Here is a 55,374-nt window from a genome sequence, read left to right on the forward strand (position 1 = left end):
TTCGAAGAGCACCTGGTACTTGCCCCGGGTCTCGGGATTGGTGGAGAGCAGCAGGATGCCGGCGGTCATGCGGTCCAGCCGATGCATGGGAATCAGCTCCGGCAGCCCGAGCTGATTCCGGAGCCGGACCAGCGCGGATTCCTGGATGTATGTCCCGCCCGGCGTGGTGGGCAGGAAGTGCGGCTTGTCCACGACCAGCAGATGGTCGTCCTGGTGCAGGATGTTCAGCTCCACCGGGATCCGGGTCTCTGTCGGCAGGGTGCGGTAGTACCAGATGAAGGTGTGGTTCTGCAGCGGCGTGGTCCGGTCGAGGACCACCCCGGCCTCGCCGACGATCTCACCGGCGTCGAACCGGTCCTCGATGCCCTGCGGATCGATGTGCCCCCAGCGGTGCATCATGTAGTCCAGGGCGGTCTCCCAAGGCCCCGCATCCGGCAGGCGCAGGCGCGTTGCATTGACGCCGTCGCGCACGGGGAGGGGGGATTGCATCACCGGACCATTCTACGTGCCGGGCTCCCGCCGGCACTCTGTCGCCTTCCGTCCCCCAACCGACGGGAAAAAAATTCTTGACAAATAAAATTGTCGGCGGCAGGCTTGACGCATGTTGGACATTGAAGTGATCGAAGATCCGGCCGCGGCGGAGGCTTCCCTGGACCCGATCCGGACGCGGATCCTGCGTGAGCTGGCTGAGCCCGGATCCGCGACGCAGCTCGCCGTGAAGGTTGGCCTGACGCGGCAGAAGGTGAATTACCACCTTAAAGCCCTCGAACGGCATGGGCTCGTTGAGCTCGTCGAGGAGCGGCGGCGCGGCAACGTCACCGAACGCATCCTCCGGGCGACGGCGGCGTCGTACCTGATTTCGCCGTCGGCTCTGGCCTCCGTGGCGCCGGACCCGCACCGGTTCTCGGACCGTTTCTCGGCCTTTTGGCTGCTGGCCCTGGCTGCCCGCATGGTCCAGGAGCTGGGCCAGCTGATCGCCGGGGCGGCTGCGGCTAAGCAGAAACTTGCCACCTTTGCCATCGACGGCGAGATCACCTTCCGCTCGGCGGCGGACCGGGCGGCCTTCGCCGAGGAGCTCGGCGTCGCCGTGACCAGGCTGGTGGACAAATACCACGACGGCGGACGCGACCATACCGCCGGTTCCCCGGCCGGGCCCCCTCCGGCGGGACGCAAGCACCGGCTGGTCGTCGCGCTCCACCCGTCGCTGAAGGTGCCGCAACCCAAGGCGGCGCATTCGGGCCCGCGGGCGCAAACCCCACAAACAGCAAACCCTCAAGACCCACGAGCCAAGGAGCAGGACAATGACTGACAAGCGGAAATTCGAGATCGTCTACGACACCGATCTGCCCGGCACCCCCGAGCGGGTGTGGGAGGCCGTCACCAAAGACACCGCGGCCTGGATGTTCCCCACGGACCAATGGCCGGCGGTCCGGACCGTGGACGAGTACCCCTCCCACCTGGTGTCCCGGATGGACGGCCCGGACGGCTGGTTCAACCAGCTCGAGCACGTCCTGGAACCGCTCGACGGCGGCCGCGCCCGGCTGCATTACGTGCACAGCGGCATCTTTGCGGACAACTGGGACGAACAGTACGACGGCGCCAGCAAGCACACTGCGTTCTATCTGCACACCCTGGGCCAGTACCTGAGGTTCTTCGACGGCAAGAACGTGGTCTTCACCGACATCCAGGCACCTCCCGCCTCGCAGACCCCGGACGGGTTCCACCGGCTCAAGAAGGCCCTGGGCGTCGACGCCGCGGAGCAGGGGGACGCGGTGGAACTGGAGCTCGACGGCGTCGGGCAGCTCAGCGGCGAAGTGGACTTCTCGAACGAATTCTTCCTGGGGCTGCGGACCGCAGACACGATGTACCGCTTCTTCGGCCGCAACGCGTTCGGCGCGCCGGTGGGCATGACCGTGCACGACTTCAGCGGCAGCGGGGACACCGGGGCGACGGCGGAGGCCTGGGCCGGCTTCTTGGCGAAGGTCTACGCGTAGGACCGCGACGCGCTTCTTGCCTGGCGACGCGCATATGCCCTGCCGCCACCCGGATTCAGGTGTCGACAGGGCGTAGCCGCAGCGCAGGATAGTAAGAGTGTCGGCAGGGCATATACGCGGCACAGCAAGAAGGGGGGCCGGCAGGGCATATCCGCAGCGCAGGAAAGAAAAGGCGTCGCGGGCCGGGCCTGGGGGCGACCCGGGAACTAGGCGATGGCGGTGACGGGCGGAGCCGGGAGCGTGCGCCGCAGCTGGGGTGACCGCTCCAGCCGATCCTGCGCTGCCCGCAGCGCCAGCACGGCTGTCTCCAGCTGATCCGGGGGCAGGGTGAACGGCAGCCGCAGGAACTGCTCGAACGCGCCGCCGACGCCGAACCGCGGTCCGGCGGCAAGCCGGATCCCGACGTCGGGAGCCACCACCGCGAGTGCCGTACTGATCGGCGCCGGCAGGCGGCACCAGACGGACAGGCCGCCGTCGGGGTATTCCGGCTCCCAGCCCGGCAGGTGCTCGCGCAGCAGTTCGAGCAGGGCACTCCGGTTCTCGCGCAGTGCGGCCAGCCGGGCCGGGAGCGGTTCCGTCATGGCCGCGACCAGGTGCGCCGCCGCGAGCTGTTCCACCACGGGGCCGCCGAGGTCCAGGGTGGTGCGGGCTGCGGCGAACCGCTGGATGAGGGGTTCGCTGGCGCGGATCCAGCCGGTGCGCAGGCCGGCCCAGTGCGACTTGCTGAGCGAGCCGAGGGAGACCACCGCCGGGCTGAACGCGGCCACGGGCGTCGAGCCGGCGCCGTCGAGGTTCAGCTCCCGCAATGTCTCGTCCACCACCAGCACGGTGCCCGAGGCCGCGGCAGCCTTCACGAGGCGGCGCCGCTGCGCATCGGGCATCAGCCGCCCGGTGGGGTTGTGGAAGTCCGGCACTACGTAGGCCATCGCGGGCCGCTGCTGCAGGAGTGCCGCCTCCATGGCCTCGAAGTCCCAGCCGCCAGCGCGGTGGAGGCCAGTGCCGTGGCGGCCCGCGGCGGGCATGGCCACCGGGACCGGCCGGCAGCCCGCTGCCCGGATCGCGTCGAGGGCATTGGGGTAGCTGGGGTGTTCGACGAGCACCTTGGTGCCCGACCGGCCGGCCAGGGTGCGGAGCACAATGTTCAGGGCATGCTGTGCGCCCGAGGTGACCAGGATCTGGGCCGCCGTCGTGGGCACCCCGTCCGCGGTGTACCGTGCGGCGATGGCTTCGCGGAGCGGGCCGACGCCCAGGGCGTCGTAGCCAAAGCCGGGCAGCAGCGCGGGCAGCTCCGTCAGTGCCGCGGCAAACGCCCGGTGCACCACTTCGCCGCTGGCGGGCAGGGAAGCGTAGGCCAGGTCCAGGATCCCGTCGGGCACGGCCAGCCCGGGAGCGCCGCTCAACGTCAGGGTGCCATCGCCGTTCGCGGCGTGCGCCGGCCCCTGGCTCGGGATGCAGCTGCGGCTCCGGCTGCCCTGGCCGCTGCTGAGGAAGCCCTGCTCTCGCAGTAGGGCGTAGGCCGCGGTCACCGTCGTGCGGCTGATGCCAAGGGTTGCGGCCAGCGAACGCTCGCTCGGCAGGGCGACGTCCAGGGCGATGCGGCCGTCGAGGATGAGCAGGCGGACGACGTCGGCCAGTTCGCGGTAGGCCGGAGCGGCGCCAACGTTCCACTGGCCCAGCAGGCGGGCCAGAGACCCGGGAGTGAGAGAAATCGGCATGTAGCCAGTATTTCAAACTGGCTATGGATTACAAGGCCAGTTTTCGTGGAGGATGGAGACCATGTTGACCCGTAGACTCCTTCAGCTCCTGATCGGCCTCGCCATGTACGGCGTTTCCCTCGCCATGTTCATCCGGGCGGGGCTCGGGCTGGACCCCTGGGACGTTTTCCACCAGGGGCTCGCCACCAAGACCGGTCTGAGCATCGGCACGGTCGTGGTGATTGTCAGCTTCCTGGTGCTGCTCCTCTGGATTCCGCTGCGCCAGTGGCCCGGCGTCGGCACGCTGGCCAACGCTGTGCTGGTGGGCGTCTTCGCCGACGTCGGTCTGGCCCTGATCCCTCAGTTCTCAAACCTGGGCGGTCAGATCGGCATGCTCATCGGAGCCGTCCTGCTTAACGGCATCGCCTCGGCCTGTTACATCGGCGCCCGCCTGGGCCCCGGCCCCAGGGACGGCCTCATGACGGGCCTGGCCCGGCGCACGGGCTGGTCCGTGCGGGCGTCCCGGACCGGCATCGAAGTGGCGGTTCTCGGTGCCGGCTGGCTGCTGGGCGGATCGGTGGGCGTCGGCACCGTGCTGTACGCCCTTGCGATCGGCCCGCTGGTGCAGTTGCTCCTGCCGCGGTTCACCGTTCCTGAAGTGAAGCGGGCCGAACTCCCGGTGGCCGCGGACGATCCGGCCGTCGCGGCACCCTAGAGGGCTGGCTGGCATTTCGGGCAAAAGTAGATGTCCCGTTCCTCGGTGAAGGTGCCGGCGCCGGTGTCCTTGCCCAGGACTCCGTGCCGGATGGGGGTGCCGCACTTGAGGCAGGGCTGGTGCTCGCGCCGGTAGACCCAGTACCCGGGGCGGCCGGCGGCGCGGCCGACCGGGACGCCGCGCGCGTTCAGCACGGTGGTCCGGCGGCCCGGCCCGAGGTTGGCCGAGAGCAGGACCTGGGCGTCGGCGATCAGGGCGGCAAGATCGGGCACGGCGGAAACGGGCGACGCGGGATGGACGCCCGCGAGGAAGCAGGCCTCGCACCGGTAGATGTTGCCGATCCCGGCGAGCTTGCTCTGGTCCAGCAGGGCGACGCCGATGGGAACGTCCGGGGCGGCGAGCAGGCGGCGCTCGGCCTCGGCCGGGTCCCAGTCCCGGCCCAGCAGATCCGGGCCCAGATGCCCCACGATCGCGTCTTCCTGATCGGTGCGGACCACCTCAAGAATGCCGAGGGAGAATCCGACGGCGTCGGCCGTGGCCGTGCGCAGCACGCAGCGGGCCGTGAAACCGGGCTTTCGCCACCGTCCGCCGGCCGGATAGACCTGCCAGCTGCCCTCCATCTTCAGGTGCGAGTGGATGGTCAGCCGGTCCTTCGGCGTCGGGCCATGCACGCGCATCAACAGGTGCTTGCCGCGCGGCACCACCTCGTCCACGGTCCAGCCGCCGAGCCTCAGCGTGGCAAATCGAGGGACCCGGAAATCGGACGAGACCAGCTCCTTCCCGGCCAGTGCGGCATGCAGCTGCGCCGCGGCGCGGAAGACGGAATCACCCTCAGGCACGGATCCTCAATCCCTTCGGAGTGGAGTAGGCCCCGGCCCGGGCGAGGGCGGCGGCCACCGGGGTGTCCAGGATGCCGTGGCCGTTGACCTTTTCCATGATCAGCTTGTCCACCGCGCCTCGGGTCACCACGCCCACCAGGGCCGCACCGGCCGCGGCCAGGACATCGGTGTCGTCGCTAAACGCCAGGAGGGTCTTGCCGCCGCGTTCCACATACAACACCAGTGCGCCGTCGACCAGCACCACGAGGGCGCCGGCTTTCCGGCCCGGGCGGTGGCCCGTGCCGGCGTCGACGTTCAGCGCCGGCCAGGGCAGCGCCGCGCCGTAGGGGTTGGCGGGGTCGGTCGCGGCGAGGGCCAGCGCAACCGGCTCGGGCTTGTTCAGCTGGGCGTCCTCGACGTAGGACCGCAGCCGGTCCACCGTGGCCGGCACGGCGAACTGCGCCGCGCCGAGGTGCTCAATGAAGTAGCCGCGGCGGCAGCGTCCGGCCTCCTCGAGCCGTGCCAGCACCTTGTACATGAGGCCGAAGCCGCCGAGGATGTTCTCCGCCATGACGGAGCCGCGGGTGACCACGCCGTAGCGGTCCAGGAGGAGCTCCGCGGTGGCCCGGGCATGGATGGTGGCATCGAGTTCCGGGGACGGCAGCGCGGACCAGCGGCCCGCGGCAAGCGGGGGCGCCGGCGCGGTGCCGGTCACGGAGCCGTACCGGCCGCCGGTGAGGCCGGGAGAGCCAAGCAGGCCCGTGCCGTGCGCGCGGCCGAGCCGGCTCAGCCGCGGCGCCCGGGCCCGCGGGGCGCGCCCTACCTGCCGGTGCGCGGTGTGGCCGCCGGCGATCAGGGCCCTGACGGGGGCAAAGGTGTCACCGGTGATCCGGCCCGCCCAGGCGAGATCCCACAGCGCGGCCACCACGTCCTGGTCGCTCAGCACGGAGTCCATCCCGCCGGCAACCTCGGTCAGTTGCCGGAAGAAGTAGCCGCCGCCGTTGTTCTGCAGGTGTTCAAGGAGCCGCCGCTGCGCGTCGCCGGGCTCGAAGTCGATGGCGGGGCTCAGGGTCAGCTCGGCGGAATCGGCCAGATGGAGGCTGACCCAGCCGTCGTTGCCGGGCAGCGACCCGGCGCCGGACCAGAGGACTTCACCGGCGGCCATGAGCTCGTCCAGCATGGCCGGCTGGTAATTGGAAACCCGGCTGGCCAGGACCAGCGGCTCCCAGGCGGAAGCCGGAATGGGCACGCCGGAGAGCTGGTCGATGGCCGTGACGATGCCGTCCAGGCCGCGCAGCGCGGACTGCCCGCGGCCGCCGGGCGTTCGCACGTTCTGCCAGGCGGGCAGGAACCGGCCGTAGGCGGAAGCGTCCACGGGTTCCACTTCGGCGCGGAGCGCTGCGAGCGAACGACGGCGCAGTTTGCGGAGCACCTCGGCGTCGCACCATTCGCTCACGGCGGCCGAAGGCAAAAGGGGCGGCAGAACGGCAGGCGGAGTTACGGGCAGGGCGGCCGCGGCGCCGGATTCCTCGACGCCGGCAGTCTCGCCGGCAGTTTCGTCGGCCGCCGTACTGGCCGTCGTGGCTGCCGGTGGCGAGGCGTGCGGCCGGAACTCGCCCTCCACCACGCGGCCGTCCGCGGCCAGCCGCTTCAGCGCGGTGCCGACGACGGCGACGCCGAGTCCCAGCCGCGCCGCGGCCTCCGCGGCGGTGAAGGGACCGTGCGTGCGGGCGTAGCGCGAGACGAGGTCACCGAGCGGATCCGCGACCGGCTCGATAAAGGCCAGCGGCACGCCCATAGGCAACGGCACGCCGAGGGCATCCCGGAGCCGGGCGGCGTCCTCGACCGCCGCAAAGCGCTCGGAACCGCCGATGTTGACCTTGATGGCCCGGTTGGCCCGCAGCAGGGCGGCGAGGTGGGCGGCGGCGTCGGCGTCCGTCGCCTGGGAGACAGCGTTCGCCGCCGGGGCTTCGACGGCAGCGGCCACGGCCTCGACGGGTTCAGCAGCGGCGGCTTCGGCGGACTCACGCTGCGCCGCGGTCGCCACCGGCTCCAGCCGGGCAGCGACGTCCTCCGGCGTGAGCGGACCCAGGAGCCGCAGGAGGTCCGCGACGCCCTCCATGCCGCGCACCTTGCGGTCCGGTGCCAGGCGCTGCAGTTCGCGCTCGGTGGCGTCGATGACCTTCGCATCGAGCAGTTCGCGCAGCTCCACCCGGCCCAGGAGCTCATTGAGCAGGGTGGAATCAAGGGCCAGGGCAGCGGCCCGGCGCTCCGCCAGCGGAGAGTCGCCTTCGTAGAGGAACTGGGCCACATAGCCAAACAGCAATGACTTCGCGAACGGTGAGGGCTGCTGGGTGGTGGTCTGGACGATCCTGAGCTCGCGTCGTTCCACCGAGGCGGCAATGTCCTTCAGCGCCGGGAGGTCATAGACATCCTGCAGGCACTCGCGGACCGTCTCCAGGACGATCGGGAACGTCGGGTACTTCCGGGCAACATCGAGCAGCTGCGCCGAGCGCTGCCGCTGCTGCCACAAGGGCTGGCGCTTGCCGGGGTTCTGCCGCGGCAGCAGCAGGGCCCGCGCGGCGCATTCACGGAAGCGGGACGCGAAGAGGGCGCTGCCGCCGACCTCCGCCGTCACGATCTGCTCCAATTCCTCCGGGTCGAACAGGAACAATTCGGCGCCCGGCGGCTCGTCTTCCATCATGGGGACCCGCAGCACGATGCCGTCGTCGGCGGCCATGGCCGAGCCGTCCATCCCGTAGCGCTGCTGCAGCCGCTGGCCCACGGCCAGGGCCCACGGCGCGTGCACCGGCATGCCGAAGGGGCTGTGCAGCACCACGCGCCAGTCGCCGAGCTCGTCGTGGAAGCGTTCCACCACGAGGGTGGTGTCGCTGGGGACCACCTCGGTCGCGAGCCGCTGCTCGGCGAGGTACTGGATCAGGTTGTTGGCTGCGTAATCGTCCAGCCCGCTGGCCTTGCAGCGCTCGGTGGCCGGTCCGACGTCGGACGCGGCCAGTTCGCGCATGAACGCGCCGAGGGCTCGGCCCAAATCCACGGGCCGACCGAGTGAATCGCCTCTCCAGAACGGGAGCTTGCCGGGCTGGCCGAACGCGGGCGAGACCAGGACGCGGTCGTGCGTGATGTCCTCGATCTTCCAGCTGGTGGCGCCGAGCGCGAAAATGTCGCCGACCCGGGATTCATAGACCATTTCCTCGTCGAGCTCGCCCACCCGGCGCCCGCCCTTGGCGGCCGCGGTGGCCGGGCTGGCCGCCCTGCCGTCCGCGCCGGCCCCGCCGGAGGAGCCGCCCCCGCCGGTGCCCTCTACCTCGCTGCCGATGATGTACACGCCGAACATCCCGCGGTCCGGGATGGTGCCGCCCGAGGTGACGGCGAGCCGCTGGGCGCCGGGACGGCCCTCGATGGTGCCGGCGTTGCGGTCCCAGATCACCCGGGGCCGCAGTTCCGCGAATTCGTCGGAGGGGTAGCGTCCGGCCAGCAGGTCCAGGGTGGCCTCGAACGCTGAGCGGGGGAGCGAGGCGAAGGGCGCGGACCGCCGGACGGTGGTGAACCATTCCTCCACGTCGATGGCCCCCAGGGCGGTGGCGGCGACAGTCTGCTGGGCCAGGATGTCCAGCGGGTTGGCCGGCACGCTGAGCCGCTCGATCTTGCCGTCAAGCATCCGTTCCACCGTGATGGCCGTATGAACCAGATCGGCCCGGTGCTTCGGGAACAGGACACCCTGGGAGATTTCCCCGACCTGGTGGCCGGCGCGGCCCACCCGCTGCAGGCCGCTGGCCACCGAGGGCGGCGACTCGACCTGGACCACGAGGTCCACGGCCCCCATGTCGATGCCCAGCTCGAGGGAGGACGTGGCCACCACGCAGCGCAGCCGGCCGGATTTGAGGTCGTCCTCGATCAAGGCTCGCTGGTCCTTGGACACGGAGCCGTGGTGGGCGCGGGCCAGCACGGGATCGGCGCCGGCGGTGCTGCCGGCCTGGGCCATCATGTGCGCCGGAGTCGCGGTCGACGTCGGCTGCCCGGCGGCACGGGCGGGACGGGCGGCACCGGATGGCGCCGGATTCGGCACTGCATCCGGCACTGCATCCGATGCTGCGGCCGGTGCCGCAGCCGGCACGGCGTCGAAATCCGGGGCCCCGGCGCCAAACTCGGTCCAGTCACCCCCTGCAGCCATGAGCTGGCGTTCGGCGTAGATCTCGTTGAGCCGGGCGGTCAGCCGTTCGGCGAGCCGGCGGGAGTTCGCGAAGACGATGGTGGACTGGTTGGCCAGCACCAGGTCAACGATCTTCTCCTCCACATGGGGCCAGATGGACGCGTGCGGCTGCAGCCCTGAGGCCGGCCCGGAATCGAAGGCTCCCGCCGCGCCCTGAAGATCGGACATGTCCTCCACGGGGACAGAAACGGTCAGGTCCCAGTTCTTCCGCGACGGAGGGGCCACAATGTCCACCGGTGCCGAACCGGCGAGGAACTGCGCCACCAGCTCCTTGGGCTCCACGGTGGCGGACAGCCCGATCCGCTGGGCGGGCTTGGGCAGCAGCGCGTCCAGCCGCTCCAGCGACACCGCCAGATGCGCGCCGCGTTTGGTCCCGGCGACGGCGTGGACCTCGTCGACAATGATCGTGTCCACCTCGCTGAGGGTTTCGCGCGCCTTGGATGTCAGCATCAGGAAGAGGGATTCCGGGGTGGTGATGAGGATGTCGGGCGGGTGGCTAAGCAGCGAGCGGCGGTCAGCCGCCGTCGTGTCCCCGGACCGGACGCCGACGGTAATGAGCGGCGCGGGAAGGTCCAGCCGCTTGGCGGTCTGGGTGATGCCGATCAGCGGCGCGCGGAGGTTGCGTTCGACGTCGACGCCGAGGGCCTTGAGCGGGGAAATGTACAGCACCCGGGTCTTCCGCCGGGGCGCCTTACCCTTCGCTGCTGTCCGGCGCCCGCCCGTGGCGGCGGTGTCCACGCCGGGGAGGGGCTCGGGCTCGGCGGGGGCGGAGATGAGCAGCCGGTCCAGCGCCCAGAGGAACGCGGCGAGGGTCTTGCCGGAGCCGGTGGGGGCCACGACGAGAGCGTGCGAGCCGGAGGAGATGGCATTCCAGGCGCCGTTCTGGGCCGGGGTGGGCGCGGAGAAAGCGCCCAGGAACCAGTCCCGGGTCGGCCGGCTGAACCGGCCCATGGCGTCGGACGGCTGTGCGCCGGCAGCGAGCTCGTGCCCCTTCATTCCTCCATCATGCCCTACCCCACGGACACTCTTAGACGCCCACGATCGCGGGCAGGATGAGGGGCGCAGCGCCGCAGACCCGTCCGGGCCCGGCGTTCCCGGCGCGCCACAGCAGACAGGGGCGCGGGCGGAGCGGGACCCCCGGGCCGGGCGCTACTGAGGCTGGAAGGTTCCGATGGTCAGCAGCTTGATGTCCGTATTGCTGCAGGCATCCCGCTGCTGCGCGAGGAACAAGGAAGCGGTGTCGTTGGGCGGGTAGACCCGGAATCCGGCGGCAGGCTTCCGGGTGCAGGCGGGGTAGTTCGCGGCCTGGGTGTAGCGCAGGGTTGCGACGCCGGCTTTGCCCGGGGCGAGCAGGACATCGACGGCCGGGGTGGAGTCGTCACGGGTGGCGGCGGCGCCGATCGGCTCCCCGTTGGGCCCGGTTGTGAGGGAGACACCCGCATAGCCCTTGAGCAGGCACGGCTCGGTGCCGGAGTTGGTCAGGATCAGCTTCATGTAGACGCTGCCCGCCGCGCCGCCGCCGGTGGCGTCCGTGGTTGCGGTCAGGCCCGCTGCCTTGCACGGCACGGGTCCGGATGTGGCCGGATGCGCCGCGGCCGTCGATTTGGTCGCGGATGCGGAGGCTGCTGGCGAGCTGGAGGCTGCCGGCAAGCTGGCTGGGCTGGCGGAAGGGGAAGGCGGGGACGCGGCCACGTTGCTCTGCGTCGTACTGCCCCCGCAGCCGCTGAGCAGGAGGGCCGCCGCGGCAGCCGTTGTCAGAACCAGTGCGTGCTTGATTCGCTGAGACCTCATGGCTCAACCATCATGCCCGCCGCTGGCTTAGTCAACGACGCCACGGCGGCGGAACCCGATTGATGCCCGGATTGTAATTTCCGGGCATCAACCAAGGTCAACCGCGATGCGGGCTACTCCCGGGCCGCCGCATTGCCGTTCTTTGCGCGCCCTCGGACGAACGCGGCCCCGCCGAGGGCCAGCCCCCCGAGGCCGGCCGCCAGCGCACCCCAGCTCCGGGCCTGCGCCCCGCCGTCGTCCCCGGACGCCGCCTGCGCCCCGGCCGCGGAAGACTCGGTCGCGGAAGACTCGGTGCCGGCCGCATGGGCAGTGTGGCCGTCCCCGCCCGCCTCAGCCTCGGTGACAGTCACCGACGGCGCCGGGCTCTTCAGAGACTCCTCATCTTGTCCCTCCTTCGGGATCTGGGACCAGTCCGTCTGGCCCTGCTGGCACGTCTGCAGGGTGGGGAAGTAGAGGGTCTTCCCGGCGGTATCGGGCAGCTTCACCGAGAGCACCAGGGTGTCCCGCAGGGCGTACGCGCAGCACCCAGTGCAGCGCGAAAGTGGGGTGGACGCGGCGGCTTCTGCCGGGCAGGCCCAGACAGCGGAAAGCGGGCCGGTCGGCCCGGGCGGCCGGGCGTAGATCAGACCAGGACAGGGTGCGGCCGCGTCCGGAGTGGGATGTCAGATAAGTACGACGGCGGCAGGCGGGCCGCGGCGGGAATCGGGCCGAAGGTTCCGCCATGGGCGCGGGGCGGGATCCGCCGGCCAGCCGGCCGCCGCCGGCGCGGCGACGGCGGCGGGCGTCGCCGGAGAGGGGAGCTGGATGAGCGGCCGGAGCCAGGCGGCGAGGGCCCACAGGGCGTCCTCACCTTTGGCCAGGAGCAGCGCGCAGGCCAGCGTGGCCAGCGCGTGACCGGTCAGCATCAGCACGGCAAGCGGGGAGTCCGGCTCATGGTGCTGCAGGTGCGTGAGCGGTCCGTGGGGGAAGGCGGCCAGTCCGTGCCGGTGCGGGCCGGCGACGGGCGCCCCGGAAGCGGTTCCGCCGAATGCGGTGAAGGCCTCGTGCAGGGCCAGTTGGCCGGCGCCGAGCAGGACCGCAACGGCCGGGAACCGCAGGCGCAGCCGGGTGGCGGCGGTGCATGCCAGCCCGGTCAGGGCCAGGACCGCCACGAGGATGCCGGAGCCGGGAAGCTGCCCGCCGGACAGGACATGGGCGCAGGCGGCCAGCGCTACCGCGACGGTTGCGAACATGGCCGCACGGAGGGAATGGAAAGGAACCCGGGCGTGGTGTGGTCGCACGGATTCCTCCCGGCAGGTCTCGGAGCGCAGATCGCTGTTTGCAGTGTCTCCGCAAAATTTTACCGGGCGCCGCGGGCTTAAGCCGCCCTGGACGAGCCGGGCATGAGCCGGGGATTAACGGCCCACCGGCAGACGGGCGTTGCCGCTAGTCGGTCTCGGGACCCGAGCAATAGTGGCAGTCATCGGGGCAGGAACCGTTGCCCACGGCCCAGATGTCCGTCCCAGCGGCAGCGCCGGCGGGGGAGTCCGTCAGCCGCACAGTGGCTACCCGGCGTTCAGTTGCCAGCATGGAGGGCTCCTTCGGGATCCGCGACGCGCAGTTCGAAGCCGTCGGCCACATGGAAAAGCTGCCGGCGCCCGCCCTCGGCCACCACCCATACGACGGCGCCGTCGGCGGTGCGGTTATCCACGCGGCCCTCATACTCAACGCGTCCGTCCCGGCGGAGGTGGACGGCGTCGCCGATTTCGACCTCGTCCCAGTGGGCGGGGCGGCTGGAGAGCCGGGTCTTCTGCAAGGTCATGAGGATTCCTGAGGTCACGGGGACAACTTGATGTGATCCAGCTAACCGTGGAAGGCCCCATGGCTCAATGGTCAGATGAATGATGCGCTCACTTCTCGTTGTGCAGCAGTACAGTCCTTTTCAGTCCCAGGATGCCCCCCGTCCGTCGCTCCATGACGTCTACCCAGGCCGTCTTCCCATTCAGAAGAAAAAAGGGAACAATCGGTTACTCAGTATGCTTACTAATTTCGGAGATTGAAGGAGCGAACATGAGGGCACTTACCTGGCAGGGAAAGCGGTCGGTTAGCGTGGAGATCGTTCCGGATCCGGTCATTCAGGATGGGACGGACGCTATTGTCAGGATCACGTCATCGGCGATCTGCGGCTCGGACCTCCACCTGTACGAGGTCCTCGGGCCGTACATGAAGGCCGGTGACATTCTGGGACACGAACCCATGGGGGTCGTCGAGGAGGTCGGCCCCGAAGTCAAGAACCTCAAGCCGGGCGACAGGGTGGTCATCCCCTTCAACATCTCCTGCGGCCATTGCTGGATGTGCAAGCAAGGTCTGCAGTCCCAGTGCGAAACCACCCAGGTCCACGCCCACAATAGCGGGGCGAGCCTGTTCGGGTTCTCCGAGCTCTACGGCTCGGTCCCCGGCGGGCAGGCGGAATACCTGCGTGTGCCCTACGCCGACTACGGGCCGATCAAGGTCGGCCAAGAACTGCCCGATGAGCGGTACCTCTACCTCTCCGATATTCTTCCCACAGCCTGGCAGGGGGTTAAATACGCCGACGTCCCCGCCGGCGGCACCCTGGCCGTCTTCGGGCTCGGCCCGGTGGGGCAGTTCGCGAGCCGGGTCGGCCGCCATCTTGGCCAGCGGGTCATCGCCGTCGAACCGGTTCCGGAACGCCGCCGCATGGCGGAGCGGCACGGAGTGGAAACGGTCGACTTCACCAAGGACATCGGTGACCAGCTTCGAGATCTGACCGACGGAAGGGGCCCTGACGCGGTCGTTGACGCAGTCGGCATGGAAGCGCACAATTCGCCTGTCGGCGCTTTCGCACAGAACGCGGTGGGGCTCTTGCCCGATGCCCTGGCGAAGAAGGCCATGGAGACTGCCGGCGTAGACCGCATGACCGTCCTCCACGCAGCGATCGACGCCGTGCGCCGCGGCGGCACCATCTCGCTCAGCGGAGTCTACGGCGGCACCGCGAGCCCCATGCCGCTGCTCACCATGTTCGACAAGCAGATCCAACTCCGGATGGGCCAGTGCAACGTCCGCCGGTGGACGGACGAGCTGCTTCCGATCGTGGAAGATCCGGCCGATCCGCTCGGCGTCATGGACCTGAAGACCCACGAGGTCGACCTCGACGGCGCCGCGGCCGCCTACGAGATCTTCCAGAAAAAGGAAGACGGCTGCATCAAGGTCATCCTCAAGCCGTAGCTGGGCGCCGCGACGGCGTAACCCCGGCAACTTCGCGCGGGGGAAATGGGACGCCCCGGTGCCCTTGGGGGGCAGGCACCGGGGCGTTGGTCCGATGCTAATTGGATAATTTCGTCGACTCAATCGATTAACGCACGGTGCTGAGTTAACGCGCGGTGCTGGATTACGGCACGGTACTGAGTTACGGCGCGGTGCCGAGCCGGCGGACAGGGGCGCTGCCCGCCTCCCGCTGGGGGATGCGGATATGGCCCACCCCCAATACTGTGTGGGCCATATCCGCAAGTTCCTACGTGAGCGCGACGGGCCACGGAAGTTGATCCGGCGGCAGCCCGCGGCGCAGGACTTCCTGCTCCACGAGCTTGAGGAGCTCGCCGGGGGCGGCTTCCGCGCCGGATCCTTGAATGCGTAGCAGGGCCTGGCGCAGCCCTAGCAGGTCCGCGTCCGGGACGAGGGACCATCTTGCGAATCGGTGGAATTTCCGGCCGGTGCTCTCGGGCAATTCCTGGCCGCTCATGCCGCGACTCTCACGGCCGGGTCCGGGCCGTGAGGGACGCGGACGGGAAGTTCGCGGACAATTGTGGCGCCGGATTGTCCCAATGCGCGCAGCGCGTCGGACGAATTCGTGCGCGCGTGGTTCAGGTCGAGCTGGATGGAGAACCCCGGAAGGGTTCGTTCGGCCCGGTGCACCACGGCGAGTATGCCGCGGACGTTGTCGGTGGTAAGCCTGCCTGCCGGGCGGACGGTCACGGCGGTGACGTCCAGGTCGACGGCGACGGTGACGTTCAGCTTGGTGGTCATAGGAAAAGGGGTCCTCCACGTAGCACGAAGAGGCCGTTTCCTGACCTGCAAGCAGGTTACTTGCATCTGCAGCGCCAATAAAAGATTTGTGCGACTTATCTCACTATTTGGTTGCGGCAGATTTCTGACCGGGGCTCGAGCGACTCCGCTTTGTCCTCGATGGAGACGTATGACAGCGCCATCTCAATGAATGTCGAAGTTGGTGCTGACCGCAGAGTCGGATATCGAAGCGATGACTGCGGCGGCGATGTCGCGGAGCTTCTCGTTGCGGTGGTTGGAGGCTGCGGTGAGGATTCGCCGGGCCTCATCTTGGCTGCATCGGTTCTGGGCCATGACCGCGCCCAATGCGAGATCGATGATGGTGCGGGACTCCATTGCTGCGGCGAGATCGTCCCTGGCCTCGCTGTAGTGTGCAATTTTGAGGCTGAGGCGCAGCGATTTGGAGGCGTGTGCGGCAAAGGATTCGGCTCTTTCGACGTCAGCGTGGGTAAAGGCCTGGGCTCGGCTGGCGTAGAAGTTCAAGGAGGCGCGGGTTTCGCCCTCGATCAGGAGCGGAACCCCTAGCACGGAGCTGATTCCCTGATCCGAGAGGGCCTGGATGAAGTCCGGCCACCGTGGTTCCCGATGGAGGTCGGGAACCAGAAGGCTTTTCATCTCGCGCATGGCAGTCAAGCATGGCCCGTCGCCGAAGCTGTTTTGGAGTTGGTCAAAGCGATAAGCGGTGTCGTTGTTTCCGGCCACCGTTACAGGCTTCTTGCGTCTGATCACCGTGACCCCGCAGAGCATCTCGGGATCGACGTCGGCGATGCTTGCGGCGGCCAGCGAAGCGAGATCGGTGAGGAATGCTTTGACGTCTGGACTCTCCAGGACCATTTCCTGGAGATATACGTCCAGGGCTACTTGCTCGTCAGCACTTAATTCAGACCCCATTCGCGTGCCTTTGCTCGTCGTTGGCCGTTACCGCGGCGGTCGGTGACCGCGTTCAACCATGCCGGGATTTAGCAAGATTACATCCGGGGCTTCGGTGTGTGTAGGCCCATCGGGGCAGTCGCCAAAGCCCGGAGAAAAAATGCGCCCCGGAGGTCCGAAGGTTGACTGTCCTGATCTACTCCCGGAAATACCGGAGCGCGCCCGGGGCCGCGGTCAACGGGACACAGCAGGCCCACGTTTGCGGCGGAGGAAGTGGTTGACCCGGAGGAAGAACTCCGCGCCGTCGGACGCGGGGCCCTGCGGCAAGGCGCGGGCCGGACTCTCCAGCGGGGCAAGTCCCTCGTTTACCGCAGCCTTGGACGCCCGCAGGGATGCCTGCGACATCGCACTCCACCGCCCGGTCAGCTCGGCCACTTCCCCGCGAGCGGCTCCGGCGGGCACCACCGTGCTCACCAGGCCGATGGTGAGCGCCCCCGTGGCGGTCAGCAGTCTTCCGCCGTAGAGGAGGTCCTTGGTCCGGGACGGACCGATCCGCAAGGACATCCGGTTGGCGAAGGTCGGCGGAATGAGCATGCCCAGCCTCGCGATCGGCATGCCGATCTGCGCCGATGATTCCAGGACCTGAAGATCGCAGGCGAGCGCCAGCTGGCAGCCGGCGCCGGTGGCGATGCCTTGCACTAGGGCCACCGTGGGAACGGGGATGGACTCGATAGCCTGCAGCGCCCCCTCGATGGCGGAGAAGGCGTCGGAAACGTCGGCGCCGGTGGCGTCCTGCCACTCCCGCAGGTCCGAACCCGAGCAGAACGTCCCGCCGGTGCCGCGTATCACCACCGCCCGGACGGAGGGATCGGTCGCCAGCTTGCGCGCGGAGATTTCAAGCGCACGCCACTGGGGGGAGCTGAGCGCATTGAATCGTTCACCGGTGCCCACCTCCAGGACGGCGACCCGGCTGGCCGCGTCCGTGAGCGGAAGTTCAAGGTCATGCTCGGCGGCGGCCGTCATTGGACCGCCTTGCTCAGGTGCAGCGACTGGATCTGGTCCGCGTTCAAGCCCAGCCCCGCAAGAACCTCATCGGTGTCCTGGCCCAGCAGAGGCGGGGCCGTACGGACGGACGGGGGCGTCCTCATCAGCCGGACCGGGCAGCCCACCACTTTCATGGGGCCCGCAGTGGGGTGCACGAGCTCGGACACCATGTCGCGAGCCAGAACCTGCGGATCTCGCAAGGCCTGGTCCACGGTCTGGATCGGTCCCACCGGGACTCCTGCCGCATCCAGGGCAGCCACCCAGTCAGCGGTGGTCCGGCCCCGCATGATGTCTTCGAGCAGCGGAATCAGCGTCTCCCGCTGGGCAACCCGGGCCGGGTTCGTGGCAAACCGCTCGTCCGCGGCCAAGTCACTGCGGCCGACGGCGGCGGCATACTTGCGCCAGAGGCCGTCATTTCCGACGGCGACCATGACGAATCCGTCCGCGGTGGGGAAAGCCTGGTACGGGGCGATGGTCGGGTGGGCCGATCCGTAGCGTTTGGGGATGTCCCCGCTGGCGAAGTACCCGCTCGACACGTAGGTCAGCCAGGACACGGAGCCGTCCAGCAGGCTGATGTCCACCCATTGGCCCGCCCCGGTCCGCTGCTTCTCATGAAGGGCCGCGAGGATGCCGATGGTGGCCCACATGCCGGCCACCAGATCGGCGCTGCTGACGCCCACCCGGACCGGGGGTCCGTCGGTTTCGCCGGTGACGCTCATGATGCCGCTGCGCGCCTGGGCGATGGCGTCGTACCCGGCACGGCCGGCCTCGGGGCCGGTCTGTCCGTATCCGCTGATGGAGGCGTAGACGAGCCCGGGGTTCTCACGCGACAGGTCGTCATAGCCCAGGCCAAGGCGCGCGGCTGTTCCCGGCCTGAAGTTCTCGACCACGACGTCGGCCCGGCGGGCAAGTTCCTGGACGATTTTCAGGCCCTCCGGCGACTTGAGATCTACAGCGAGGCTGCGCTTGTTCCGGTTGACCGCGAGGAAATATGCGGCCTCGTCGCCTTGGAACGGCGGGCCCCACTGCCTCGTGTCGTCGCCGGTTCCGGGCTGTTCAATCTTGATGACGTCGGCACCGAGATCGGCCAACGTCATGGTGGCAAAGGGGCCGGAGAGGATACGGGTGAGGTCCAGCACGAGCAGGTCGCCCAGCGCCGTGCCGTGACCGGTCGCGGCGGGCAGTCCGGCCTCCTGTTCGGCGGGAGTCTCGCATTCCGGCGCGCTCCAGCCCGGGGCGGCGTCATTGATCACGTCCGTGCCGTGGGCGCTCATACCAGGCCCGCCACACGTACCGGTGCTGGGACAGCGAGCGACTTTGAGACTTTCGGCAGCAGAATCAAGGCGAGCATGCTGATGGCGCAGCAGATGATGATGTAAATGGAGATGGAGGTGGAGTCGCCGGTGGCCTGCAGCAGGGCGGCCGCGATGAGCGGGGCGGGGCCGCCAGCCACGACGCTTGCCAGCTGGTAGCCCATACCGGCCCCGGTGTAGCGGATGTCGGCGTCGAAACTTTCAGCGATCAGTGCCGCCTGCGGGCCGTACTGCACGTCGTGGAGCATCAGGCTGAGGATGACGGCGAGTCCCACCAGCAGCGCATTGCCGGTGTTGAGCAGGCCGAAGTAGGGGAAGGCGAAGGCGGCGGTCAGGACAATGCCGATCCCGTAGACCCGGCGTCGGCCGAACCTGTCCGAAAGCCGACCGAAGACCGGAATGCTGATCAAGCCCAGTGCCGCGGCAATGAGGGTGTCGTCCAGGATCGAGTTGCTGTTGAGCTTGAGCTGTTTGACTGCATACGTGAGCACAAAGGTGATGAAGAGGTAGAACGGCGCCTGCTCCGAGGTGCGGACCAGTGCCGTCAGCAGAACCTGCTTGGGCTGGCGCTTGAAGACCTCGACCAGGGGGTTCTTGACCACCTTGTTGGCCGATCGGACAGCCTCGAATTCCGGGCTTTCAACGACGCGCATCCGGACGAAGAGACCAACGCCGATCAGTACGATGCTGAGGATGAACGGAATCCTCCAGCCATAGGCGGCGAACCCTTCCGGGCCCGTGATTCCGGACGTGATGCGGACGACGCCGGTGGAGAGGACAAGCCCGATCGGCACGCCCATCTGCGGCCAGCTGGCGGAGAGGCCGCGGCGCGTCTGGCGGCCCCACTCCATGCTCAGCAGGACCGAGCCGCCCCATTCGCCGCCGACGCCGATTCCCTGGATGATGCGCAGCAGGACGAGAATGATCGGGGCAGCGATGCCGATGCTTTGATAAGTCGGCAGCAGGCCGATGAGCACGGTACCGAAAGCCATGAGGAACAGCGTCGCCATCAGCGTCGTCTTGCGCCCGATCCGGTCACCGAAATGCCCGAAGATGGCCGCGCCCACAGGCCGCGCTACAAAGCCGACGAACTGGGTGGCGAACGCGGCCAGGACCCCGGCGAAGGCGTTCTGCCCGGGAAAGAACAGTTGCGGGAAGACCAGCGCCGCCGCCGTGCCGTAGAGGAAGAAGTCGTACCACTCGATCGTGGTCCCGACTACGCTTGCGATCGTGGCGCGCCGCACGGCCTGCGCACGGGTCAATTCCTGAACTGTCATCATCACTCCATTGTTTTGACGCGTGGGCGTAGTGCCCACGTTGGATTTGTTTGTTGTCGACTAAGCCGCGGCGATGGGGGTCATCAGGCCGGAAAGAAGTCGTCCGGCCCCCGGAATGGCCGGCTCGTGGCCGAGCGCCCGGAGAATCTCATAGGTGGTGGCCGTGGCCGCCGTGACGACTGGGATCCCGAGTGCATCTTCCACTTCCTGGACTGCCGCCAGGGAAGGCATCTGGACGCAGGCGGACAGGATCAGGGCGTCGGTGCCGGTGTGGTTCAGGCGCGCGGCGATGGAAGGCAGCCGGGCCGGGTCCAGGCGGCCGACCGCCAGGTTATCCGCCACCTCAAGGCCGATCACGTCCTGCACCTCGATCCCTGCGCCCTCGATGTAGTCGGCGACCATTTTGGTCAGCTCGGGCAGATACGGGGTGACCATGGCGACTTTGCGCGCACCCATTGCCTGCAGGGTCCGAACCAGCGCGCCGGCGCTGCTGGTGACGGGAGCGGGATGCCCGTTCGCGGCGGCCGCCGCGGCGATCACCTCCTCCGAGCCCCCGTGCGCACCCGGGCCCTGGGCCATGACGGCCACCAGGCACGCGTAGGCGATGACGTCGACGTCGGCGTCGGATACGGCGGTGGCGCATTCGCCGGCCTTGGCGACCATGGCCGCCAGTTCTTCCGGGGTCACGCTCTTCAGCGTCGCCCTGGCGGAGTGGAACGTGTAGGAGTGCCCGGTGGCCTCGGACTGCCGGCGGAACATCTCCGGGAGTTCGGTTTCCATCGTCGTGTTGGAGCTGGGAACGATCAGGCCGATCCTTGAGCTGCCCCCACCGTTTCCGGACGCCCGGTGGGCGCCGTGTGTTTCAGGTGCTGTCATTGCCGCTTCCGTCTCCCTATCCGGATCTTCATCCGTGTGCCCGTGACTGGCCTTAGCTCATCCCACATTGTGGTTTGCAAACCCATCCTGCGGGTTTAACCTGAATGTGTCAACGGTGTTGGCCCCGGCCCGGAGCCGGCTGGCTAGGATGGACACTCACGAAGAAAGTCGGTGGCAGGTGGCAGGCGGCAGCACGGTGGCGAAAGAACAGAGTGCCGGGACAACTCCGATCCTTGTGCTGCGCAAAGTCAGCGAAATCCTCAACTGCTTCTCCATCGAGGCGCCCGAGCCGACTCTCCAGCAGATCGCGCGCACCACCGGATTGCCGGCCAGTACGTGCCAGCGGCTGGTCCAGAACATGGTCCGCGAAGGTTTCCTGGACCGCGACGGCGACCGCTACAGGATCGGGCTGCGGATGGTCCAGTGGGCAGCCCCCGGCACCCTGGGCCTGGATGTAGTCAGGCTGGTCCGGCCGGTCCTTCAAGAACTCCGGGACGCCACCGGTGAATCAGCCTGCCTGTACATGCGCGACGGCGCCTTCCGCACCGTGGCGGCCGTGGCGGAGACCCGTCACGTCGTCATGCGACCCTTCCTCGTCGGCCAGGTCATGCCGATCCACGCCGGGGCGCCAGGGAAGATCTTCCTCGCCTTCGATCCCGGCGCCAGGGAAGCCCTGCAAGGCACGGACCTCACCCGGTTCACGCCGTCCACCCCGGTCAGCTGGACGCAGCTGGACGAGCAGGCCGAACTCGCCCGCAAGCAGGGGTTCTTCGCCGCCTTCGGGGAGCGCAACAGCGACGTCGGGTCGATCAGCGCGCCCGTGTTCCGCTATGACGGCCAGCTCGCCGCGGTCCTGGGTCTCGGCTTTCCGACCCAGCGGGTCAGCAGCGACGACGTCCCGAGGCTGGGGCCGATCGTCGCCGCCGCGGGCAAGACGGCCAGCGCCGCCCTGGGATACCGGGCCCCGGACCAGGGCTGAAATGAAAACACCCCGGTCCGAGGACCGGGGTGCAGGCATCCGTCGCGGACCGGCAGGAAGCCCGCACGTGACCCCGGGGTGTGGAAATGGTGGCCGGCTGCTAGTTGCGCCGCGTACTCTGCCGAGCCACAAGTTCCGGGGTGAACACCACCTGGCTGTGGACGTGATCGTCCGCATTGTCGATTTCGTCAAAAAGGAGCTCGGCGGCACGTTCGCCGATGAGATGCCTCGGCTGGCTAATGGAGCTGAGCGGAATGCTCGATTGGGACGCGAAGTCGATGTCGTCAAAGCCGACGATGCCGATGTCCTCTGGCACCCGGAGGCCGTTGGCGGCGAAGGACTGCAGGAGTCCGAGCGCAAGCTGGTCGTTGGCGGCAAACACGGCGTCCGGCCGTTTGGCAGGCTGGAGATTGCCGATGAGATCGCCCATCTGGCGCCCGCGCTCAAATTTCAGATCGGGGGTTTCAAATAGTTGAATGCGGACCCCTGCCTGTGCCGCCGCATCCGCGGCACCCTGATAGCGGTCCGCGACCTGCTGGAGCGTAAACGGGCCGCCGACGAACGCCGGGCGCACCGAGCCGACGCTCAGGAGGTGGGTCAGGGCCGTCGCGCCTCCGGCGACGTCGTCCACCGATACCGAGCAGAATTGATCGGTGCTGGCGAGCCGGTCCACGAGGACCGAGGGGATGCCCCGGGAACGCATGGTTTCGAGCCGTTGAAGCACCTGGCCGAAGGGGGTGATCAGAACGCCCTGGACCCGCTGCTGCTCGAACAGGTCCAGATATGCCACCTCGCGCCCGATGTCCTCGGCGCTGTTGGCCAGGATCAGGGAGTGCTTGTGGTCTTCGGCGACGTTTTCGGCACCGAGGGCCACATCGGTGAAGAAGGGGTTGCGGACATCCAGCACCAGCATCCCGAGGCTCCTGGTAGACCCGGAGCGCAGCGACCGCGCCGATTCGTTGCGCACGAATCCCAGCTGGTCGATGGCGGCCAGAACTCGGCCTTTCTTGTCCGGCGACACCTGTTCCGGCCGGTTAAGGACGTTCGAAACAGTGCCGACGGAAACCCCCGCAAGCGCGGCGACATCCTTCAGCTTTGCACCCGGCCCGTTCGGCATCCTGCGCCTCCCCACGTCTGAATCGAATCAATGCGCTCCATTAATGTTACGTCCTTCACATTGTCCGCCCTCCGGGTTACTTCTTGACACGCTACGGAAACACGCTCTAACGTGTGAGGAGGTTCACAAATGAATCGATTCATTACAAAGGAGTAACGGACATGGCCGAAGCACGGGACGCCACGGTTCGGAGCACCCGCAGGGCCGAGGCGGCAGATGTTCCGCTCCTGGAACTGCGGGATATCCACAAGTCCTTCGGTGCGGTGCACGCGCTGCGCGGCGCCGGCCTCAGCCTGTACCGGGGCCAGGTCACCGCGCTGGTCGGAGAAAACGGTGCCGGCAAATCCACCTTGGTCAAGACCCTCGCCGGACTGCACCAGCAGGACCGCGGCCAGGTTCTGCTAGATGGCGAGGAGGTCTCGTTCCGCGATCCGCTCCATGCCCGCGAAGCAGGGATTGCGGTCATCTACCAGGAACCGACCATGTTCCCCGACCTCACCGTCGCCGAGAACATCTTTATGGGTCGGCAGCCGCTGCGCTCCCTGCGCAGGATCGATCGGAAGGCGATGCGCCAGCAGGCCCTGGGGCTTTTTGAGCAACTGGGGGTCAAGATCGATCCCGACCGGGCTGCGCAAGGTCTCTCGATCGCAGACCAGCAGGTGGTGGAAATCGCCAAGGCAATTTCGCTCGACGCGCGCGTCCTGATCATGGACGAGCCGACGGCGGCGCTCAGCGGCGTCGAAGTTGACCGGCTCTTCGCCGTCACCCGGACCCTGCAGGCCCAGGGGGCTGCGGTAATGTTCATCTCCCACCGGTTCGAGGAAGTCTTTGCCCTGGCGGACTGGATCACCGTAATGCGCGACGGCGCGCACGTCGCAACCGCCCCGGCCTCCGAGCTGACGGTCGACGGCGTGATCCGACAGATGGTCGGCCGTGACGTCGCATCCTTGTTCCCGAAGCAGGAGACGACGATCGGGCCCACCGCCCTCGAAGTGAAGGGGCTCAGCCGCAAGGGCGTCTTCTCGGATATTTCCTTCACCGTGAAGGCAGGCGAAATCGTCGGCCTCAGCGGCCTTGTCGGCGCAGGGCGCTCCGAGGTCGCGCGGGCCATCTTCGGCATCGACAAATACGACTCGGGCGAAGTGCTGATCCGTGATGCGCCGCTCAAGTCCTTGTCCCCCAGGGCATCGATGGCCGCCGGGATCGCGTTCGTGCCGGAAGACCGGCGCAAGCAGGGACTCGTCATGGAGCTGAACGTGAGCCGGAACCTCACGCTGACGCTCCGGCGGAAACTGAGTCGTTTCGGTCTCCTCACCAACCGGGCCGAGGCCAAAGCCACCTCGGAATGGGCCAAGAAACTTCAGATTAAGGCAGGGTCGCCGATGTCCCCGATCTCGACCCTCTCCGGCGGTAACCAGCAGAAGGTCGTCCTGGGCAAGTGGCTGGCCACCGGCCCAAAGATCCTGATCATCGACGAACCGACCCGCGGAATCGACGTCGGCACCAAGTCAGAGGTGCATCGGCTCATCTCCGAACTCGCAGGCACGGGCCTCGCCGTCCTCATGATCTCCTCGGAGCTGCCCGAGATCCTGGGCATGTCGGACCGCGTGCTGGTGATGCACGAGGGGCGGATCACCGCAGAACTTAGCCGCAAGGACGCCACGGAGGAATCCGTTATGACCGCCGCCACGGGAGTCGACCCGAAAACCAAGGAGACAACAGCGTGACCACCCTAACCCTGCAACGTCAGCCGTCCATGGCATGGCTGGGAACGTTGACCCGGTCCCGTGAATTCAGCGTGTTCCTGGCGCTGGTCATTCTGATCGCCGTCACAGTAGCAGCCAACCCGCTTTTCCTGAGTGGTCAGAGCATCAAAGACCTGCTGCTGAACTCCTCGATCCTGGTGATTCTCGCCGTCGGCCAGGCGATCGTGATCGTGACGAAGAACGTGGACTTGTCGGTCGGATCAGTCCTCGGCCTGACGGCCTTCGCCACGGGAAAAATCTTCATCGCGCTGCCGGACCTTCCCGTGATCGCAATGCTCGTAATCGGCATCGCCATCGGCGCCGTGCTGGGGGCCATCAACGGAGCCCTGATCGCAGTGGCCAAGGTGCCGGCCCTGGTGGTCACCCTGGGTACGTTGTATATCTTCCGTGGTGTTGACTTCGCCTGGGCCCAGGGGCAACAGATTAACCCGTCTGACCTCCCGGCAGACTTCCTGGCCCTCGGTGCTGGCGCCCTGCTGGGATTCCCCTATCTGGCCCTGATCGCCCTCGCGGTCGTCATGGCTTTCGGCCTCTACCTGAAAAACCTGCGCTCCGGACGCGAGTTCTACGCCATCGGTTCCGACGTCCAGGCCGCTCGCCTGTACGGCATCCGGGTCGGGCGGAAGGTCTTCTCCGCCTTCTTGATCTCCGGCGCCCTCGCCGGACTCGGCGGAGTGATCTATGCAGCCAAGTACGGCAACCTGGACGCGACCGCCGGTCAAGGCCTTGAACTGAACGTGGTCGCCGCGGCTGTGGTTGGCGGGGTGGCCATCGCCGGGGGTGTCGGAACGGTCTACGGGGCCGCCCTCGGAGCCGTCCTCCTGACCACCATTACCTCTGCTCTTCCGGTCTTGGGAGTCTCGCCGTTCTGGCAGCGAGCCATGGTCGGCGTCCTGATCCTGGCCTCGATTGTCCTGGACCGATACCTTGCCCTGCGCACCGAGCGCCGTCTGAGAGGACACGATTCACATGCTGGTTGATACAGCACCGCCGGCAGCAGAAGCCCGGCGCGCCCCCCGCGTTGGCTTCCTGCGCAGCTGGGACACCGCCATCATTCTGGCCCTCGTGGCCAGCATCATCGTCGCCTCCATGACCGTCAGCGGTTTCGCCACGTCCCGCAACGTCGGGTTCCTCCTCATCGACGTGATCCCGGTCCTGCTGCTGGCCCTGCCGATGACGCTGATCATCATCACCGGCGAGATCGACCTGTCCGTTGCGAGCATCGCAGGCTTCGTCAGCTGCGTGTTCGGAGCGCTCTGGAACGCCGGTATGCCCATGGAAACGATCATTCCGTTGTGCCTTGTCCTTGGCGCCGTGTCCGGGGCGCTCAACGGATTCCTGGTCTCCGTAGTCGGCCTGCCGTCACTGGCCGTAACCATCGGCACCCTGGCGTTGTACCGCGGGCTGGCCTTTGTCGTCCTGGGGGATCAGGCCGTTACCAGCTTCCCGCGGGCCATTACCACGGGTCTGCAGGCGAAGATCGGCACCACAGGCATCCCCGTCTGGATCCTGCCGGTCATCCTCCTGGTCATCATTTTCGGTGTCGCCCTGCACTTCACCGGCTTCGGCCGCTCCCTCTTCGCCATCGGATACAGCGTCGACGCCGCCCGGTTCTCAGGAATCGGGGTCGCACGGACCAAGTTCTGGCTCTTCGTCATCTCGGGCACCGTCGCGGCGCTGGTCGGCGTGTGGTGGACCCTGCGCTACGGAAGCGCCCGCGGTGACAACGCCACGGGCCTGGAACTGTCCGTCATCGCGGCCGTACTGCTCGGCGGCGTGTCCATCTTTGGCGGCAAAGGCACCCTGCCGGGCGTCATCGCCGGCGTCGGGCTCCTCGCCATCCTGCGCAACGCGCTCCAGCTGGCCAGCGTCCCCGAGGACACCCTGTCCATGCTCACCGGCGGCCTCCTGATCCTCGCCGTCGTCGCCCCTAATGCCGTCGCCTGGATCCGATCCCTCTCCCAAAAAAGCTTCAACGACCTGACCACCGTCCACACCACAGCAACAACGACGTTCAGTTGAAAGGCATCACTATGAAATTCATGTCCACGACCGGAGTCCGCCGCCTCGCGCCGGCCTACATCGCCGCCGCCACGGGACTCGCGCTGGCGCTCAGCGCCTGCGGTGGAACCACCAACACCTCCAGCACTGACGGCGGCGGAGCCGCCTCGTCCAGCGCCGCGGCGGATCCGAATGCCCCGATCAAGGAAGGCCTGAAGGTGGCCTTCCTGCCCAAGCAGCTGAACAACTCCTACTTCACCGTCACTGACCGCGGCGGCAAGGCTGCGGTCGGGGAGTACAAGGGCATCTTCTCCGAAGTGGGTCCGTCCGAAGCCAGCGCCTCCAGCCAGGTGAGCTACATCAACACGCTCACGCAGCAGGGGTCCAACGTCATCGCAACCTCGGCCAACGATCCCAAGGCCATCTGTTCGGCGCTGGACGAGGCCCGCAGCGCCGGGGCGAAGGTGGTCACCTTTGACTCCGACACCGACCCCTCCTGCCGCGACATCTACATCAACCAGGCCACCGCGGAAGGCATCGCCTCCACCCAGATCAAGCTCATCTCCGACGCCATCGGTCCCGACGGCGGGGACATCGCCATTCTGTCCGCCACGGCGAACGCCACGAACCAGAACGCGTGGATCGAGCTGATGAAGAAAGAACTCCAGAAGCCCGAGTACGCCAAGCTCAAGCTCGTCGCGACCGCCTACGGCGATGACAACGCCCAGAAGTCCCAGCAGGAAGTCCAGGCGCTTCTCCAGGCCCACCCCACGTTGAAGGGCATCATCTCGCCCACGACGGTTGGTATTGCCGCTGCCGCCCAGTACCTGTCCGGGTCTGAATACAAGGGCAAGGTCCAGTTGACCGGCCTCGGCTTCCCGAGCCAGCTCAAGGAATTCCTGAAGAACGGCACCATGAAGTCCTTCGCCCTGTGGGACGTTGAAAAGCTGGGCTACCTCGCCGCCTACGCCGGTGCGGCCCTCGCATCCGGCCAGATCACCGGTGCCGAAGGCCAGACGTTCAAGGCCGGCACCCTGGGCGAATTCAAGGTCGGCCCCAACGCCACCGTTCTGCTCGGCGAGCCCACTGTCTTCACCGCCGCGAACGTGGACCAGTACAACTTCTAGGCACCCCGCTCCGGCGCTGATGTCGTGATCAGCGCCGGAGCTTCTTCACTCAACACGCACAAGGCTGTCGCCTAGATGAATCGATTCAATCGACTTGAGGTCAAAAGTCGAGATCAGGAGATTTCCTCATGAGGGTGTGCTTCCGCTCTTCGGTCAAGCCCGGCCAGATTCCCGAATACCGGCGCCGTCACGCAGCCGTCTGGCCCGAGATGCTCCGGGAACTCAAGGCCGCCGGCTGGAACAACTACTCGCTATTCCTCGCGGACGACGGGCTGCTGTTGGGGTACGTGGAGTGCGACGACTTCGACGCAGCACGGGCCCGCATGGCACTGACTGAGGTGAACGCCCGATGGCAAGCCGAGATGGCCGCCCTGTTCGACGACGACGGGCAGTCGCCGGACCAGGGCTTCCTCCAGCTCACCGAAATTTTCAATCTCGAGGACCAGTTGTCCGCGGCCAACTCCGCTGAGGACAACCCCCAACCGCAGAAGGAACAATCATGAACACCACAGAAACGGCCCTGGCTCGCCTCGGGGAACTCGCCATCGAGGTCCCGTCCTGGGCCTACGGCAACTCCGGCACCCGCTTCAAGGTGTTCGGCACCCCCGGCACCCCGCGCACCGTCCAGGAGAAGCTGGCCGACGCCGCGAAGGTCCACGAACTCACCGGTCTGGCGCCCACAGTCGCCCTGCACATCCCTTGGGACAAGGTGGATGACTACGCGGCCCTGAAGGAGTACGCCGCGGACCTGGGCGTGGGCCTGGGCACCATCAACTCCAACACCTTCCAGGATGACGAGTACAAGCTCGGCTCCCTGACCTCCTCCAACCCGGCGGTCCGCCGCCGCGCCGTCGACCACCACCTCGAGTGCCTGGAGATCATGGACGCCACGGGTTCGCGGGACCTGAAGATCTGGCTCGCGGACGGCACCAACTACCCGGGCCAGGATGACATGCGCGGCCGGCAGGACCGCCTGGCGGAATCCCTGCAGGAAATCTACGCCGGCCTGGGCGAGGACCAGCGCCTGGTGCTGGAGTACAAGTTCTTCGAGCCGGCTTTCTACCACACCGACGTCCCGGACTGGGGCACCTCCTACGCCCAGACCCTGGCCCTGGGCGAGAAGGCCTTCGTCTGCCTCGACACGGGCCACCACGCCCCCGGCACGAACATCGAATTCATCGTCATGCAGCTTCTGCGCCTGGGCAAGCTCGGCTCCTTCGACTTCAACTCCCGCTTCTACGCGGACGACGACCTGATCGTCGGCGCGGCCGACCCCTTCCAGCTCTTCCGCATCATGCACGAGGTCATCCGAGGCGGCGGCTTCGGTAAAGGGTCCGGCGTCGCGCTGATGCTGGATCAGTGCCACAACCTGGAGGAAAAGATTCCGGGCCAGATCCGCTCCGTGCTCAACGTCCAGGAAATGACGGCCCGCGCCCTGCTCATCGACGCGGACGCCCTCGCCGAGGCCCAGCGCAGCGGCGACGTCCTGGCCGCCAACGGCATCTTCAACGATGCCTTCTACACCGATGTTCGTCCTGCGCTGGCGCAGTGGCGTGAATCCCGCGGGCTGCCCGCGGACCCGCTGGCCGCTTTCAAGGCCAGTGGCTACCAGAAGAAGATCAACGAGGACCGCGTCGGCGGCCAGCAAGCCGGATGGGGCGCTTAAGAGTTATGACTGAGAACAAGACTGTTGAAGAGCTGATCTCCCGTTCCAACCGCCTCGGGGCGGACAAGCGGAACACCAACTTCGCCGGCGGCAACACTTCGGCCAAGGGCACCGAGAAGGATCCCGTGACCGGCGAGGATGTCGGGCTCCTGTGGGTCAAGGGCTCCGGCGGGGATCTGGGCACGCTGAAGGCCGACGGCCTGGCCGTGCTGCGGCTGGACCGGCTGCAGGCGCTTAAGAACGTGTACCCGGGCGTCGAGCGTGAAGACGAGATGGTGGCGGCGTTTGATTACTGCCTGCACGGTAAGGGCGGCGCCGTGCCGTCGATCGACACCGCCATGCACGGCCTAGTCGACGCCGCGCACGTGGACCACCTGCACCCGGACTCCGGCATCGCCATTGCCACGGCCGCCGACGGCGAGGCGCTCACCAAGGAGATCTTCGGCGAGAAGGTGGCCTGGGTGCCGTGGCGCCGCCCCGGTTTCCAGCTGGGCCTGGACATCGCCGCCATCAAGGACGCCAACCCGCACGCCGTCGGCACCATCCTGGGCGGCCACGGCATCACCGCCTGGGGCGCCACCAGCGAGGAAACCGAAGCCAACTCGCTGTGGATCATCGAGCAGGCCGAGCAGTACATCAAGGACCACGGCAAGAACGAACCGTTCGGGCCGAAGCTCCCCGGCTACGCCGCCCTCCCGGAGACCGAGCGCCGCGCGAAGGCGGCCGCCCTGGCGCCCGTGATCCGCGGCCTGGCCTCCACGGACAAGCCGCAGCTGGGGCACTTCAGCGACGCCCCCGCCGTCCTGGACTTCCTCGAAGCCGCAGAACACCCGCGGCTCGGCGCCTTGGGCACGTCCTGCCCGGACCACTTCCTGCGGACCAAGGTCAAGCCCCTGGTCCTGGACCTGCCCGCCGACGCCTCGGTCGAGGAGTCCGTGGCCCGGCTCAAGGAACTCCACACCGCCTACCGGGCGGGCTACCAGGCATACTACGACCGCCACGCGACCCCGGACAGCCCCGCCCTGCGCGGCGCAGACCCGGCGATCGTGCTGGTCCCCGGCGTGGGCATGTTTTCCTTCGGGGCGAACAAGCAGACCGCCCGCGTGGCGGGGGAGTTCTACCTCAACGCCATCAACGTCATGCGCGGCGCCGAGGCCGTCTCCAGCTACGCCCCGATCGAGGAATCCGAGAAATTCCGGATCGAATACTGGGCCCTGGAAGAAGCCAAGCTGGCCCGGATGCCCAAGCCGAAATCCCATGCCGGCCGCATCGCTCTGGTGACCGGGGCGGCGTCGGGCATCGGCAAGGCAATCGCTACCCGCTTCGCCGCCGACGGTGCGTGCGTGGTCATCGCTGACCTGAACCTGGACAACGCCCGGGCCGTCGCCGCGGAACTCGGCGGCGCCGACGTCGCCATCGGCGTCCAGGCCGACGTCACCGACGAGGCCCAGATCGCCGCAGCCATCCAGGACGCCGTCCTGGCCTTCGGCGGACTGGATCTCGTGGTCAACAACGCCGGGCTCTCCATCTCCAAGCCGCTCCTGGAAACCACGGAAAAGGACTGGGACCTGCAGCACAACGTCATGGCGAAGGGCTCGTTCCTGGTGGCCAAGGCCGCCGCGCAGGTGATGATCGGCCAGGAGATGGGCGGGGACATCATCTACATCTCCTCCAAGAACTCCGTGTTCGCCGGCCCGAACAACATCGCCTACTCCGCCACCAAGGCCGACCAGGCCCACCAGGTCCGGCTCCTCGCCGCAGAACTGGGCGAATACGGGATCCGGGTCAACGGCATCAACCCCGACGGCGTAGTCCGCGGCTCCGGGATCTTCGCTGGCGGCTGGGGTGCCAAGCGCGCCGCCGTCTACGGCGTGCAGGAAGAGGAACTGGGCAAGTACTACGCCCAGCGCACACTGCTCAAGCGCGAAGTCCTGCCTGAAAACGTGGCCAACGCCGCCGCCGTGCTCACCGGCAGCGAGCTGTCCCACACCACCGGGCTCCACATACCCGTCGACGCCGGCGTGGCCGCGGCCTTCCTGCGATGAGCACCGAACCCTCAGCGACGGACGCCAGTATGGTGTTCGCCGGCAGTGCTTTTGTCGCAATCGACATTGGTGCCTCCTCGGGCCGGGTCATCCTGGGCCGGGTCGCCGGCAGTGCCGGTGGGACGAGGGCCGGGCTGGAGACGGTGCACCGCTTCCCCAACGGGGTCAAAGAGTTCGACGGCGGCCTCCGCTGGGACTTCGACGCTTTGTTCGCCGAGGTCCTCACCGGGCTCGCGGCCRCCGCAACGGCGGCCGCGGCCCGCGGCGAGAGGATCGCCAGCATCGGGATCGACACCTGGGCCGTGGACTACGGCCTGGTCAACGCCGACGGCGACCTCGTCGGGGCACCCTTCAGCTACCGCGATGACCGCAGCCGTGCCGCCGTCGCCCAGGTCCACCAGAAACTCGACCCGGCCGGCCTCTACGCCACCACGGGGCTGCAGTTCCTGCCGTTCAACACGATCTACCAGCTCGCCGCCGAGACCGAACTGGAGGGGCTGCAGGCGCTGCTCATCCCGGACCTCATCGGGTTCCTGCTGACGGGCCGGCGCCGCACCGAGGCCACCAACGCCTCCACCACCGGGCTCTTCGACGCGGTCGCGGGGGAGTGGGCCACGGAATTCCTTACCGCCCTGAACCTGCCGAAGGACCTCTTCCCCCCGCTGATCCAGCCGGGCGAGACGCTCGGCACCCTGCTGCCGGAGATCGCGGAACGGACCCGCCTGCCCGGAAGCACCGTCGTGGTGGCCGTGGGCTCGCACGACACCGCCTCGGCCGTCGCCGCGGTGCCCGCGGGCACCGGAGGTGGTGGGGAGAAATTCGCCTATATCTCCTCGGGCACCTGGTCGCTGGTCGGCGTTGAACTATCCCACCCGGTCCTGACCGAGGCCAGCCGGGCCGCGAACTTCACCAACGAACGCGGCGTGGACGGCACCATCCGCTACCTGCGCAACGTCGGCGGCCTCTGGCTGCTCAGCGAGTGCCAGCGCGCCTGGGCGGGGGAGGGCTACCGCCCGGGCCTTGAGGAACTGCTCGACGCCGCCGCAACACTGCCCGCCGGCGGCCCGCTCATCGACGCCGACGACCCCTGCTTCATCGCCCCCGACGACATGCCCGAGCGCATCCGGGCGGCGGTCCGCGACACGGGCGCGGTCCTGCCGGAGCATCCCGCGCACATCGTGCGGTGCATCCTGGACAGCCTCGCCGCCGGCTACGCCCGGACCATCGCCGATGCCGAACGGCTCGCCGACCTTCGGGCCGGCGTCGTGCATATTGTGGGCGGCGGATCCCAGAACCGGCTCCTGTGCCAGCTCACCGCCGATGCCACCGGCAAACACGTTTTGGCGGGCCCGGTGGAAGCCACGGCGCTGGGCAACGTCCTGGTCCAGGCCCGCGCCGCCGGCGTGCTCAGCGGCGGGCTGGGGGAGCTGCGCGCCGTGGTGCGCGCCTCCCAGCAGCCCGCCGAATACGTGCCGGCCACCCGTCCTGTCCCCAGCCCCATGACCAGCGGAGGTGTCCTGTGAGGATCGCGCTCTTTGCCACGTGCATCGTGGACGCCATGTACCCGAACACGGCGCGCGCCACCGTGTCGATCCTGGAACGGCTCGGCCACGAGGTCATCTTCCCCGCCGGGCAGGCCTGTTGCGGGCAGATGCACGTCAACAGCGGCTACTTCAAGGAGGCGCTGCCGGTCGTCGCTAACCACGTGAAGGCCTTCGAAGCGGAGGAGTACGACGTCGCCGTCGCACCGTCGGGTTCCTGCGTCGCCTCGGTGAAGCATCAGCACCCCATGGTCGCCCGCCGCTGCGGGGACGCCGGGCTGGAAGCGCGGGCGGACGCCGTCGGACACAAAACCTACGAGCTCTCCCAGCTGCTGGTGGATGTCCTCGGCGTCACCGATGCCGCGGCGCAGCTGGGCTCCTACTTCCCGCACCGGATCACCTACCACCCGAGTTGCCACGGCATGCGGCTGCTCCGGCTCGGCGACTGGCAGCTGGACCTGCTGCGCTCGGTCGGCGGCATCGAAGTGGCCGAGCTGCCCGAGGCCGAGCAGTGCTGCGGTTTCGGCGGCACCTTCTCGATGAAGAACGCGGACGTGTCCTCGGCAATGCTCGCGGACAAGACCGCCAACATCTGCGGCACCGGCGCCGACCTCTGCACCGGCGGCGACGCGTCCTGCCTGATGCACATCGGCGGCGGGCTGTCCCGGCAGGGCAGCGGCGTCACCACAATGCACTTCGCGGAGATCCTGGCCAGCACTTTCGAGAATCCCGCCGCCGTCACCGGCGACGTCCGCCTCACCACCGGAAGGACCGCGCGATGAGCGGCACATTCCTCGGGATGCCGTCCCTGCCCGTCTTCGGCATCGGCAACCTGCACGAACACGAACCCTTCCCCAAGGCCGCGCACCGCGAACTCGGCAACACCCAGCTGCGGGCAAACCTCGGCCACGCCACTCGGACCATCCGGGACAAGCGGCTGGCCGTCGTGTCCGAGCTCCCCGACTGGGAGGAACTGCGCGAGGCCGGCCGGGCGATCAAGGAATCCGTCATGGCCCGGCTGCCGGAGCTGCTCGAGCAGTTTGAGGCGAACTTCACCGCCCGCGGCGGGACCATCCACTGGGCCCGCGGCGCCGACGAAGCCAACGCCATTGTCGCCTCCCTCATCCGGGACCAGGGCGCCAACGAGGTGGTCAAGGTCAAGTCCATGGCCACCCAGGAAATCGGCCTCAACGAGTACCTCGAGGAACAGGGGATCGCGGCGTTCGAGACCGACCTTGCCGAGCTCATCGTCCAGCTGGACCACGACAAGCCGAGCCACATCCTGGTCCCGGCCATCCACAAGAACCGCAGCCAGGTCCGGGACATCTTTCTGCGCGAGATGGAGGGCGTGGACCCGGACCTGACCGACGAACCGGCCCGGCTCGCCGCAGCCGCCCGGGCACACCTGCGCCGCAAGTTCCTCAGCGCCAAGGTGGCCGTGTCCGGCGCGAATTTCGCTTTGGCCGACTCAGGCACCCTCGCCGTCGTCGAATCCGAAGGCAACGGACGCATGTGCCTGACGCTCCCGGAAACTCTCATCACCGTCATGGGCGTGGAGAAGCTGCTGCCGGCCTGTGAGGACTTGGAAGTCTTCATGCAGCTGCTCCCGCGGTCCTCCACCGGGGAGCGGATGAACCCGTACACGTCGCTGTGGACCGGGGTCACTCCCGACGACGGGCCGCAGAACGTCCATCTCGTCCTGTTGGACAATGGCCGCAGCGCTGCCCTGGCCGACGAAATGGGCCGCTCCGCCCTGCACTGCATCCGTTGCAGCGCCTGCATGAACGTCTGTCCCGTGTACGAACGCACCGGCGGGCACGCCTACGGCTCCACCTACCCGGGGCCGATCGGCGCCATTCTGTCCCCGCTGCTGACCGGGATCACGGCGGAGGAGAACAACTCCCTGCCATACGCTTCGTCGCTGTGCGGCGCCTGCTACGACGCCTGCCCGGTGAAGATCAACATCCCGGACATCCTGGTGCACTTGCGCGGCGAGGACGTGGGCAGCAAACGCGGCAAGAAGCGCCTGCCGAGCCAGATGGACCTGGGCATGAAGGCGGCGTCCTGGGTGCTGTCCTCCGGAAAGAATCTTGGCCTGGTCGAGAAGGCGCTGCCCCTGGGCCGGCTCGCCGCGGGCCCGGATAAGAAAATCACCAAGCTGCCCGGCATCGCCGCCGGCTGGACGCAGAGCCGTGACATCCCGGCCCCGCCGTCGCAGTCGTTCCGGCAATGGTGGGACAAGGAGCACCGGCGCCCGGGCCCCGGGTCGGCGTCAATCAAGGGAGCGGTTCCCGGCCCCGGGTTGGCCGGTCCAGAGGCCCCCGGCACAGGATCCGCCGGTACAGAGGAGACCCAGTGAACGCGCGCGAAGAAATACTCGACAGGATCCGTTCGGCCCTCCGCGATGCCCCGGCCGTCCCCGAGGTGCCCCGCGACTACCGGCGCTCCTCCACCCTGGGCGAGGTGGAGCTCCTCGAGCTGCTGACGGACCGGCTCATCGACTACAAGGCGAACGTTTTCGTTGAGGATGCCGCGGCGGTGCCGCAGCGGCTCGCCGCGCTGCTCGACGGCACCGGCCGCTACGTCGTGCCGCACGGCCTCCCCGAGTCACTGTTCGCGGAGGCGGACATGCACGACGGCGGTTCCGGCCGCCGCGTCATTGACGCTCCCGGGCGCCGGCTCAGCGTCGAGGACCTGGACAGTGTGGACGCCGTCGTCACCGGCAGCGCCGTGGCGGTCGCCGAAACCGGCACCATCGTCTTGGACGCAAGCCCGGACCAGGGCCGCCGGATCATCAGCCTCGTCCCGGACCGGCACATCTGCCTGGTCAGAGCCGCGGACATCACCGCGATCCTGCCCGAAGCCCTCCGCCGGCTCGATGCCACCCGGCCGCAGACCTGGATCAGCGGCCCGAGCGCGACGAGCGACATCGAACTCGAACGCGTCGAAGGCGTCCATGGCCCGCGGACCCTGGACGTCGTGATCGTACGCGGTTAGGCCGGCGAGTGTGCTCTGCTTCCCCTGCAATCAAAGGGAAGCAGAGCCGCACTGGTTGGCGGTTGGTGGCTATGGCACTCTCCGGGAACGCGCCGCTTGCCCCGACCGCGCAGAGGATACTCATTGACTTCTCAGGGGGGAGTTGAACCATGGAAGCATGTACCTAGTCGATCCCATAGCCTATGCACATCGATTGCTGCACCCCGGCAGCTGGTTCCACCCCACGATCCGCCGACTTCAGAGCGCCCGGGGCGAGCAGCCGCACTCCCGGCTCGACTACCTCGAGGCCGGACTCACGGGAACACTGAGCACGCCCTATTCGCGACGCAAGGCCAAGGAACTCGAGCACGCCTTCCGGAACGGCGACATTTCCTATGAAGACGCGTGTCTGGAGATGGAGCAACTCGAGGGAGGGGCCTGAGCCGCTGCGCGCGCTTGCCGGAAACCTCGCCGTGCCGCCGCTGCCGTTGTCCATCCTGTAGCGGTTCGTGCGCGGCGGATGCGACGTTCACGCCATTCTTTCGGACCCGCCATTTCGGTCACTCTTTTGTTGTGCAACGGGGCTGTAGTCTGTCCACGTTCATCAAAATCAGATGGGGGAATCAGTGCAGTTCGAGCGATCAGCAGGACTCTTCAAAGCCGGAGTTTTTATGGCCATTGGCGGCCCAATCATCACTCTTCTTGGGGGTGTCGTCGCAGCTCCGAACCTCTCGGCGCTTTACACCGGAGAACCGAATCGTGGGGCCGTGGTTATCAGTGCGATGGTGGCAGTCCTTGGCTTCCTAATCATGCTCGCGGGCTACATCATGATTCTTGTGGCGGTGTACCGCGCCTTGGTCAAAATCGATGCGTTGCCCTTGCGACTGCAAGCCCGTGCAGCCTCGGCGCAAACGACAGAGGCGCCCCGCTACAACTACTGACAGCCCGAGGGCTCCGGCTGTGGGGTCTCGCCACGTCGCCCACAGCCGGCCTGGTGCACTTCCGGTTTGGCAAGGCTCGTCCAGCGTGGATCGCCCCTTTCGATCGCTCGGGCTGAGGCCGACGGACTGGTGGACGGGCCCGAACGCTGGCTGGTCCAGCAGTGGCGGCCGCCCGCAGGCACTCCGCGCTTCGACTCCGAAGCTGGCCCAACCGGCTAAGACCTGGCGCCCAAGCGGGCCCGGCCGGTTCCGTCTGATCAGCCAGGAAGCGTCGCCAGCGACCCCAAGCGCAGGAACTGCCAAGGATCGGCTCAGCATCCCTTAAATGGACTGAAGTACTCCCGTCACTTGGGTAGTGTGGCGCGCGGATGGCCGTGGGGGCGGCCTGTCACATTCACGCACCTCTCCTGGAAGGCCCATCACACATGGCAGGAATATTCAGCTGGCTCGGCGCCCTCGGCACCACTGGCAAGGCAGTCGTCGTAGCATCCGTCGTCGTCACCGGGGGCGCAGGCGCCGCCATGGCGACCACCGCAACCGACACGCCCACCGACCCGTCGTCCACGGTCTCACCGGCCCCGACCGCCACGGACACCCCGACCTCCGACCCGACGGCGCCCGCGGACCCTACGCCGGCTCCGACGGCTACGGACACCCCGACCTCGGACCCGACGGCGCCCGCGACGGACCCCACGCCGGTCCCGACAGCCACCGACACTCCTACGTCCGACCCGACTGCGTCAGCTGATCCGGTCGAACCTGCCCCCGAGCCGACAGCTACCGCCCCGGCCACGGAAGAGCCGGCAGAGCCGTCCGAACCGTCCGAGGCGCCGGAGGCACCTGACGCGCCGGAGAGGGGCAAGCCGGCTGCGCCGGGCAACAGCGCCTGGGCCCACGAGAACGCCGCCGAGCACCGCGCCGCGGGCCAGGCGAATGCTGCGGCGCACCGCCACAGCGGCGACCACGGTGAAGAAGCCGCGCAGCCCGCTCCGGCGGCACCTGCCGCAGTAGCTCCCGCAGCTCCGGCACCGGCCCGGGCCGCCGCCCACGGTCACTCCGCCGCCCACGGTCACTCCGGCGGCCACGGCCACGCCGACAAGTAGTACCCGGTGTCGAAAGTCACATGCTCCCCGGAAGTTGGACTGAGAAACTCAGTTCCAACTCCCGGGGAGCATTTTCATGCATGGATGTAGTTCGTTATTCGAGCAACGCCTACCGAGTTAACTGACGCGGCGATAGCGGATGTGGGTGGCCAGCGGTGAGTGAAGCACCTCGACCGGTTCGAAGCCGAAGGATTCAACGCCGTCGAAAATGCGCTCGCCCGAACCGAGCAGGACCGGTGCGATGTCGAGGGTTAGCTCGTCGATCACGCCGGCGATCAGTGCCTGTCGGACGGTGGAGGCCCCACCGGCGATGTCCACGCCTTTGTCCCCGGCGGCCTGGCACGCTGCGGCGTAGGCCGCGTCGAAGCCCTCGGTGACGAAGTGGAAGGTCGTCCCGCCCTCCATCTGGATCGGGTCATGTGCGTGATGGGTCAGTACGAATACCGGCGCGTGGTAAGGCGGTTCGGCTCCCCACCACCCGGACCATTCCTCGTCCCAGTCCCCGCGGATCGGGCCGAACATGTTCCGACCCATCACATACGCGCCCCGCGGGCGCATGAGCCACTCCTTCGAGACCTTGTCGACATCGTTGGCTCGCGGGTCGCCGATGTGCCAGCGGTGCAGCTCCAGCCCCCGCTTGCCCAGAGGGTTCTCGCGGCTCTGGTCCGGCCCGGCGACGAAGCCATCCAGCGAGATCGACATGTGACAGGTTGTGTCCGGCACCGCGAACCTCCTGAGTGATTGCGACCGGCATGCGGTCGTGTGGGGATTCTGCGGATCCTAGCAGGTGATGGCATCCTCGCCAATGCCTCGGCCGACTGGCCCCCGACGGTCTCCTCACCCGGGCGTACGGGCCGGTTTGTAAGTGCGGCGTTACGGTGGGACTTGAACCCATGTGGACGGCCGCGCTGTTACATGAAAATAGTCAAAAGACCGTGATATTCCAACGTGAAGCGGTGCAAATGGTCACGCTCTTTCACGGCTGCGCACGTCGTTTCACAGCGATTCCTTTGCCAATTCCTTGCCAAACAGTTGATCGCGACGGGCCGCATCGAGTGCCCCGGCCACGGTGTCCAGATCATCTTCGGACAGGTCGGCATAGCGGTCCAGCGTCATCGCGCGGAGGCGTGTCCGAGCATCCGCTGGAGGACTTTGATGTTGGCGCCGGCGCTGATGGCCAACGATGCGGCTGTATGCCGGAGGTCGTGAGGGGTCACACTGGGCAATGTCGGGTCCTTCGCCTAGGCGCGCTTCCTGGCCGCACCAAACCAGCAGCTGAGGGGATTGCCGGGGCGGAAGTAATTTATGCCGTCCCCCCAAAGCAGCGCGTCGGGCGTCCTGCCGGCGCAGGCGGCCTCAACGGCTGGGGCGAGAAAGGCCGGATACACCACCGAACGGGACTCGTGCATTTTCGGTGTACCCCCAACAATGCACCGCCCTGAGACACTCCCTGTCCCCAACTATTGCCACATATACACTGTTCTAGGGGCGTCTAGGGAAAACCCTAGAACCCCGTAGAAGTGTGTATAACTGCGGGGTTGAACCTGGCGGAACCCCTATGGCCCAGGCCAGATGAGTGTGGCAGTTTGATTCAGGACCGGTGTGACGACTGGAACGACGAATGCCACCCCTTCGTCTGGTCGAAGACCCAGGAACGCGACACTAGATCCGAAGGACCCCTACCGTAGAGCTTCCGGGATGCCGAATCGCCTCCCAATGAGTATGCGGACGGCCGCTTCTAAGGGCTGATCTTCCAGCTCAACGCCCTCCTCTCCGTAATACACGCCCGTTTCGTCGCCCACCGCTTCGATGTCCAAAAGGTTGAGGACCTCGGCCACGCGCACCTGATACTCAGTGGCGGTCATTTGGCGAGACGCACGAACTGGAATTGTGCTGAGGATGCGCGCCACTTCGGCATCGGATTCGGTCATGGGCGCACTTTTCCATGACGTTCGCCACTGCACAAGGGGGCACTTCGGATCTAGTACGGGAGTATGAGGCGACGTTAGTCTCGATGGAGGTGAGCCCATCCTCCCGCGGCACCCGCCGGCAGAACCCTGTCGGCGCAGGTTCCGATACCGGCGGGTCGTCGTGCAAACGCCGACCAGGCTGCTGGCCGCTTGTTCGGCCGAGAATGCGCAGTCAATCCACAACATAATGACCGTTATGTTGTGGGCGTTGATGTCGTACGACGGTGCGGCACACGAGGAGGCGGCCGGCCTGAACTTCAGAACACGTGCTGTGTTAGTCCTGGTCCATGAGCTCAGCAACCAAATCCCGAACGACGTTCTATTCCTCGGAGCTAAGCCGAGCCTCCGTTGAAGTTTTTGCGGCTGCGGCTGATCACCCTGTTCGGTTCACCCGTCGCGACGGTGGGTCCCTGATGCTGATGTCGGAGAACGCAGATCAGGCAAGGGCTTCGTTGCTGGAACTGGCGGCACAGCTTGTCGCGGTCTCAACCAGCGCGGATGGACCTCTCGCAGCTCGAATGAGCGACCGCTTTTCTTGGATGCTGGCCCTGAGCTCAGGCGATTACTTCTGCATCCCTGTCCGGGGGAGCCTTGTCTTCAGTGATTGGCGGCTTTCCAGAGCCATCGTGTAAAACTGCATGCTTGATTCGCGCCGCCGCAGGTCCTACTCTCTCTGCCGGGCTTCCGTGGCTTCCTTTGTATTTTGCGCACCCTGTCGGACTAGGGCGCCGACGAAGAAGACCGCGATCAGGCCACCAAGGGCAGCGATGAAGGCGATTACCGCGGAGATGGACTCGTACAAGGACATCCCGAAGATAGTCCACCTCCCATTGCCAACGGTGGAGAATCGCTAGCACCCGGGGAAAGCCGAGGTAAGCCCTGGCAGGGGTTCTTGATACGCATTGCCCGGGTGCGCGGCGAGGACAATGACCAGCATCGGCTGCCGGCGGCGCGTCCTTCTACTGTCTCCTCGAACGGCAGGTGCCGGATCGACAAGACGGAGAAGACTCTTTTTCGCAGATGCTTCAGGGCCTGGCGGCCGCGACGCGTGATGCCGGGCTCCTGACAGGCAGTTGGGGTGCCTCGAAGCGTTGGAGGGCGCGGCATGGTGCGTCCGGCGCTGCCCTCATACGTAGCACCATAACGACAGCCACGGGCTGTCGAGTTGGTTGGTCTTGAAGCCCCGCAGGGGCTGTACTCTTGCGAAGTCAGTCGTGCAAATCAGGGGGAAAAGTGGAATTCAAACGTTCAGCCGGGGTCTTCGTGGCCGGGATTTCGTTGTTCCTTGGGGGCCCGCTTCTGAGCTATGCCGGGCTACTCTTCGTAGCTTTGTCTGCTGCGAGGAACGACAGAGGCTTGATCACCGTGTTTGTTAGTCTGTCGATTTTCGGGGCGTTGCTCGGCCTGCTGGGGTTCTTCATGCTGCTCGTGGCCGCGCACCGGGCCTTAACCAAGATTGATGCGCTGCCCGTGCGCATACCGTCAGCACAGCGGCAGACCTGGCCTGCGGACCCGGTCTGACAGCCAACTCACCGACCACGTGTCGGATTCTTGGACAGCGAGTGCCCCTACCGTCTGATGGGTGTCAGCGGCAGCATGCGGCGCCCTCCGGTGGCTTCGGGTGGCGGGGCTGCCGCAGGGAACTGCCGCAGCAACGTGACGGCGTCATCGATGGCGGCCTTTGTTTTCAGGAGTGAGCGTGGATTTTTCCTTCAGGTGCGGTACAAGAGCACGCACCGGATCAAGTTCTCAGAGGTCGGCCCCTACAACCACGTGAGCGCGGGAAACTACGCGACCTGTTACGCACCGGATGGAGCGAAAGTGCTCCCGGTACGCGAACGAGGCGTGCTTGGTGGAAGCGATTTGCAGGGCATGGGAAGCGATCTGCAGAGCATGGTCGGCGACGTACACCGGGGTGCCCAAAGCGTTGAACCGGTCCAGGCTCGGGTCGATGTGGTCCATGCGGCGCCGGTACAGCGAGGCGACTCCGGTGCGCGGGCCCATGACGAAGTCGTCGCAGGAAGGATCCTTGGTTCACAGGGCCCGGCCATCGCCTGTGAGCGCCAGCCCTGGAAGGCAACCCGTTGCGGGGCCTTCACGACTGGTGGCTGGCCACGAGTGCCCTAGCTAAATTTTGCCAATTCTTTGCCAACGTGCCAGCCCCGGGCAAAGCAAAGGCCCCTGTTTCCCTTGTAAACAAAGGGAAGCAGGGGCCTCGCTACGTGGCGGTGACGGTGGGATTTGAACCCACGTTGGCTTTTACACCAAACAACATTTCGAGTGTTGCACCTTCGGCCGCTCGGACACGTCACCAACCTGACTAGGGTACCGGAGCAAGGCGCCCATCGACAAAACGAGCCGCACCAGCAGCCGAACAAACCCGTTGCCTGCGCGCGGCGCCCTTCCCCGGGACCCGGCAGGGCACTAGATTCGGGAGCACCATGACTACTTCTCAAGGACCCGCCGTGTCTGTTCGGCACGCCACCGCCTACTGGACCGTCGGCCCGGAGCAGGGCGAGCTCCGCAGCGAGGACCTGTCCGCCCCCGGCCCCGGCGAGGCACTCGTCCGGACCCTGTATTCGGGCATCAGCAAGGGCACCGAGCTCGTGGTCCATCACGCCAGCGTCCCGGCGTGCGTCGCCGGAGCCATGGCCGCCCCCAACCAGGAGGGCGACTTTCCGTACCCGGTGAAGTTCGGCTATCTCACCGTGGGCGTGGTCGAGGACGGCCCTGACGGCTGGGTTGGCAAGCGCGTTTTCTGCCTCTACCCGCACCAGGACCGCTTCGTGGTTCCGGTCGGGTCACTCACGGTGATCCCCGACGGCGTCCCGGCCCGCCGCGCGGTGCTCACCGGCACGGTGGAAACCGCCGTCAACGGCCTCTGGGAGGCCGGACCCCTCCTGGGCGACAGGGTTGCCGTGATCGGCGCCGGACTCGTTGGCGGCATGGTGGCCAAGCTCCTCGCCGGTTTTCCCCTGGAGCGGTTGCAGCTGATCGACGTCGACCCCGCCAAACGCGCGTTCGCGGACGCCCTCGGGGTCGACTTCAGCCACCCCGACGACGCCCTGGCGGACTGTGACATCGTGATCCATTGCTCTGCCTCGCAGGAAGGCCTGCAGCGGAGCCTGCGGCTGGTGGGGGACGAGGGCGACATCATCGAAATGTCCTGGTACGCCGACCGGAGCGTCACGCTGCCGCTGGGGGAGGACTTCCACGCCCGCCGCCTGTCCATCCGGGCCAGCCAAGTCGGGATGGTGGCCCGCGCCCGCCGGCACCGCCGCACCAACGCCCAACGCCTCGCGCTCGCCGTGTCCCTGTTGCAGGACCCGGTCTTTGACGTCTTCCTCACGGGAGCCTCCACGTTCGCGGAGCTTCCCGGCGTCGTCCAGCGGCTCGCCGACGGGACCCTGGACGCGCTGTGCCACGTAATCGAATACCCGTCCGGCGAAGCCCAATCCGCAGAATCCCCATCCACCGTCCAGCCCACCGAAGCCACGAGGTAGCCCGTGTTCAGTCTTACCGTCCGCCGCAACTTCATGATCGCCCACAGCCTTCCCCGCGAAGTCTTCGGCCCGGCCCAGGGCCTGCACGGGGCCACCTTCGTCACCGAGGTGACGTTCCGCCGTCGTCGGCTCAATGACGACGCGATCGTGCTGGACATCGGCGCGGCAGGGGACACCGTGGACCAGATCCTTGACGATCTGAACTACAAGAACCTCGACGAGCACCCCGACTTCGCCGGCAAGCTGAGCACCACCGAGGCCCTGGCCCGGTACATCGGGGACGCCGTCGCCGCGCAGATCCGCGTCGGCAGGGACGGCCGCGCGCTCACCGGGCTGGACGTTACCCTGCGGGAGACCCCCGACGCGTGGGCCAGTTACTCGCTGGACTTCGAGGCCAGCTAAGCGCCGCAGATGCCGCCGGCCAGCCTGCGCATCCGGTTCGTTGTGCCCGGGAACGTCCGGCACAACTCCGGCGGGAACGTCTACAACGCCGCGCTCGCCGCCGAACTCACGGCCCTCGGCGCCGACGTGGAAACCTGCCCGCTCGACGGCGCCTGGCCGGGCGGCAGCGCCCGGGACCGCCGGCGCCTGGCCCGGCTCCTTTGCACTGCGACGCCGGGCTCCGTGACGCTGGTGGACAGCCTCCTCGCATGCGGCGCGCCCGACGAGCTGGAGGCGGCCGCCGCCGCCGGACAACGGGTGTGGGTTCTGCTGCACATGCCTTTGCCGGAGCATCCGGAGCGCGAACGCCGGGCCCTGCAGGCCGCGGCCGGGGTCATCTGCATCAGCCGTTCGGCCGCGGCGGGCATCCGCGCCCGGCACGGCCTGGACGGCATCAGGGTGGCCCTCCCCGGTACTGCACCGGCCGCCCTGGCGGCGGGCAGCCTGTCCGCGGGCTCCGGCGTGCCGCACTTCATCGCCGTGGCCGCGCTGCTGCCGAACAAGGACCAGATGCTCCTGCTGGCCGCGCTTTCCCGCCTCACGGACCTGCCCTGGACGGCGTCCCTCATCGGCTCCGACACCGCCGATCCGGCCTATGCCGCGCAACTCCGGGCGGAGGTGGACGGGCTGGGCTTGACCCGGCGGCTCAGCATTCCGGGCGAGCTCCGCGGCCCGGCGCTGGACGCCGAATGGGGTGCGGCCGACCTCAGCCTGTTGATTTCCCGGGCCGAAACCTATGGCCTGGTGGTCACGGAGTCCCTGGCCCGCGGCGTTCCCGTTCTGGTGCGTGAGGGCACCGGCGCCGTCGAGGCGCTCGCCGCCGGCACCCTCAAAGACACCCTTCACGGCGGCCCGTTCGGGCCGCCGCCGGACGAGGTGCCGGAGTCTGACCTGCCGGAGTCTGAGCTGCCTGGCGCCGCCGTCGGCCTCGGGACGGACCCGGCCCCGCTAGCGGACCTGCTCCGGCGCTGGTTGAGCGAGCCCGGACTGAGGCAACGCTGGCGGGATGCGGCCGCGGCGGCACGCGGCCGGCTGCCCGGCTGGGACGCCACCGCGCGGACCGTCTTGGAGTCTCTGGCGACCGGGACTGCAGACTCGGGGAAAACGGACAGTGCGGGTTGATTCCCCTTCTTGATACCGCTGACGGGGAAGCTGTTGGAGAATGAGCCCATGAGCAACCTGCCTGTGACGACGCACCCGGGGTCGACCAACGCGCCCGCCACCCTGCCGGAACCACAGAGCCTGACCCCGGAACGGCTCCGGGCGTGGGCCTGGCACCGGCAGGGCCTGGACGGCTCGCTGGCCGGCCGTACGGCGGAGCAGGTGTTCGCCCGGGCAGGCTGGGCCCGGTCCGTCGGCGGCGCCAACCCGTACCTCACGCTCTTCGCTCGCGCCGGCATCCGCCGCGAGCAGGTGGACGCCGACGTCGTCGCCCACCGGATCCTTGAGCTTCCCGCGGCCCGCGGCTGCACCTACGTCCTGGGCCGGGACGACTTCGCCTGGGCCCTGCAGCTGGGCCGGGACGCGGCCGACTCGGCCTTCAGGGTGGTGGGCAGACTCGGCGTGGACCGCGGCGAAATCACGCTGCTGGAAGAGCAGGTGATCCACACCCTTGCCGAAGCGGAGGGACCGATGGATCCGCGGCAGCTCAAGGACGAGCTCGGCGATTCCGTGCGCAACCTCGGCGAGGAAGGCAAGAAGAAGGGCGCCACCACCACGCTGCCCACCGCCTTGGGGATCCTGCAGTCCGACGGCCGGATCCGCCGGGTCCCCGCGAACGGGCGCCTGGACCAGCAGCGCTACGCCTACGAGCCCTGGGGCCTCCCGCCGAGCGGCCTCGACGACGGCGACGCGCGTACCGAGCTGATCCGCCGCTACCTGGGCTGGACCGGCGGCGCCACCTTCAAACAATCGCAGTGGTTCACGGCGTTCACCGTGGCGCAGACCAAAGCGGCGCTCGCCGCCGTCGGCGCCGTCGAGGTGCCCACCGCGCAGTCCACCGGCGGGAGAGAGGCACAGGCCGCCGCCGGGGGCGACGCGCTGTGGATGCTGCCCGACGACGTCGGCCGGCTCGCCGCCTTCGAGGAACCCGCAGGGGAACAGATCCAGCTGCTCGCCGGCACGGACTCGCTGTTCCTGCTGCGCCGGAACGCGGCGGACCTGCTCGCCGAGGAAGACCGGGACAAGCCGGCGCTGGAGTCGCTCGCGCTGCAGGCGGACCTCCCGGACCACCCCATCCTGGACCGCGGCAGGATCATCGGGCTCTGGCAGTACGAACCGGCCAAGGAGCGGATCGTGCCGTGGCTGTTCCACGGCGCCACGCCCGCCGTGACGCAGCGGATCGCCGAGGTGGAGGCCTGGATCCGCGAGGACCTCGGTGATTTCCGGGCCTTCAGCCTCGACTCGCCGGCCTCCCGGCAGAAGCGGATCGACGCGCTCGCGGCATCGGCAGCAGCCTCGGCGGCGGAAACGGCGGCGGCGGCCGCCACCGGCAGCGCCGGCGGCGGCGCTTCGGGCTAGCCGGAACGGATCAGGCGCGGTGTCCGGCGAAGAACTCCCGCAGGAGCGCGGCGCATTCCTGCTCCCGGACGCCTGCATAGACTTCCACCCAATGGTTGAGCCGGCGCTCGCGGAGGATGTCGAACACGGACCCCGCGGCCCCGGCCTTCTCGTCCCAGGCGCCGAACACCACCCGCGGAATCCTGGCCAGGACGATCGCTCCGGCGCACATCGCACAGGGCTCCAGGGTGACCACCAGGGTGCAGTCTTCCAGCCGCCAGCCGTCGTCGCCCCCGCCTTCCAAGGCCCGGCGCGCCCGCAACCGGGCGGCGGCCTCCCGGATGGCGACCATCTCGGCATGGGCCGTCGGGTCCCCAAGGGCCTCGCGTTCATTCCGGCCGGCGCCCAGCACCGAACCGTCCGGACCTATCACGACGGCGCCGATCGGCACGTCCTCGGTGGCCAGGGCATTCCGGGCCTCGGCCAGGGCAAGGCTCATCCATTGGGCATGGCGGGGCTCCGGGGAAGTCATGGGTCAATGATAGTTTCGACCCTAAGCATGCTGTTCAGCACGGCTGTGCAGCCCACGGGTTTAGATCGTCAAGTGTTCGGGAGACAGCAGTGGTCACGGAAACAGAGAACTGGCTGACGCGGCGCTGGGGCAAGTGGGTGGTGCCCTACGCTGCGCTGTGGATCACCATGCTGATCGGCGGCGTGGCGGTGGTGATTCTGGCGCTGTTCAGCGCCGAGGTCTACGACAACGTGGTGGACAGCGCCGGCCTCGCAAACCTGGACAAGCCGGCACTGGCGTTCATGGAGCATTTGCGCAACCCCGGCTTGGACGCCTTCGTCACCGGGTTCACCAACATCGGCGGCGGCATCGGCATGCCCATCCTGGCCAGCATCCTGACCGCGCTCCTGATTTATACCTCCCGCAGCTGGCGGCCGCTGATCCTGATCGGCGGGGCCGCCGCCGTCTCCATCACGGCGACCTCCCTGGGCAAGAAACTGATCGGCCGTACCCGCCCGGACCACGCCGACGCCGTGCCGCCCTTCGAGAACTCGCCGTCGTTCCCGAGCGGGCACACGCTGAACACCACGGTCGTGATCGCGCTCGTGGTGTACCTGGCCTGCCTGCAGATCAAGCGGACCAGCGCCCGGATCGCCCTGATCACCGCGGGTGTGATCTTCATCGTCGCAATGGGCCTCAGCCGGGTCTTTCTGGGCCACCACTGGATGACCGATGTGATCTTCGGGTGGGTGCTGGGACTGGCCTGGGTGGGGATCGTGATCCTGGCCCACCGGCTCTTCCACGGGCTCCGGCACCGCGAACACGCGGGCCCCGCGCCGACCTTTGAGCACCCCGCCCACCTGCATGAGGGCGCCGCCGGCGGCACTGCCAGCGGCACGTCTCCGGCCGGCGCGAGCGACGCCGAGACTCCCGGCCCCGCGGGACGGTCCTCGCCTCCCGGGTGATAGTTTTGACCCATGCGCACTCTCGTTGTGGACCACCCGCTGGTCGCCCATAAGCTCACCGTTCTGCGGGACAAGAACACCCCGTCCCCGGTGTTCCGCCAGCTCACCGAGGAGCTCGTCACGCTCCTCGCCTACGAGGCCACGCGTGACGTCCGCACCGAACCGGTGACCATCGAGACGCCCGTCAGCACCACCGTCGGCACCGCCTTCACCAAGCCCACCCCGCTGGTGGTCCCGATTCTCCGCGCCGGACTCGGCATGCTCGAGGGCATGACCAAACTGGTCCCCACCGCCGAGGTCGGCTTCCTGGGTATGGCCCGCGATGAAGAAACGCTGGACATCATCACGTACGCCGAGCGCCTCCCGGAAGACCTCACGGACCGCCAGATCTTCGTCCTCGATCCCATGCTGGCCACCGGCGGAACCCTGCGCGAGGCCATCAAGTTCCTCTTCAAGCGCGGTGCTTCCGACGTCACGTGCATCTGCCTCCTCGCGGCCCCCGAGGGCCTGGCCAAGCTGGAAGAGGAGCTGTCCGACGCCAACGTGACAATCGTCCTGGCCTCGATCGACGAGAAGCTGAACGAGAAGTCCTACATCGTGCCCGGCCTCGGCGACGCGGGAGACCGCCTGTACGGCGTCGCCGGCTAGGAGCGCTCAAGCGCAACGCCGGGGATGCCTTCCGCATCGCCGCGGCCCGCGCTAGCCTGTCCGCCATGGACTGGAAACTTGAACTCGTGTTTGTCCCCGTGTCCGATATTGACCGGGCCAAGGATTTCTACGTCAACAAGGTGGGCTTCAACGCCGACTACGACGAGCGGCCCATGGACGGCATCCGGTTTGTCCAGCTGACGCCGCCGGGCTCCGGCTGCTCGATTGCGATCGGGGAGGGCCTCAACGACGCCCCGCCCGGTACGGCCCCGAGCCTGCAGCTCGTGGTCGGCGACATCGAGGCCGCGCACCGGCAGCTCAAGGACAACGGCGTGGACGTCAGCGACATCGACGTCCAGGACTGGGGCCACTTCCTCTACTTCGCCGACCCGGACGGCAACAAGTGGGCCGTGCAGTACATCCCAGGCCGGCCCAACGGCTAATCCCGCCGAAGCGCGGGCGGAGCCTGCTCCGGGTGCACGGCAGGGGTGTGCGGGTATGAGGCAGGATGGAGCCATGACCCTTCCTCGCCCGCGCCGTGCCACGACCCTGACCGCCCGCGCCGTCCTGTTCGACATGGACGGCACCCTGGTGGATTCCACCAGCATCGTGGAGCGGGTGTGGACCACTTTCGCCGGCCGCTACGGCCTGGATATCGGGGAAATCCTGCGCTCCTCCCACGGGGTCCAGGCGATGGACACGGTGCGCAGGTTCGCCCCGGCCGGCGCCGACGTCCATGCCCTGGCGGCCGAACTCGGCCGGATGGAGCTGGCCGAGACGCGCGGCATTGTCCCGGTGCCGGGCGCAGTGGAACTGCTGGCGGTCCTCCCGCCGGATGCCGTCGCTGGTGACGAGTGCTTCCCGGGACCTGGCGGAGGTCCGGATGGCTGCCGCGGGCATCGGCGTGCCGGCGGCCTCGGTCACGTCCGAGGACGTGGCCCGGGGCAAGCCGCACCCTGAGGGATACCTTCGGGCGGCCGCCCTGCTGGGGGTGCACCCGGACGACGCGCTGGTGTTCGAGGACGCCCCGGCGGGCATCGCCGCGGGCCTCGCCGCCGGTATCCGGACCGTCGCGGTCGGGCCCAATGCCGGCGACCTACCGGACGGTGTGCACCACATTCCCGACTACTCCGGGCTCTCCGTCAGCACGCACCTCACCCGCGCCGGGCTCCGGACCCTCTCCCTCAGCTTCTAGGTTGACGATCGCGCCGCTGTGTGTGTGGGGCGGCCGCGGCGGAGAGCGAGTAGGACTCAGCGTAGGGGCAGGTGTTTCGCCGGAGCGCGGTCCCAGGGTGCCAGTCATGGCCGTCTACGCCCCCAGCTTGTAGACGGTGGCGTTGCCCACGGTCTGGGCCTGATAGTTGGCCGCGACCCAGGTGGCGACCTCGGAGTTGCCGCCGCGGCCCCCGCCCATGCCGCCCATACCGCCGCCGGAAATGAAGTAGCCGATCTCGCCGCGGTCCACCATCGCCTGGAACTGTGCGAGCGTGGGGTAGGGGTCGCCGCCATTCCAGCCGCCGAGCGCGATCACGCTGGTGCCCGTGGCGAGTTCCAGGCTGGCGGCCTGGGTGGCGCCGGAGACAATCGCGGACCACTTGGCGTTGGAAGACTTCAGCAGCGCTGTCAGCTCGGCCGAGGCCGTTGCTTCGCCCGGTCCGCTGGGTCCGCCTCCTGAGGAGGCGCCGGACGTGCCGGCGTTCGCGCGGTCGCCGAATGCCCTGCCTGCCGCCCCGAACCCGCCGCCCATCGCCGACGCGGTGGGCCCGGACGTGGGGATCGAACCGGAGTGCGGCTGGGCCGCCGTCGCCAACGTCCACGCGGTGCTGCCGAGTCCGCCGGCCAGCAGGGAGAGAACCACGACGCCGGCGGTGGCGGCCTTGCGGAGCCGCGCCGGAACCGCCGACAGGGTGTTCGCGCCGGCCACGAGCGGGAGCAGCAGCGCCGCGGCGGCCAGGAGGCCCAGGACCACGGTGAGCACCCGGAGCCCGGGGAGCCAGGACGGGTCGCGGCCCAGGAGCGCGGCGGACCAGACCGAGGTGGCGAGCACCGTCACGGCCAGGACAGTCCGCGCCGGCCAGTAGGCGCGGCCCCGCCACAGTTCCACGGACCCGATGCCGGACAGGGCTGCGACCGCGGGGGCCAGCGCCACGGCGTAGTACGGATGCACGGTGCCGCTCATGAAGCTGAAGATCCCGGCCGTGACCACCAGCCAGCCGCCCCACAGCAGGAGCGCCGCCCGGGTTTTCGAGGTCCTCGCCTCGCGCCTGGTGAACCACAGGCCGGCGGCCAGCAGGATCAGGGCCGCCGGCAGGAACCAGGACACCTCGCCGCCGAAGCTGGTGCCGAACATCCGGGTGATCCCGGCCGCGCCGCCGAAGCCGACGTTACCGTTGCCGCCCGGGCCTCCGATGCCGCCCATGGTGCCTCCGGCGGGCATGCCTCCGCCGGACCCCGTGATGCGGCCCAGGCCGTTGTAGCCGAACGTGAGTTCCAGGAAGCTGTTGGTCTCCGAGCCGGCCATGTACGGCCGGGCCGAGGCCGGGGTCAGCTGGAACAGGACGATGTAGCTTCCGGCCACGACGGCGATCCCTCCGGCGGCGGCCAGCAGGTGCAGGAGCCGGCGGCCCAGGGTGGTGGGGGCCGCCCACAGGTAGGCCAGGGCAAGCCCGGGCACAATCAGGAAACCCTGCAGCATCTTGGTCAGGAACGCCAGGCCGATCACCGCGCCGGCCGCGGCGAGCCATGTCCAGCCGGCCTTCTCGACGGCGCGGGTGGTGAGGTAGGCCGCCAGCACCAGGCACAGGGTGAGCATGGCGTCGGGGTTGTTGAACCGGAACATGAGGGCGGCCACGGGGGTCAGCGCCAGGGCGCCGCCGGCCAGCAGGCCAGCCGCCGGCCCGGACACCCGCTTGACGGTCAGGTAGAGAAGCCCGACGGCGGCTACCCCCATGAGTGCCTGGGGAATGAGCATGCTCAACGCCGAGAAGCCGAAGAGCCGCCCCGCGAGGGCAGGGATCCACAGGGCGGCGGGCGGCTTGTCCACCGTGATGGCGTTCCCGGCGTCGAGCGATCCGAAGAGCAGCGCGGTCCAGTCCTTGGTCCCTGCCTGGATCGCCGCGGCGTAGAAGGAGTTGCCGTAGCCCGTGGCTTCCAGGTTCCACAGGTACAACACCGCGGTGGCCACTAACAGCAGAGCTGCCGAGGGCCGCACCCACCGCGGCTGCGGTCCGAAGAGCAGCCGTTCCCGGCGGTTCAGGATTGTGGGCGGCCGGGATGCGGGCGCCCCGAATGCCGTCCCGGACGAATCACGGACTGCCGGCGGGCTGCCGGCGGGGGAGTCAGCCTGGGCTCCGGCGGTGGGGCTGATGGTTGAGGTCATTTACTTGGCCGTTTCTGTGCGGGGGAGAGATGCGTCGGGGGCGCCGGACGCCGGAGCAGTGTCGGCGGGCCGGCCGCGGAAGACCACCAGCCGGAAGAGCAGGAATTTGACGGCCGTAGCGGCCAGATTGGCGGCCGTGACGGTGACGAGTTCCAGCCAGCGGTCCGGGGTTCCGGCCGAAGCGCCGTGGACCAGGGTGAGCGCGCCCGAGGTCAGGGCCAGTCCGATGCCGAAGACCAGCAGTCCCTCGAAGTGGTGCCGGGCCGCCTGGCTGCTGCCCTGGATGCCGAAGGTGAAGCGCCGGTTGGCCGCGGTGTTGGCCACGGCGGTGGTGAGCAACGCGAGGAAATTTGCCAGTTGCGGGTCCATGATTCCGCGGCAGAGCAGGAAGATCAGCAGGTACGCGAGCGTGGAGGCCACCCCGATGCTGCCGAAGCGGACGAGCTGTCCGAACAGGCTTCCCCCGGCGCTTTGCTCCTGGGCCCGTGAGGAGGCGGGAAGTGGACCGCGTGCCAGGGCGGCGCGCAGTTCTGGGACGGGGATCCGGCCGGAGACAAGATCCCTGCTCAGCCGTGCCATGCCGCGCAGATCCGCGAGGGCCGTCTGGACGATGTCCACGCTGGAATCCGGATCGTCGGTCCAGTCCACCGGGACTTCGTGGACGCGCAGGCCGCACTTTTCGGCCAGGACCAGCAGCTCGGTGTCGAAGAACCAGGCGTTGTCCAGGGTGTGGGGGAGCAGCTGCCGGGCTACGTCCGCCCGGATGGCCTTGAAGCCGCACTGGGCGTCGCTGAAGTGCGCGCCCAGGAGGGACTGCAGCATGAAGTTATAGCTGCGCGAGATGAATTCCCGTTTGGGTCCGCGGACCACGCGTGAGTTGCGGGTCAGCCGGGTCCCGATCGCCAGGTCGGAGTGCCCTGAAATGAGCGGGGCAAGGAGGGGCCCGAGTGCCGCCAGATCGGTGGAAAGGTCAACATCCATGTACGCCAGGACCGGCGACGGCGAGGCGAGCCACACTTTGCGGAGCGTGTTGCCGCGGCCTTTTTCAGCCATGTGGACCACGGTCACCTCGCGGAGCTCGCGGGCTACGCGTTCGGCCGTCTTGAGAGTTCCATCGGTGCTGGCGTTGTCAGCCACCGTGATCCGGAACGGGTGCGGGAAGGAACCGAGAAGGTAGGCGTGGAGCCTGCGCAGGCAGGCTTCGAGGTCCCGTTCCTCGTTGAACACCGGGATGGTGACGTCCAGCACCGGTATGGCGGTTCGCGTGTCGATGGCGTTTCGCCGGCTACGCGGGCCGGCGACGGCCGCGGCGGACGGTCCCGGGGCGGGCGCGTCGGCCAAAGCGAGTCCGGACGGCGAGGGCCCGGAGTGTGTGGCGGGTGCAGCCGGGCCGGCCGGCGTCTCCGCGGAGTGGGGCTGGGTTCCTGGGGCCTGGTCTGTGAACGTCATGGCTCAACTGTCCCGTCGCCCCATATGAGGGCTTTAGGGTCAAGCTGTGCGGGTGCTGTGGAAGTCCGGCCGATCCGGCCCGGTGATTCCAGAGTTACTGGAGCGGCTGTCCGGGGACGGTTGACCAGTGATGCCCCGCGCACGAGAATGCGAACCATGAGTGACCGCCGCGGCCTTTCCGGGCCGGCTCCGTTCACCGTCGTCGATTCGGGTCCGAATGGAGCTAACCCGAGATCGGCCCGCGGATCATCGAGGACGGGGACACGGTGGTGCTCGACGAGACGGAAGGCTGGCGCCGTGCGGAGACTGATCTACGGCATGAATCTGACCCTGGACGGCTACATCGCCGCGGCCGGCGACGACATCGGCTGGAGCGAGCCGAGCGATGAACTGTTCCAGTGGTGGCTCGACCAGGAGCGGGCTAGCAGCCTGTCGCTGTACGGCCGCAAGCTCTGGGAGACCATGAGCTCCTTCTGGCCGACCGGCGACCAGCAGCCCAACGCCACCCCGGCGGAGATCGAGTTCGCGCGGAACTGGCGGGACACGCCGAAGGTGGTGTTCTCCTCGACGATCGACAAGGTCGACTGGAACGCCCGCCTGGTCACCGGCGACGCGATCGCCGAGATCACCCGGCTCAAGGCCGGCGACGGCGGCACGATGAGCATCGGCGGCGCAACGCTCGCCGGGGCGGCTATGCGGGCCGGGCTGATCGACGAATACGTGCTAGTCACCCATCCGGTCCTGGTGGGCGGCGGCACTCCGTTCTTCACCTCGCTGGACAGCTGGGTGAACCTGAACCAGGTGGAGACGCGGACGCTTCCCGGCGGCGTGGTCATCACCAGGTACGAGACGAGGCGCTGAGCGCGATTCCTCCGCGCGGTCGGGGGAGGTCCATCTTCGGTTAAACAGTCACGCACAGAAGGCCCCGGATCCATGTGGATCCTGGGCCTTCTGGGAGGGGCTGGCTGATGCCGGCTTAGTACCAGTTGTGCGCGTAGTGGAAGTCCAGAGCGCCGCAGGGGGAGCCGTACCGCGTTTTGACGTAGTTCAGGCCCCAATTGATCTGGGTCCGGTAGTTGGTCATGTAGTCGGCCCCGGCGCTCGCCATTTTCGAGGCGGGCAGCGACTGGACCACGCCGTAGGCGCCGCTGCTGGCGTTCGTGGCGGTGGTCTTCCAGTCCGATTCCTTGGTCCAGAGCTTCTGCAGGCACTGCATCTGCCCCGGTGCCCAGCCATAGCTGCCCAGTCGGGCCGCGGCGTAGGCCTGCGCGCCGGAGGGGTCGTCGACGGCGACCGGTGCCGCCGCGGGGACCGGCGCCGCTGCGTGGACAGGTGCCGCCGGACGGGCGGGCGCCGCGGGGCTGGCCTTTGCCGGTGCGGCTGCGTGAGCGGCCGGCGCCGGTGCTGCGGCCGGCTTGGCCTCCGGAGCCTTGGACACCACGGCGCTGTTCGGCGGCGTCGTGGACCCAGTCACCTGGATGCGTTCGAAGTTGAGCTTGGCCAGCGGGTCCACGCTCGTGACGGATTCGGCGCCCGCAACATTGGCGGTGTGGGCGCCGGGCTCTGCCGCCTGGCTGGCAGCGCCGCCCCCCACCAGCAGTGCGCCGGCGACCGTGACGATGGCCGCACGGTGGCCGGTGATGCCGAGCCCGGCGGCCAGCCGGGACAGGGCGGACGCCTGCTTGGCCGGTTCGGCGCGGTGGCGGGACCTGGCGGCGTGGGAATGCGAAACGCCCTCAGGGCGCGTTTGTACGTTGAGTTCAGTCATGATTGCCTCTCAACGCCTGCGGAGTTAGCTGTCGGGTTCGGATGAGGTCATCCGGCCGCACGGAAAGTCACGTGTCGGCTTCACCCCAAGGGCGCGTGTGTGCAGAATGCCCGGGAACTCTGGGTCCCCCGCCTCTGCCTGGTCAATCGGAATCCGGGAAGCGGCAGAGTTTGGCGTCCATCCGGATGTGCGGCACCGATGGCAGCGCACTCCCAAAACGCTACAGGACCTCGACGCTTAAGTCACATTTGGGTAACAGCAGTCACATCGGCGGGGTGTCGCCTTGCGCCCGAT

Annotated in this window: 54 protein-coding genes, 1 tRNA gene, 1 pseudogene and 1 riboswitch (1 of these 57 only partly in view); of the genes and pseudogenes, 30 read left to right on the top strand and 26 right to left on the bottom strand. The window is 68.1% G+C overall.

The genetic code is table 11. The features are described 5' to 3' along the window. Positions 1 to 489, bottom strand: the beginning of a protein-coding gene (locus tag AB4Y72_RS09345) for an RluA family pseudouridine synthase (protein WP_441426004.1). Its footprint begins 495 nt before the window's first position; only the first 489 of its 984 coding nucleotides appear in the window; the start codon lies at positions 487 to 489; its stop codon lies beyond the left edge, outside the window. 112 nt (positions 490 to 601) lie between these two features. On the opposite strand from AB4Y72_RS09345, the gene AB4Y72_RS09350 reads away from it, so the two are divergent. Together AB4Y72_RS09350 and AB4Y72_RS09355 are read left to right on the top strand one after the other, a co-directional pair. Then, positions 602 to 1,309 (top strand): helix-turn-helix domain-containing protein, encoded by a 708-nt coding sequence (locus AB4Y72_RS09350; protein ID WP_441425884.1) that lies wholly within the window; start codon positions 602 to 604, stop codon positions 1,307 to 1,309. Continuing rightward, the gene (locus AB4Y72_RS09355; RefSeq protein WP_441425885.1) at positions 1,302 to 1,994 is read left to right on the top strand and encodes an SRPBCC family protein; all 693 of its coding nucleotides are present in this window, start codon (positions 1,302 to 1,304) and stop codon (positions 1,992 to 1,994) included. The genes AB4Y72_RS09350 and AB4Y72_RS09355 overlap by 8 nt, the downstream gene beginning before the upstream one ends. A gap of 206 nt (positions 1,995 to 2,200) precedes the next feature. Here the strand turns inward: AB4Y72_RS09355 and yczR are convergent, their stop codons facing one another. Continuing rightward, positions 2,201 to 3,709, bottom strand: a complete 1,509-nt coding sequence (gene yczR, locus AB4Y72_RS09360; RefSeq protein WP_441425886.1) for a MocR-like transcription factor YczR — start codon at positions 3,707 to 3,709, stop codon at positions 2,201 to 2,203. A gap of 61 nt (positions 3,710 to 3,770) precedes the next feature. On the opposite strand from yczR, the gene yczE reads away from it, so the two are divergent. Further along, entirely contained in the window at positions 3,771 to 4,403 is a 633-nt protein-coding gene (gene yczE / locus AB4Y72_RS09365; RefSeq protein ID WP_441425887.1) for a membrane protein YczE, read from the top strand. Here the strand turns inward: yczE and AB4Y72_RS09370 are convergent. The 7 genes from AB4Y72_RS09370 to AB4Y72_RS09400 form a co-directional block, all read right to left on the bottom strand. Then, positions 4,400 to 5,242: a DNA-formamidopyrimidine glycosylase family protein gene (locus tag AB4Y72_RS09370; protein ID WP_441425888.1), complete on the bottom strand. Its 843-nt coding sequence runs from the start codon at positions 5,240 to 5,242 to the stop codon at positions 4,400 to 4,402. The genes yczE and AB4Y72_RS09370 overlap by 4 nt on opposite strands. Then, positions 5,235 to 10,448, bottom strand: coding sequence for an Lhr family ATP-dependent helicase (locus tag AB4Y72_RS09375; protein WP_441425889.1), 5,214 nt, complete (start codon positions 10,446 to 10,448; stop codon positions 5,235 to 5,237). Before AB4Y72_RS09375 ends, AB4Y72_RS09370 begins: the two co-directional genes overlap by 8 nt. A 153-nt stretch (positions 10,449 to 10,601) precedes the next feature. Continuing rightward, positions 10,602 to 11,243 (bottom strand): DUF4232 domain-containing protein, encoded by a 642-nt coding sequence (locus AB4Y72_RS09380; protein ID WP_441425890.1) that lies wholly within the window; start codon positions 11,241 to 11,243, stop codon positions 10,602 to 10,604. A 113-nt stretch (positions 11,244 to 11,356) separates the two neighbouring features. Continuing rightward, positions 11,357 to 11,737 (bottom strand): DUF1775 domain-containing protein, encoded by a 381-nt coding sequence (locus tag AB4Y72_RS09385; protein WP_441425891.1) that lies wholly within the window; start codon positions 11,735 to 11,737, stop codon positions 11,357 to 11,359. Between the two features lie 168 nt (positions 11,738 to 11,905). Next, entirely contained in the window at positions 11,906 to 12,475 is a 570-nt protein-coding gene (locus tag AB4Y72_RS09390) for a hypothetical protein (RefSeq protein ID WP_441425892.1), read from the bottom strand. Positions 12,476 to 12,668: 193 nt separating this feature from the next. Continuing rightward, on the bottom strand, positions 12,669 to 12,812 hold the full coding sequence (locus AB4Y72_RS09395; RefSeq protein ID WP_441425893.1) for a hypothetical protein: 144 nt from the start codon (positions 12,810 to 12,812) through the stop codon (positions 12,669 to 12,671). Further along, a complete protein-coding gene (locus tag AB4Y72_RS09400; RefSeq protein ID WP_441425894.1) occupies positions 12,799 to 13,062 on the bottom strand; it encodes a hypothetical protein in 264 nt (87 codons plus the stop codon). Before AB4Y72_RS09400 ends, AB4Y72_RS09395 begins: the two co-directional genes overlap by 14 nt. A 230-nt stretch (positions 13,063 to 13,292) precedes the next feature. On the opposite strand from AB4Y72_RS09400, the gene AB4Y72_RS09405 reads away from it, so the two are divergent. Continuing rightward, the gene (locus tag AB4Y72_RS09405) at positions 13,293 to 14,468 is read left to right on the top strand and encodes a zinc-dependent alcohol dehydrogenase (RefSeq protein ID WP_441425895.1); all 1,176 of its coding nucleotides are present in this window, start codon (positions 13,293 to 13,295) and stop codon (positions 14,466 to 14,468) included. Between the two features lie 286 nt (positions 14,469 to 14,754). Here AB4Y72_RS09405 and AB4Y72_RS09410 read toward each other — a convergent pair whose 3' ends face one another. The 7 genes from AB4Y72_RS09410 to AB4Y72_RS09440 form a co-directional block, all read right to left on the bottom strand. Next, a complete protein-coding gene (locus tag AB4Y72_RS09410; RefSeq protein ID WP_441425896.1) occupies positions 14,755 to 14,982 on the bottom strand; it encodes a hypothetical protein in 228 nt (75 codons plus the stop codon). Continuing rightward, the gene (locus AB4Y72_RS09415) at positions 14,979 to 15,266 is read right to left on the bottom strand and encodes a hypothetical protein (protein WP_441425897.1); all 288 of its coding nucleotides are present in this window, start codon (positions 15,264 to 15,266) and stop codon (positions 14,979 to 14,981) included. The genes AB4Y72_RS09410 and AB4Y72_RS09415 overlap by 4 nt, the downstream gene beginning before the upstream one ends. Positions 15,267 to 15,449: 183 nt before the next feature. Further along, positions 15,450 to 16,196: a GAF and ANTAR domain-containing protein gene (locus AB4Y72_RS09420; RefSeq protein WP_441425898.1), complete on the bottom strand. Its 747-nt coding sequence runs from the start codon at positions 16,194 to 16,196 to the stop codon at positions 15,450 to 15,452. Between the two features lie 213 nt (positions 16,197 to 16,409). Continuing rightward, on the bottom strand, positions 16,410 to 17,198 hold the full coding sequence (locus tag AB4Y72_RS09425) for an enoyl-CoA hydratase/isomerase family protein (RefSeq protein ID WP_441425899.1): 789 nt from the start codon (positions 17,196 to 17,198) through the stop codon (positions 16,410 to 16,412). Further along, positions 17,195 to 18,493 carry a CaiB/BaiF CoA transferase family protein gene (locus AB4Y72_RS09430; RefSeq protein WP_441425900.1) on the bottom strand — a complete coding sequence of 433 codons (1,299 nt, stop codon included), beginning with the start codon at positions 18,491 to 18,493 and terminating at the stop codon, positions 17,195 to 17,197. The genes AB4Y72_RS09425 and AB4Y72_RS09430 overlap by 4 nt, the downstream gene beginning before the upstream one ends. Then, a complete protein-coding gene (locus AB4Y72_RS09435; protein ID WP_441425901.1) occupies positions 18,490 to 19,812 on the bottom strand; it encodes an MFS transporter in 1,323 nt (440 codons plus the stop codon). Before AB4Y72_RS09435 ends, AB4Y72_RS09430 begins: the two co-directional genes overlap by 4 nt. Before the next feature lie 57 nt (positions 19,813 to 19,869). Further along, positions 19,870 to 20,685 carry a maleate cis-trans isomerase family protein gene (locus AB4Y72_RS09440; RefSeq protein ID WP_441425902.1) on the bottom strand — a complete coding sequence of 272 codons (816 nt, stop codon included), beginning with the start codon at positions 20,683 to 20,685 and terminating at the stop codon, positions 19,870 to 19,872. Positions 20,686 to 20,833: 148 nt separating this feature from the next. Between AB4Y72_RS09440 and AB4Y72_RS09445 the strand changes: the two genes are divergently transcribed. After that, a complete protein-coding gene (locus AB4Y72_RS09445) occupies positions 20,834 to 21,664 on the top strand; it encodes an IclR family transcriptional regulator (RefSeq protein WP_441425903.1) in 831 nt (276 codons plus the stop codon). Between the two features lie 100 nt (positions 21,665 to 21,764). Here the strand turns inward: AB4Y72_RS09445 and AB4Y72_RS09450 are convergent, their stop codons facing one another. After that, positions 21,765 to 22,781: a LacI family DNA-binding transcriptional regulator gene (locus AB4Y72_RS09450; RefSeq protein WP_441425904.1), complete on the bottom strand. Its 1,017-nt coding sequence runs from the start codon at positions 22,779 to 22,781 to the stop codon at positions 21,765 to 21,767. Positions 22,782 to 22,942: 161 nt separating this feature from the next. Here AB4Y72_RS09450 and AB4Y72_RS09455 point away from each other — a divergent pair, with 161 nt between their 5' ends. The 14 genes from AB4Y72_RS09455 (at position 22,943) to AB4Y72_RS09520 (ending at position 37,947) form a co-directional block, all read left to right on the top strand. After that, positions 22,943 to 24,508 (top strand): sugar ABC transporter ATP-binding protein, encoded by a 1,566-nt coding sequence (locus AB4Y72_RS09455; protein ID WP_441425905.1) that lies wholly within the window; start codon positions 22,943 to 22,945, stop codon positions 24,506 to 24,508. Next, a complete protein-coding gene (locus tag AB4Y72_RS09460; protein ID WP_441425906.1) occupies positions 24,505 to 25,527 on the top strand; it encodes an ABC transporter permease in 1,023 nt (340 codons plus the stop codon). The genes AB4Y72_RS09455 and AB4Y72_RS09460 overlap by 4 nt, the downstream gene beginning before the upstream one ends. After that, a complete protein-coding gene (locus AB4Y72_RS09465; protein ID WP_441425907.1) occupies positions 25,517 to 26,569 on the top strand; it encodes an ABC transporter permease in 1,053 nt (350 codons plus the stop codon). Before AB4Y72_RS09460 ends, AB4Y72_RS09465 begins: the two co-directional genes overlap by 11 nt. 20 nt (positions 26,570 to 26,589) lie before the next feature. Next, positions 26,590 to 27,675, top strand: coding sequence for a rhamnose ABC transporter substrate-binding protein (gene rhaS, locus AB4Y72_RS09470; RefSeq protein ID WP_441425908.1), 1,086 nt, complete (start codon positions 26,590 to 26,592; stop codon positions 27,673 to 27,675). 128 nt (positions 27,676 to 27,803) lie between these two features. Next, positions 27,804 to 28,178, top strand: coding sequence for an L-rhamnose mutarotase (locus tag AB4Y72_RS09475; RefSeq protein WP_441425909.1), 375 nt, complete (start codon positions 27,804 to 27,806; stop codon positions 28,176 to 28,178). Then, positions 28,175 to 29,341: an L-rhamnose isomerase gene (gene rhaI / locus AB4Y72_RS09480; protein WP_441425910.1), complete on the top strand. Its 1,167-nt coding sequence runs from the start codon at positions 28,175 to 28,177 to the stop codon at positions 29,339 to 29,341. Before AB4Y72_RS09475 ends, rhaI begins: the two co-directional genes overlap by 4 nt. A 5-nt stretch (positions 29,342 to 29,346) precedes the next feature. Then, positions 29,347 to 31,386: a bifunctional aldolase/short-chain dehydrogenase gene (locus tag AB4Y72_RS09485; protein ID WP_441425911.1), complete on the top strand. Its 2,040-nt coding sequence runs from the start codon at positions 29,347 to 29,349 to the stop codon at positions 31,384 to 31,386. Then, the gene (locus tag AB4Y72_RS09490) at positions 31,383 to 32,909 is read left to right on the top strand and encodes a rhamnulokinase (protein ID WP_441425912.1); all 1,527 of its coding nucleotides are present in this window, start codon (positions 31,383 to 31,385) and stop codon (positions 32,907 to 32,909) included. Before AB4Y72_RS09485 ends, AB4Y72_RS09490 begins: the two co-directional genes overlap by 4 nt. Next, a complete protein-coding gene (locus tag AB4Y72_RS09495) occupies positions 32,906 to 33,709 on the top strand; it encodes a (Fe-S)-binding protein (RefSeq protein ID WP_441425913.1) in 804 nt (267 codons plus the stop codon). The genes AB4Y72_RS09490 and AB4Y72_RS09495 overlap by 4 nt, the downstream gene beginning before the upstream one ends. Next, positions 33,706 to 35,286, top strand: a complete 1,581-nt coding sequence (locus tag AB4Y72_RS09500) for a LutB/LldF family L-lactate oxidation iron-sulfur protein (protein ID WP_441425914.1) — start codon at positions 33,706 to 33,708, stop codon at positions 35,284 to 35,286. Before AB4Y72_RS09495 ends, AB4Y72_RS09500 begins: the two co-directional genes overlap by 4 nt. Further along, positions 35,283 to 35,924, top strand: a complete 642-nt coding sequence (locus tag AB4Y72_RS09505) for a LutC/YkgG family protein (RefSeq protein WP_441425915.1) — start codon at positions 35,283 to 35,285, stop codon at positions 35,922 to 35,924. The genes AB4Y72_RS09500 and AB4Y72_RS09505 overlap by 4 nt, the downstream gene beginning before the upstream one ends. Before the next feature lie 157 nt (positions 35,925 to 36,081). Further along, complete coding sequence (locus tag AB4Y72_RS09510; RefSeq protein ID WP_441425916.1) at positions 36,082 to 36,345, top strand: hypothetical protein; 264 nt, start codon at positions 36,082 to 36,084, stop codon at positions 36,343 to 36,345. 184 nt (positions 36,346 to 36,529) lie between these two features. Further along, on the top strand, positions 36,530 to 36,844 hold the full coding sequence (locus tag AB4Y72_RS09515; protein ID WP_441425917.1) for a hypothetical protein: 315 nt from the start codon (positions 36,530 to 36,532) through the stop codon (positions 36,842 to 36,844). Between the two features lie 425 nt (positions 36,845 to 37,269). Then, positions 37,270 to 37,947 (top strand): hypothetical protein, encoded by a 678-nt coding sequence (locus AB4Y72_RS09520; protein ID WP_441425918.1) that lies wholly within the window; start codon positions 37,270 to 37,272, stop codon positions 37,945 to 37,947. Between the two features lie 117 nt (positions 37,948 to 38,064). Here AB4Y72_RS09520 and AB4Y72_RS09525 read toward each other — a convergent pair whose 3' ends face one another. The 3 genes from AB4Y72_RS09525 to AB4Y72_RS09535 form a co-directional block, all read right to left on the bottom strand. Continuing rightward, positions 38,065 to 38,649 carry a dihydrofolate reductase family protein gene (locus AB4Y72_RS09525; RefSeq protein ID WP_441425919.1) on the bottom strand — a complete coding sequence of 195 codons (585 nt, stop codon included), beginning with the start codon at positions 38,647 to 38,649 and terminating at the stop codon, positions 38,065 to 38,067. A gap of 410 nt (positions 38,650 to 39,059) precedes the next feature. Continuing rightward, entirely contained in the window at positions 39,060 to 39,164 is a 105-nt protein-coding gene (locus AB4Y72_RS09530) for a tyrosine-type recombinase/integrase (RefSeq protein ID WP_441425920.1), read from the bottom strand. Between the two features lie 462 nt (positions 39,165 to 39,626). After that, positions 39,627 to 39,878 carry a hypothetical protein gene (locus AB4Y72_RS09535; RefSeq protein WP_441425921.1) on the bottom strand — a complete coding sequence of 84 codons (252 nt, stop codon included), beginning with the start codon at positions 39,876 to 39,878 and terminating at the stop codon, positions 39,627 to 39,629. A 326-nt stretch (positions 39,879 to 40,204) separates the two neighbouring features. Here AB4Y72_RS09535 and AB4Y72_RS09540 point away from each other — a divergent pair, with 326 nt between their 5' ends. Next, positions 40,205 to 40,549: a hypothetical protein gene (locus AB4Y72_RS09540; protein WP_441425922.1), complete on the top strand. Its 345-nt coding sequence runs from the start codon at positions 40,205 to 40,207 to the stop codon at positions 40,547 to 40,549. Between the two features lie 601 nt (positions 40,550 to 41,150). Beyond that, complete coding sequence (locus AB4Y72_RS09545; RefSeq protein WP_441425923.1) at positions 41,151 to 41,438, top strand: hypothetical protein; 288 nt, start codon at positions 41,151 to 41,153, stop codon at positions 41,436 to 41,438. A gap of 228 nt (positions 41,439 to 41,666) precedes the next feature. Here AB4Y72_RS09545 and AB4Y72_RS09550 read toward each other — a convergent pair whose 3' ends face one another. Together AB4Y72_RS09550 and AB4Y72_RS09555 are read right to left on the bottom strand one after the other, a co-directional pair. Next, on the bottom strand, positions 41,667 to 41,921 hold the full coding sequence (locus AB4Y72_RS09550; protein WP_441425924.1) for a hypothetical protein: 255 nt from the start codon (positions 41,919 to 41,921) through the stop codon (positions 41,667 to 41,669). A gap of 219 nt (positions 41,922 to 42,140) precedes the next feature. Beyond that, positions 42,141 to 42,230 (bottom strand) — tRNA-Ser (locus AB4Y72_RS09555). Positions 42,231 to 42,358: 128 nt separating this feature from the next. Here AB4Y72_RS09555 and AB4Y72_RS09560 point away from each other — a divergent pair. The 4 genes from AB4Y72_RS09560 to AB4Y72_RS09575 are packed head-to-tail and all read left to right on the top strand — an operon-like array spanning position 42,359 to position 46,381. After that, positions 42,359 to 43,420, top strand: a complete 1,062-nt coding sequence (locus AB4Y72_RS09560; protein ID WP_441425925.1) for a dehydrogenase — start codon at positions 42,359 to 42,361, stop codon at positions 43,418 to 43,420. 3 nt (positions 43,421 to 43,423) lie between these two features. Further along, positions 43,424 to 43,822, top strand: a complete 399-nt coding sequence (locus AB4Y72_RS09565) for a 6-pyruvoyl trahydropterin synthase family protein (RefSeq protein WP_441425926.1) — start codon at positions 43,424 to 43,426, stop codon at positions 43,820 to 43,822. Between the two features lie 9 nt (positions 43,823 to 43,831). After that, positions 43,832 to 44,983: a glycosyltransferase gene (locus tag AB4Y72_RS09570; protein ID WP_441425927.1), complete on the top strand. Its 1,152-nt coding sequence runs from the start codon at positions 43,832 to 43,834 to the stop codon at positions 44,981 to 44,983. A 48-nt stretch (positions 44,984 to 45,031) separates the two neighbouring features. Next, positions 45,032 to 46,381, top strand: coding sequence for a DNA glycosylase AlkZ-like family protein (locus AB4Y72_RS09575; RefSeq protein WP_441425928.1), 1,350 nt, complete (start codon positions 45,032 to 45,034; stop codon positions 46,379 to 46,381). A gap of 10 nt (positions 46,382 to 46,391) precedes the next feature. Here AB4Y72_RS09575 and AB4Y72_RS09580 read toward each other — a convergent pair whose 3' ends face one another. Next, the gene (locus AB4Y72_RS09580; RefSeq protein ID WP_441425929.1) at positions 46,392 to 46,892 is read right to left on the bottom strand and encodes a nucleoside deaminase; all 501 of its coding nucleotides are present in this window, start codon (positions 46,890 to 46,892) and stop codon (positions 46,392 to 46,394) included. Between the two features lie 89 nt (positions 46,893 to 46,981). Here AB4Y72_RS09580 and AB4Y72_RS09585 point away from each other — a divergent pair, with 89 nt between their 5' ends. The 4 genes and pseudogenes from AB4Y72_RS09585 to AB4Y72_RS09600 all read left to right on the top strand — a co-directional run bounded on the left by AB4Y72_RS09585 (position 46,982) and on the right by AB4Y72_RS09600 (position 49,679). Further along, the gene (locus AB4Y72_RS09585) at positions 46,982 to 47,836 is read left to right on the top strand and encodes a phosphatase PAP2 family protein (protein WP_441425930.1); all 855 of its coding nucleotides are present in this window, start codon (positions 46,982 to 46,984) and stop codon (positions 47,834 to 47,836) included. A 12-nt stretch (positions 47,837 to 47,848) separates the two neighbouring features. Continuing rightward, on the top strand, positions 47,849 to 48,484 hold the full coding sequence (gene upp, locus AB4Y72_RS09590; protein ID WP_441425931.1) for a uracil phosphoribosyltransferase: 636 nt from the start codon (positions 47,849 to 47,851) through the stop codon (positions 48,482 to 48,484). A 65-nt stretch (positions 48,485 to 48,549) separates the two neighbouring features. After that, positions 48,550 to 48,927 carry a VOC family protein gene (locus AB4Y72_RS09595; RefSeq protein ID WP_441425932.1) on the top strand — a complete coding sequence of 126 codons (378 nt, stop codon included), beginning with the start codon at positions 48,550 to 48,552 and terminating at the stop codon, positions 48,925 to 48,927. 55 nt (positions 48,928 to 48,982) lie between these two features. Then, positions 48,983 to 49,679, top strand: a pseudogene (locus AB4Y72_RS09600) (HAD-IA family hydrolase). Positions 49,680 to 49,793: 114 nt separating this feature from the next. Here the strand turns inward: AB4Y72_RS09600 and AB4Y72_RS09605 are convergent. Next, entirely contained in the window at positions 49,794 to 51,863 is a 2,070-nt protein-coding gene (locus AB4Y72_RS09605) for a glycosyltransferase family 39 protein (RefSeq protein ID WP_441425933.1), read from the bottom strand. After that, positions 51,864 to 53,312 carry a glycosyltransferase gene (locus tag AB4Y72_RS09610; protein ID WP_441425934.1) on the bottom strand — a complete coding sequence of 483 codons (1,449 nt, stop codon included), beginning with the start codon at positions 53,310 to 53,312 and terminating at the stop codon, positions 51,864 to 51,866. Between the two features lie 297 nt (positions 53,313 to 53,609). Between AB4Y72_RS09610 and AB4Y72_RS09615 the strand changes: the two genes are divergently transcribed. Then, complete coding sequence (locus AB4Y72_RS09615) at positions 53,610 to 54,173, top strand: dihydrofolate reductase family protein (protein ID WP_441425935.1); 564 nt, start codon at positions 53,610 to 53,612, stop codon at positions 54,171 to 54,173. Between the two features lie 115 nt (positions 54,174 to 54,288). Here the strand turns inward: AB4Y72_RS09615 and AB4Y72_RS09620 are convergent, their stop codons facing one another. Next, complete coding sequence (locus AB4Y72_RS09620) at positions 54,289 to 55,080, bottom strand: hypothetical protein (RefSeq protein ID WP_441425936.1); 792 nt, start codon at positions 55,078 to 55,080, stop codon at positions 54,289 to 54,291. After that, positions 55,080 to 55,249, bottom strand: a riboswitch (cyclic di-AMP (ydaO/yuaA leader). Its footprint overlaps the gene before it by 1 nt. Positions 55,250 to 55,374 lie beyond the last annotated feature (125 nt).

The organism is Arthrobacter sp. YAF34, assembly GCF_052113245.1.
Taxonomy (GTDB): domain Bacteria; phylum Actinomycetota; class Actinomycetes; order Actinomycetales; family Micrococcaceae; genus Arthrobacter.

Coding starts and splice junctions, on each gene's coding strand:
- AB4Y72_RS09350 (WP_441425884.1), top strand. CDS start 602: ATGTTGGACATTGAAGTGATCGAAGATCCGGCCGCGGCGGAGGCTTCC.
- AB4Y72_RS09510 (WP_441425916.1), top strand. CDS start 36,082: ATGTACCTAGTCGATCCCATAGCCTATGCACATCGATTGCTGCACCCC.
- AB4Y72_RS09440 (WP_441425902.1), bottom strand. CDS start 20,685: ATGACAGCACCTGAAACACACGGCGCCCACCGGGCGTCCGGAAACGGT.
- AB4Y72_RS09595 (WP_441425932.1), top strand. CDS start 48,550: ATGGACTGGAAACTTGAACTCGTGTTTGTCCCCGTGTCCGATATTGAC.
- AB4Y72_RS09380 (WP_441425890.1), bottom strand. CDS start 11,243: ATGAGGTCTCAGCGAATCAAGCACGCACTGGTTCTGACAACGGCTGCC.
- AB4Y72_RS09455 (WP_441425905.1), top strand. CDS start 22,943: ATGGCCGAAGCACGGGACGCCACGGTTCGGAGCACCCGCAGGGCCGAG.
- AB4Y72_RS09465 (WP_441425907.1), top strand. CDS start 25,517: ATGCTGGTTGATACAGCACCGCCGGCAGCAGAAGCCCGGCGCGCCCCC.
- AB4Y72_RS09550 (WP_441425924.1), bottom strand. CDS start 41,921: ATGGGCCCGCGCACCGGAGTCGCCTCGCTGTACCGGCGCCGCATGGAC.
- AB4Y72_RS09420 (WP_441425898.1), bottom strand. CDS start 16,196: ATGGGGTCTGAATTAAGTGCTGACGAGCAAGTAGCCCTGGACGTATAT.
- AB4Y72_RS09540 (WP_441425922.1), top strand. CDS start 40,205: ATGAGCTCAGCAACCAAATCCCGAACGACGTTCTATTCCTCGGAGCTA.
- AB4Y72_RS09580 (WP_441425929.1), bottom strand. CDS start 46,892: ATGACTTCCCCGGAGCCCCGCCATGCCCAATGGATGAGCCTTGCCCTG.
- rhaI (WP_441425910.1), top strand. CDS start 28,175: ATGAACACCACAGAAACGGCCCTGGCTCGCCTCGGGGAACTCGCCATC.
- AB4Y72_RS09500 (WP_441425914.1), top strand. CDS start 33,706: ATGAGCGGCACATTCCTCGGGATGCCGTCCCTGCCCGTCTTCGGCATC.
- AB4Y72_RS09355 (WP_441425885.1), top strand. CDS start 1,302: ATGACTGACAAGCGGAAATTCGAGATCGTCTACGACACCGATCTGCCC.
- upp (WP_441425931.1), top strand. CDS start 47,849: ATGCGCACTCTCGTTGTGGACCACCCGCTGGTCGCCCATAAGCTCACC.
- AB4Y72_RS09610 (WP_441425934.1), bottom strand. CDS start 53,312: ATGACGTTCACAGACCAGGCCCCAGGAACCCAGCCCCACTCCGCGGAG.
- AB4Y72_RS09390 (WP_441425892.1), bottom strand. CDS start 12,475: ATGTTCGCAACCGTCGCGGTAGCGCTGGCCGCCTGCGCCCATGTCCTG.
- AB4Y72_RS09525 (WP_441425919.1), bottom strand. CDS start 38,649: ATGTCGATCTCGCTGGATGGCTTCGTCGCCGGGCCGGACCAGAGCCGC.
- AB4Y72_RS09450 (WP_441425904.1), bottom strand. CDS start 22,781: ATGCCGAACGGGCCGGGTGCAAAGCTGAAGGATGTCGCCGCGCTTGCG.
- AB4Y72_RS09570 (WP_441425927.1), top strand. CDS start 43,832: ATGCCGCCGGCCAGCCTGCGCATCCGGTTCGTTGTGCCCGGGAACGTC.
- AB4Y72_RS09620 (WP_441425936.1), bottom strand. CDS start 55,080: ATGACTGAACTCAACGTACAAACGCGCCCTGAGGGCGTTTCGCATTCC.
- AB4Y72_RS09485 (WP_441425911.1), top strand. CDS start 29,347: ATGACTGAGAACAAGACTGTTGAAGAGCTGATCTCCCGTTCCAACCGC.
- AB4Y72_RS09560 (WP_441425925.1), top strand. CDS start 42,359: ATGACTACTTCTCAAGGACCCGCCGTGTCTGTTCGGCACGCCACCGCC.
- AB4Y72_RS09430 (WP_441425900.1), bottom strand. CDS start 18,493: ATGAGCGCCCACGGCACGGACGTGATCAATGACGCCGCCCCGGGCTGG.
- AB4Y72_RS09395 (WP_441425893.1), bottom strand. CDS start 12,812: ATGCTGGCAACTGAACGCCGGGTAGCCACTGTGCGGCTGACGGACTCC.
- AB4Y72_RS09375 (WP_441425889.1), bottom strand. CDS start 10,448: ATGAAGGGGCACGAGCTCGCTGCCGGCGCACAGCCGTCCGACGCCATG.
- AB4Y72_RS09575 (WP_441425928.1), top strand. CDS start 45,032: ATGAGCAACCTGCCTGTGACGACGCACCCGGGGTCGACCAACGCGCCC.
- AB4Y72_RS09405 (WP_441425895.1), top strand. CDS start 13,293: ATGAGGGCACTTACCTGGCAGGGAAAGCGGTCGGTTAGCGTGGAGATC.
- yczE (WP_441425887.1), top strand. CDS start 3,771: ATGTTGACCCGTAGACTCCTTCAGCTCCTGATCGGCCTCGCCATGTAC.
- AB4Y72_RS09520 (WP_441425918.1), top strand. CDS start 37,270: ATGGCAGGAATATTCAGCTGGCTCGGCGCCCTCGGCACCACTGGCAAG.
- rhaS (WP_441425908.1), top strand. CDS start 26,590: ATGTCCACGACCGGAGTCCGCCGCCTCGCGCCGGCCTACATCGCCGCC.
- AB4Y72_RS09425 (WP_441425899.1), bottom strand. CDS start 17,198: ATGACGGCCGCCGCCGAGCATGACCTTGAACTTCCGCTCACGGACGCG.
- AB4Y72_RS09445 (WP_441425903.1), top strand. CDS start 20,834: ATGGACACTCACGAAGAAAGTCGGTGGCAGGTGGCAGGCGGCAGCACG.
- AB4Y72_RS09410 (WP_441425896.1), bottom strand. CDS start 14,982: ATGAGCGGCCAGGAATTGCCCGAGAGCACCGGCCGGAAATTCCACCGA.
- AB4Y72_RS09435 (WP_441425901.1), bottom strand. CDS start 19,812: ATGATGACAGTTCAGGAATTGACCCGTGCGCAGGCCGTGCGGCGCGCC.
- yczR (WP_441425886.1), bottom strand. CDS start 3,709: ATGCCGATTTCTCTCACTCCCGGGTCTCTGGCCCGCCTGCTGGGCCAG.
- AB4Y72_RS09535 (WP_441425921.1), bottom strand. CDS start 39,878: ATGACCGAATCCGATGCCGAAGTGGCGCGCATCCTCAGCACAATTCCA.
- AB4Y72_RS09415 (WP_441425897.1), bottom strand. CDS start 15,266: ATGACCACCAAGCTGAACGTCACCGTCGCCGTCGACCTGGACGTCACC.
- AB4Y72_RS09605 (WP_441425933.1), bottom strand. CDS start 51,863: ATGACCTCAACCATCAGCCCCACCGCCGGAGCCCAGGCTGACTCCCCC.
- AB4Y72_RS09475 (WP_441425909.1), top strand. CDS start 27,804: ATGAGGGTGTGCTTCCGCTCTTCGGTCAAGCCCGGCCAGATTCCCGAA.